Here is a 55,736-nt window from a genome sequence, read left to right as displayed (position 1 = left end):
GGAATCGGCGCCACCAAAGGTGCGCGTGCGGCTATCGAAGCAGCTGGCGGCAAGTTCGAGGAATAAATGGCTAAGCAAGGTGCTCTCTCTGCGCTCGGCAAAGGCGGTATGTCTGAACTCTGGGCTCGTCTGCGTTTTCTGTTCCTGGCGATTATCGTCTACCGAATAGGCGCACACATCCCGGTTCCAGGTATCAACCCGGACCGACTCGCGGACCTGTTTCGACAGAATGAGGGGACCATTCTTAGCTTGTTCAACATGTTTTCCGGCGGCGCGCTGGAACGGATGAGCATCTTTGCACTGGGGATCATGCCGTACATTTCGGCATCGATCATCATGCAGCTGATGACAGCCGTCAGCCCGCAGCTGGAACAGTTGAAGAAGGAAGGTGAAGCTGGCCGTCGCAAGATCAGCCAGTACACCCGCTACGGCACTGTCGTCCTCGCTCTCGTCCAGGCTATTGGCATGTCCATTGGCCTGGCGGGGCAGGGCGTTGCGTTCACTGGTGACTTTGGCTTCCATTTCGTCGCGGTATCCACATTTGTGGCTGGTGCGATGTTCATGATGTGGCTGGGTGAGCAGATTACTGAGCGTGGTGTTGGCAACGGTATCTCGATGTTGATTTTTTCGGGTATCGTCGCCGGTCTTCCGAGAGCGATCGGGCAGTCTTTCGAGTCTGCACGTCAGGGTGATATCAACATCTTCGCCCTGGTTGCCATCGGTTTGCTGGCAGTAGCGATTATCGGTTTTGTGGTGTTCATTGAGCGTGGCCAGCGTCGTATTGCTGTTCACTACGCCAAGCGTCAGCAGGGCCGCAAGGTCTTCGCTGCGCAGACCAGCCACTTGCCGCTGAAGGTGAACATGGCCGGTGTTATTCCGGCTATTTTCGCGAGCAGCATTTTGCTGTTCCCGGCTTCGTTGGGTGCCTGGTTCGGTCAGTCTGAAGGTATGGGCTGGTTGCAGGACATCTCGCAGTCGATCGCTCCTGGTCAGCCGTTGAATATTCTGCTGTTTAGTGCAGGGATTATTTTCTTCTGCTTCTTCTATACGGCGTTGATGTTCAATCCGAAAGACGTAGCGGAAAACCTGAAGAAGTCCGGTGCCTTTATTCCGGGCATCCGTCCAGGTGAGCAGTCTGCGCGCTACATTGATGGCGTTCTGACTCGCTTGACCATGTTCGGTGCTCTTTACATGACGGCCGTCTGCCTGTTGCCCCAGTTCCTGGTGGTTGCAGCAAACGTACCGTTCTACCTTGGCGGGACCTCGTTGCTGATCGTGGTCGTGGTTGTGATGGACTTCATGTCCCAAGTACAATCGCACCTCGTTTCGCACCAGTACGAATCCCTGATGAAGAAAGCCAACCTGAAGGGTTACGGCAGCGGCATGTTGCGCTGAGTACCCATAAGGTTCGAGGAGTTGGTGATGAAAGTTCGTGCATCGGTGAAAAAGCTGTGCCGTAACTGCAAGATTATTCGCCGCGAAGGTGTTGTTCGAGTAATTTGCAGCGCGGAACCGCGTCACAAACAGCGCCAAGGCTGAGTGTGATTGTGCTTCAAGCCCGGCAGCTAGTGCGCTGCCGGGTTGATTATTTGTTATTACAGCGATATTATCTCGCGCCCTATTTCTTGGCTTCCGGGGCGTAGGTAGCTGTCAATTGGAGTCCCACTGAATGGCCCGTATTGCAGGCGTTAACATTCCAGATAACAAGCATACTGTTATCTCGCTGACCTACATCTATGGTGTTGGTCGCACTACTGCACAGAAAATTTGTGCAGTGACTGGGGTAAACCCAGCGGCAAAGATCAAAGATCTGAGCGACGAGCAGATTGAACAGCTGCGTGGCGAAGTGGCGAAGTTCACCACTGAAGGTGACCTGCGTCGCGAAATCAACATGAAAATCAAGCGTTTGATGGACCTCGGTTGCTATCGCGGTCTGCGTCATCGTCGTGGTCTTCCAGTACGCGGTCAGCGTACCAAGACCAACGCGCGTACCCGTAAAGGTCCGCGTAAGCCGATCCGCAAGTAATCGCCCCAGCGAATCGACAGGAAATTAATCATGGCAAAACCTGCTGCTCGTCCTCGTAAAAAAGTTAAAAAGACAGTGGTTGATGGCATCGCCCACATCCATGCTTCTTTTAACAACACCATCGTGACCATTACCGACCGTCAAGGTAACGCTCTTTCCTGGGCTACCTCCGGTGGTTCGGGTTTCCGCGGTTCCCGCAAGTCCACCCCGTTCGCTGCTCAAGTAGCTGCTGAACGTGCTGGTCAAGCTGCGCTGGAATATGGCCTGAAAAACCTCGACGTTAACGTCAAGGGTCCAGGTCCAGGTCGTGAATCCGCAGTCCGCGCTTTGAACGGCTGTGGCTACAAGATCGCCAGCATCACCGACGTGACGCCAATCCCGCACAACGGGTGCCGTCCGCCGAAGAAGCGCCGCGTGTAATCCAGGAGATTGTAAAGAATGGCTCGTTACATTGGTCCAAAATGCAAACTCGCTCGTCGCGAAGGCACCGATCTCTTTCTGAAGAGCGGCGTGCGCGCGATCGAATCGAAGTGCAACATCGAAGCAGCACCTGGTATCCACGGCCAACGCCGCGGTCGCCAGTCCGATTACGGCACCCAACTGCGTGAAAAGCAGAAGGTCCGTCGTATCTACGGCGTTCTCGAGCGTCAATTCAGCGGCTACTACAAAGAAGCTGCTGGCAAGAAAGGCGCAACTGGCGAAAACCTGTTGCAGCTGCTCGAATGCCGTCTGGACAACGTTGTATACCGTATGGGTTTTGGCTCTACTCGTGCCGAATCCCGTCAGCTGGTATCGCACAAGTCGATCAGCGTTAACGGTCAGACCGTAAACGTTCCGTCTTACCAGGTTCGTGCTGGTGACGTGGTCGCAGTTCGCGAGAAAGCAAAGAACCAACTTCGCATTGTCCAAGCTCTCGATCTGTGTGCCCAACGTGGCCGCGTAGAATGGGTAGAAGTAGACACTGAGAAGAAGTCGGGCGTTTTCAAGAACGTTCCTGCTCGCAGTGATCTGTCCGCCGACATCAACGAAAGCCTGATTGTCGAGCTCTACTCCAAGTAAGGGCTAGAAAATAGGTGCATCCATGCAGATTTCGGTAAATGAGTTCCTGACACCCCGCCATATTGATGTGCAGGTTGTCAGTCCAACCCGCGCCAAGATCACTCTCGAGCCTCTCGAGCGTGGTTTCGGCCACACCCTGGGCAACGCGCTGCGCCGCATCCTGTTGTCCTCAATGCCCGGCTGTGCAGTAGTCGAGGCCGAGATTGACGGTGTGCTCCACGAGTACAGCGCCATCGAAGGTGTACAGGAAGATGTAATTGAAATCCTGTTGAACCTTAAAGGTCTGGCTATCAAGCTGCACGGTCGAGACGAAGTTACGCTGACCTTGTCGAAGAAGGGTTCGGGGGTGGTTACCGCTGCCGATATTCAGCTGGATCATGATGTCGAGATCGTTAACCCCGATCACGTAATCGCTAACCTGGCGTCTAACGGCGCCCTGAACATGAAGCTCACCGTAGCTCGTGGTCGTGGTTATGAACCGGCAGACTCGCGTCAGAGCGATGAAGACGAAAGCCGCAGCATCGGTCGCTTGCAGCTTGACTCTTCGTTCAGCCCAGTTCGCCGTATCGCATACGTGGTGGAAAACGCCCGTGTCGAACAGCGTACTAACCTGGACAAGCTGGTTATTGATCTGGAAACCAACGGTACCCTGGATCCTGAAGAGGCTATCCGCCGTGCTGCAACCATCCTGCAACAGCAGTTGGCTGCGTTCGTCGACCTCAAAGGGGATAGTGAGCCAGTGGTTGTCGAGCAGGAAGACGAGATCGATCCGATCCTGCTTCGCCCGGTTGACGATCTGGAACTGACTGTACGTTCGGCTAACTGCCTTAAGGCGGAAAACATCTACTACATCGGCGACCTGATTCAGCGTACCGAAGTAGAGCTGTTGAAGACTCCGAACCTTGGCAAGAAATCCTTGACTGAAATCAAGGACGTTCTGGCCTCCCGCGGTCTGTCCCTCGGCATGCGCCTCGACAACTGGCCGCCTGCAAGTCTTAAGAAGGACGACAAGGCGACTGCCTGATCGTCGTAATCACCGAACGTTGTGTTTGGTAAGGAATGAACCATGCGTCATCGTAAAAGTGGTCGTCACCTGAGCCGCACCAGCTCGCACCGCAAGGCCATGTTTCAAAACATGGCGGTGTCGCTGTTCGAGCACGAGCTGATCAAAACTACACTGCCAAAAGCCAAAGAACTGCGCCGCGTTGCTGAGCCGCTGATCACTTTGGCCAAGACAGACAGCCTGGCTAACCGCCGTCTGGCTTTCGACCGTACTCGTTCGAAAGCTATCGTTGGTAAGCTCTTCAACGACCTGGGCAAGCGTTACGCTACCCGTGAGGGTGGCTACCTGCGCATCCTCAAGTGCGGTTTCCGCGCTGGCGACAACGCGCCTATGGCGTACGTCGAGTTGGTTGATCGTGCTGTCGGCGGTGAAGCTGTATCCGCTGAGTAAGACGTCAGTCTGAAACAAAGAACCGGGCCTAGCGCCCGGTTTTTTGTGCCTGTAAGAAATGCGACCTACATACAAGCTTCAAACCTTTTCCTGTCTGCACTATATGTCTGGGGTGATCGTTAGTATTTTTCTATTGATGTCTGCAAGTTAATGAATTTGTGGCTGTCATGATCATGATCAATACTTCGCACCAAGCCGATTAGCCGGCAGTTCCAAGACTGACAAAGGAAGAGATCGCATGAGCCAGAACAAAACGCTTACGACCGCCAGTGGCGCTCCTGTCGCCGACAACCAGAACTCCCGCTCCGCCGGCCCTCGTGGCCCTTTGCTGCTCGACGATTTCCACCTGATCGAAAAGCTTGCTCACTTCAACCGTGAAAACATCCCGGAGCGTCGCGTACACGCCAAAGGTTCGGGTGCGTACGGTACGTTCACCGTGACTCGCGATATCACGCAATACACCAGCGCCAAGCTGTTTGAGTCCGTCGGCAAACAAACCCCGACCTTCCTGCGATTCTCCACCGTGGGTGGCGAGCGCGGTTCGGCTGACACCGAGCGTGACCCACGCGGTTTTGCCCTGAAGTTCTACACCGAAGAAGGTAACTGGGACATTGTCGGCAACAACACGCCGGTGTTTTTCATCCGTGACCCGCTGAAGTTCCCTGACTTTATTCACACCCAGAAGCGTCTGCCGCAAAGCAACCTGAAAAGCGCGCAGGCGATGTGGGATTTCTGGTCGCATTCACCTGAGGCGCTACATCAGGTCACTATCCTGTTCTCGGACCGTGGCATCCCTGACGGTTATCGCCACATGCACGGCTTCGGTAGTCACACCTATAGCCTGATCAACGCTGGTGGTGAGCGTCACTGGGTGAAGTGGCACTACAAAACCAAACAAGGGATCAAAAACCTCGCTCCTGCAGAAGCGGCGCGCTTGGCTGGTACCGATCCGGATTACGCACAACGTGACCTGTTCGGCGCCATCGAACGCGGCGACTTCCCGAAATGGAGTGTCAACATTCAGATCATGACCGAGGCCCAGGCCGCGGCTCACTACGAGAATCCGTTTGACGTGACCAAGACCTGGTCACAGAAAGAGTTTCCACTGATCGAAGTGGGCGAGCTTGAGCTCAACCGCAATCCGCTGAACTATTTTGCTGAAGTCGAGCAAGCGGCATTCGGTCCGAGCAATATGGTCCCGGGTGTTGGTTTGTCGCCCGATCGCATGCTGCAGGGGCGTGTGTTCGCTTATGCGGATGCTCACCGCTATCGTGTAGGTACCAATCACCAGCAACTGCCGGTAAATGCGCCTCGCAGCCCGGTCAACACTTACCAGCGCGATGGTTCGATGGCGTTTGGCAGTAATGGCGGTGCAGCACCGAACTACGAGCCGAACAGCTATGTAGAATCACCGAAGCAGGCACCGCGCTACGCGGAACCTGCCTTGGCCTTGAACGGCGCAGCTGACCGTTACAATCATCGTGAAGATACCGATTACTACAGCCACGCGGGTGCGCTGTTCCGTCTGATGAGCGATGAGCAGAAAGCCCTGCTGATCAACAATATTGCCGGTGCGATGGCTGGGGTTTCCGGCGATGTGGTTGATCGTCAACTGCAGCATTTCTTCAAGGCCGATCCGGCTTATGGAGAAGGTATCGCAAAGGCGTTGGGCGTACAGCTTAACTAAGTCTAAACGAGAAGCAGAACCGCCCTCATTCGGGCGGTTTTTGCGTTATTTAAGCTACGTTTCTCAGAATATCTTCGCTTTTATCGCGTTTGGCGAGTGACCTCGCGGGCGGGTTGGTTCAAACTACAGACTTTCAAGCAGGGAGATGTAGGGCGATGCAAGGTCACCCAGACGTAATCGATTACCTCAACACGTTGCTGACCGGCGAACTGGCAGCCCGTGATCAATATTTCATCCATTCGCGGATGTACGAGGACTGGGGGTTCACCGAGCTCTACGAACGTATCAACCACGAGATGGAAGAAGAGGCTCAGCACGCTGATGCGCTGATGCGTCGAATCCTGATGCTCGAAGGTACGCCGCGCATGCGTCCGGACGATCTCGATGTCGGCACCACCGTGCCGGACATGCTCGCCGCTGACCTGCGTCTGGAATATAAAGTTCGTGCAGCTCTGTGCAAAGGCATCGAGCTTTGCGAGCTGCACAAGGACTATGTCACCCGCGAGATCCTGCGCATTCAGCTGAACGACACCGAAGAAGATCACACCTATTGGCTGGAAAAACAGCTGGGTTTGATCAAGTTGATCGGACTGGAGAATTACCTGCAATCGCAGTTCTGATTTTTTAGGCCGACGACGCACAAAAAAGCCCCTGTCACCGACAAAGTGACAGGGGCTTTTTCATGGGCCTGACTCAGGCCCTGTCGCGAGCCAGCAGCGGTTTGAGATAGTAGCCGGTGTGAGATTGTTTCATCTCGGACACCTCTTCCGGTGTGCCGACGGCGATGATCTGGCCCCCCTTGGAGCCGCCTTCCGGCCCCAGGTCCACCAACCAGTCGGCGGTCTTGATCACATCCAGGTTGTGCTCGATCACCACCACGGTATTGCCGTGATCGCGCAGGCGATGCAAAACGTCGAGCAGTTGCTGGATATCCGCAAAGTGCAGGCCGGTAGTTGGCTCATCGAGGATATACAGGGTCTTGCCGGTATCGCGCTTGGACAGCTCGCGGGACAGTTTCACCCGCTGGGCTTCACCCCCCGATAGTGTTGTCGCCGATTGCCCCAGCTTGATGTAGGAAAGGCCAACATCCATCAACGTCTGAAGCTTGCGCGCCAAGGCTGGAACCGCGTCGAAGAACACCCGGGCTTCCTCGATGGTCATCTCGAGGGTTTCGTGGATGCTCTTGCCCTTGTATTTGATCTCAAGGGTTTCGCGGTTGTAGCGCTTGCTCTTGCAGACGTCGCATGGGACATAGATGTCCGGCAGGAAGTGCATTTCCACCTTGATCAAGCCATCGCCCTGGCAGGCTTCGCAGCGTCCGCCTTTCACGTTGAAGGAGAAGCGCCCCGGCCCGTAGCCGCGGGAGCGCGACTCCGGCACGCCGGCGAACAGCTCGCGAATCGGCGTGAACAGCCCGGTGTAGGTCGCCGGATTGGAGCGCGGCGTGCGACCGATCGGGCTCTGATCGATGTCGACGACTTTATCCAGGTGCTCAAGGCCCTTGATGCTGTCGTGAGCCGCCGCTTCCAGGGTCGTTGCCCCGTTGAGTGCGGTAGCGCTCAAAGGAAACAGCGTGTTGTTGATCAGTGTCGATTTGCCTGAGCCGGATACACCCGTCACACAGGTCAGCAGACCGATCGGAATCTCCAGATCGACATTGCGCAAATTGTTGCCGCGGGCGCCCTTGAGGGACAGCGACAACTTCTTGTTACGCGGCGTACGTTTGGCTGGAACTGCGATTTTCACTCGGCCCGACAAATACTTGCCGGTCAGTGAATCAGGGTGAGCCATGACCTCGGCCGGCGTACCTTCGGCGACGATATGCCCACCATGCACGCCCGCACCCGGGCCGATATCCACCACGTAGTCGGCCAGACGAATCGCGTCTTCGTCGTGTTCGACCACGATCACCGTGTTACCGATGTCCCGCAGATGCTTGAGGGTGCCGAGCAATCGGTCGTTGTCCCGTTGATGCAGACCGATCGACGGCTCATCGAGGATGTACAGAACCCCCACCAGGCCGGCGCCAATCTGGCTGGCCAGACGGATACGCTGGGCCTCACCTCCGGACAGCGTGTCGGCGCTGCGATCCAGGGACAGGTAGTCGAGACCGACGTTGACCAGAAACTGCAGCCGTTCACGGATTTCCTTGAGAATCTTGTCGGCAATTTCGCCACGGCGGCCAGTCAGTTTCAGCACGCCAAAATATTCACAGGCGTCGCCGATTGGCAGATTGGTCACCGCCGGCAAGGTCTTCTCGCCTACCCACACGTGTCGCGCCTCGCGACGCAGACGAGTGCCGCGGCAATCCGGGCAGGGCTGGGTGCTGAGGAACTTGGCCAGCTCTTCACGGACCGAAGCCGATTCGGTTTCGCGGTAGCGACGTTCCAGGTTCGGCACGATGCCTTCAAACGGGTGCGAACGTTTGACGATGTCGCCCCGATCGTTCAGGTACTTGAAGTCGACATTTTGCGAGCCGCTGCCATGCAGGATGAATTTCTGCTGATCGGTCGGCAGTTCGTTGAACGGCACTTCGAGGCTGAACTTGTAGTGGGCGGCCAGCGAGCCAAGCATCTGGAAGTAATAGACGTTACGCCGGTCCCAGCCGCGGATCGCGCCTTCGGCCAGGGTCAGTTCACCGTTCACCAATCGTTTGGTGTCGAAGAACTGTTTAACCCCCAGGCCATCGCAGGTCGGGCAGGCGCCGGCCGGGTTGTTGAAGGAAAACAGCTTGGGTTCCAGCTCGCTGATGGCGTGGCCACAGATCGGGCAGGCGAAGCGTGCGGAGAAGATGATTTCTTCGCCGGGCTCGTCGTCCATTGGCGCCACGAGAGCGATGCCGTCCGCCAGTTTCAGCGCGGTTTCGAACGATTCGGCCAGGCGCTGTTGCAGATCGGCGCGGACCTTGAAGCGGTCGACCACGACATCGATCGAGTGCTTCTTCTGTTTATCCAGCTTCGGCAACTCGTCCAGTTCACAGAGTTTGCCGTTGACCCGGGCCCGCACAAAACCCTGGGCGCGCAGTTCTTCGAAGACCGAGAGGTGCTCCCCCTTGCGCTCGCGGATCACCGGAGCCAGCAGCATCAGTTTGCTGCCTTCCGGTTGTGCCAGCACCAGGTCGACCATCTGGCTGACAGTCTGGGCTTCCAGCGGAATGTCGTGATCCGGGCAGCGCGGAATACCGACGCGAGCGTAAAGCAGGCGCAGGTAGTCGTAGATTTCGGTGATGGTGCCAACCGTCGAGCGCGGGTTGTGCGAGGTCGACTTCTGTTCGATGGAGATCGCTGGCGACAGACCTTCGATGGTGTCGACGTCAGGCTTTTCCATCATCGACAGAAACTGCCGGGCGTAGGCCGACAGCGATTCGACATAGCGGCGCTGGCCTTCGGCGTACAGTGTGTCGAAGGCCAGGGACGACTTGCCGGATCCGGACAGGCCGGTGATGACGATCAGTTTGTCCCGTGGCAGGGTCAGGTCGATGTTCTTCAGGTTGTGGGTTCGGGCCCCACGAATCAGGATCTTGTCCAAAGTGGCCTCGCTCGGCGGGCGTCGAAAACGTAGGAGTATACGGCCAAATACTGGATGGATGCACACTATCAAATGAGGGGCATGCAGCCTTGCATGAAGATTGCGTCATCTGCGCGCGTCATAGCGTCGCGATATACCCCGTCAATCGATGGGACTGGTAGAATCGCCGCCGGTTCAGATGAGGTTTTTCCATGCACGATCCCCACAGCGAACGCATGAGTGGCAGTGAGACCCGCGCAGCAAGCGGTCTGGCCCTGGTGTTCGCCTTCCGTATGCTTGGTATGTTCATGGTGTTGCCGGTGCTGGCGACCTATGGGATGGACCTGGCAGGCGCGACCCCGGCCCTCATCGGGTTGGCGATTGGCGCTTACGGCCTGACCCAGGCAATCTTTCAGATTCCCTTTGGCTTCATTTCCGACCGCATCGGTCGACGTCCGGTGATTTACCTGGGGCTGATCGTCTTCGCCCTGGGGAGTGTGCTGGCGGCCAATGCCGATTCGATCTGGGGCGTCATCGCCGGACGCATTCTGCAAGGCGCCGGGGCGATTTCCGCGGCGGTCATGGCGTTGCTGTCTGACCTGACCCGGGAACAGCATCGGACCAAAGCCATGGCCATGATCGGCATGACGATCGGTCTGTCGTTCGCGATCGCCATGGTGGTAGGGCCATTGCTGACCCGTGCCTTCGGCCTCTCCGGGCTGTTCTTCGCCACCGGCGGCATGGCGCTGCTCGGTATCGTCATCGTGATGTTCATGGTGCCGCGCGCCACCGGGCCATTGCAGCACCGCGAGTCCGGCGTCGCCCGTCAGGCACTGATCCCGACGCTCAAGCACCCGGACCTGCTGCGCCTGGACCTGGGCATTTTTGTGTTGCACGCGATGTTGATGTCGAGCTTCGTTGCATTGCCCCTGGCCCTGGTCGAAAAAGCCGGTTTGCCCAAGGAGCAGCACTGGTGGGTGTACCTTGCCGCGCTGCTGATTTCCTTCTTCGCCATGATCCCGTTCATTATTTACGGCGAGAAGAAACGCAAAATGAAACGAGTTTTATTGGGCGCGGTGCTGACGCTGATGCTCACTGAGCTATTCTTCTGGCAGTTCGGCGATAGCTTGCGGGCTCTGGTGATTGGTACGGTGGTGTTCTTCACTGCGTTCAATCTGCTGGAAGCCTCCTTGCCTTCGCTGATCAGCAAGGTTTCACCGGCGGGCGGCAAGGGCACGGCAATGGGGGTTTATTCCACCAGCCAGTTCCTAGGTTCGGCGCTGGGTGGGATCCTCGGCGGCTGGATGTTCCAGCACGGCGGTTTGTCGGTTGTATTCCTCGGATGCGCCGGCCTGGCTGCCCTCTGGCTGGCCTTTGCTGTTACCATGCGTGAACCACCTTACGTCACGAGCCTGCGCTTGCCGTTGTCGCCCGAGGCGATCCGCGAAGCGGGTCTGGTTGAGCGCCTGAAGGCCGTCGTAGGGGTAACAGATGCGGTGATCGTTGCTGATGAAGCGGCGATTTACATCAAATTGGACACAGAACTATTGGATCGCACGACCCTTGAGCGCCTGGTGAACAACCCGGCCGAGGCAGCGTGCGTAGCCTAGGAGAACGTTATGGCCCGTGGGGTTAACAAAGTCATATTGGTCGGCACTTGCGGCCAGGATCCCGAAGTTCGCTACTTGCCTAACGGTAACGCCGTGACCAACCTGAGTCTGGCGACCAGCGAACAGTGGACCGACAAGCAAACCGGTCAGAAGGTCGAGAAGACCGAATGGCACCGTGTTTCGATGTTCGGCAAGGTTGCCGAAATCGCCGGCGAATACCTGCGTAAAGGTTCGCAGGTCTACATCGAAGGCAAGCTGCAGACCCGCGAGTGGGAAAAAGACGGTATCAAGCGTTACACCACTGAAATCGTGGTCGACATGCAAGGCACCATGCAACTGCTGGGCGGCCGTCCACAACAGGGCGACCAACAAGGCGGGGGCAATAACTACCAGCAATCCGCCCCAGCCCCACGCCAGCAGGCTCCGCGTCCGCAGCAGTCGGCTCCGCAACAGTCGCGCCCGGCTCCACCGCAGGCCGCTCCTCAGCCGGCTCCGGATTTCGACAGCTTTGATGACGATATTCCGTTCTGATAAAGCTGCTATCCAGTCAGTAATAAAAAAAGCGAAGCCAGTGATCTGGCTTCGCTTTTTTGTTGGCGCTGTTAACTGAATAAAGGGGTCACATTGGCCCGTGCCGAGTGCAGTTTTTTGTAGCTCTCGATCAAGCGCAAATGCCTGTCGAGCCCCTCCAGTTTCATGCTGGTCGGCGTCAAGCCATGGAAGCGCACGCTGCCGACTACCGATCCGATCGCTGCATCCATCCGCTCGTTGCCAAACATCCGGCGGAAGTTGGCCTCGTAGTCTTCCAGTTCCAGGTCTTCGTCCAGCTTCATCTCCAGCACCACATTGACCGCCTGATAGAACAAGCCGCGCTCGACGGTGTTGTCGTTGTACTGCAGGAACATTTCTACCGCTTCTTTCGCCTCTTCAAACCGCTGCAAGGCGAGGTAAATCAGCAGCTTCAACTCCAGAATCGTCAGCTGACCCCAGGCGGTATTGTCGTCAAATTCGATGCCGATCAAGGTGGTGATGTCGGTGTAGTCGTCCAGCTCACTTTCCACCAGGCGCTCAACCATCGCTTGCAGCTCTTCTTCGTCCAGGCGATGCAGGTTCAGGATGTCGGCGCGGAAGAACAGCGCTTTGTTGGTGTTATCCCAGATCAGATCGTCTACTGGATAAATTTCCGAATAGTCTGGCACCAGGATGCGGCAGGCCGTTGCACCGATATGCTCGTAGACCGCCATGTACACTTCTTTGCCCATGCCTTCGAGAATGCCGAACAAGGTCGCGGCTTCCTCGGCATTGGAGTTTTCACCCTGGCCGGAGAAGTCCCACTCCACGAATTCGTAATCCGATTTTGAGCTGAAGAAGCGCCACGACACCACGCCGCTGGAGTCGATAAAGTGCTCGACGAAGTTATTCGGCTCGGTCACCGCATGACCTTCAAATGTCGGCTGCGGCAGGTCGTTGAGGCCTTCGAAACTACGGCCCTGCAACAGTTCGGTCAGGCTGCGTTCCAGCGCCACTTCCAGGCTCGGATGCGCGCCGAACGAGGCGAACACACCGCCGGTACGCGGGTTCATCAACGTGACGCACATCACCGGGAACTCACCCCCCAGGGACGCATCCTTCACCAATACCGGGAACCCTTGCTCTTCCAGCGCCTGAATGCCGGCCAGTATTCCGGGGTACTTCGCCAGCACGTGAGCCGGCACATCCGGCAGGGCAAATTCACCTTCGATGATTTCGCGTTTTACCGCGCGCTCGAAGATTTCCGACAGGCACTGCACCTGGGCTTCGGCCAGCGTGTTACCGGCACTCATGCCGTTGCTCAGGAACAGGTTTTCAATCAGGTTGGACGGGAAATACACCACCTCGCCGTCGGACTGGCGCACGTAAGGCAGCGAGCAGATGCCGCGCTCTTCATTGCCCGAGTTGGTGTCGATCAGGTGGGAGCCACGCAGCTCGCCGTCGCGGTTGTAAATCTTCAGGCAGTACTCGTCGAGGATTTCGGCCGGCAGTGCATCTTTACGGCCAGGCTTGAACCAGCGTTCGTCCGGGTAATGCACAAACGCTGCGTCGGCGATGTCTTCGCCCCAGAACTGGTCGTTGTAGAAGAAGTTGCAGTTGAGTCGCTCGATAAACTCGCCCAACGCCGACGCCAACGCGCCTTCCTTGGTCGCACCCTTGCCGTTGGTAAAGCACATCGGCGAGTGCGCATCGCGGATGTGCAGTGACCACACATTGGGCACGATATTGCGCCACGAGGCGATTTCAATCTTCATGCCCAGGTCCGCCAGAATGGCCGACATATTGGCGATGGTTTGCTCCAGCGGCAGATCCTTGCCCGCAATGTAAGTGTTCGCCTCTGAATGAGAAGCAGGCATCAGCAACGCCTGGGCGTCGGCGTCGAGGTTGTCCACTTCTTCGATCACAAATTCAGGCCCGGCTTGCACCACTTTCTTCACGGTGCAACGGTCGATGGAGCGCAGGATGCCCTGGCGGTCCTTGTCGGAGATGTCCGCCGGCAACTCGACCTGGATCTTGAAAATCTGGTTGTAGCGGTTTTCGGGGTCAACAATATTGTTCTGCGACAGGCGGATATTATCCGTGGGGATATTGCGCGTGCTGCAGTACAACTTCACGAAATACGCCGCACACAGCGCCGACGAAGCCAGGAAGTAGTCGAACGGACCCGGTGCCGAGCCATCGCCCTTGTAGCGGATAGGTTGATCGGCCACCACCGTGAAGTCATCGAACTTGGCTTCAAGTCGAAGGTTGTCGAGAAAATTGACCTTGATTTCCATGGGGGATTACCAGAATAGCGGCTAAACGAATGGCCGCCATTATCCGGCATTTGCGCAGTAAGTCTTGTGGGTGTCTGACGATATGTCGACACCGGGCACTTTTTAGTGGGCGATGGAGGGGTCAGTCGAGTATCAGATGCGGCAAAAACCGGCTCGAATCCTTGGTGATCAAACTGTTGTCTTCCCGTACGCCGATTCCCGCCGCCTGATCCCCGATGACCCAGGAGCCGATCAGCGTGTAGCTGTCGCCAAATTTCGGCAGCGGGGCAAACTCCTGAAGGATAAACGGCGCATCAGTGTAGGGGCCGTCCTCTTTTACGATCAGACCCTCAGCGGTTTGCAGCTCAATGTTCGCGCCTTCCCGTGAGAAGAACGGCTTGCGCACCCAGCCTTTGGGGACCGCCTTACTCGGGTCGGCGTCCAGATGCGCCGCGAGCAGGTTCGGGTGACCTTGGTTGAACTCCCATAGCAGCGGCAGGATGCCCTTGTTGGAGATGATGGATTTCCAGGGTGGTTCGAAAAACTGCGTATCGCTCTGGGCAATTGCAGCGCCGAAGGGTTCGTGGAAGATGAACTCCCAGGCATGCAGTTTGAACAGGTGAGGGATCCAGCGATCTTCGAGGTCGACGAAACGTCCGTCACTGGTGAGGCCGATGTCTTCGATATCGATGTGCCGCGACTCGATGCCGACCTTTTCCGCAACCAGGCGCAGGTAATCGGTGGTGCCCTTGTCTTCGACCGAGTCTTTCATCGAGGCGAAATAGAAGGGCTGTTTGAGCTGCAGTTGGGCAAAAGCCTGATGCAGCTTGGTGTCGATGCTGTTGAACTGGTCGGCATGCCTGGGCAGCAAGCCGCGCTCGATGCATTGCTCCAGCCAGCCCCACTGAAACGCCGCGGCCTCATACAGGCTGGTCGGCGTGTCGTAGTTGAGTTCCAGCAATTTGGCGGGCCCGCTGCCGTTGTAGGAGAAGTCCATGCGCCCATACAGGTGCGGGTGGCCTTCGAGCCATGAAGTGCGAACCATGTCGAAGAACGGCGCGGGAATGCTCAGGCGCTCCAGCAGTTCCTCGCTTTGCACCACCCGGGCCACCAGGTCCATGCACATCTCATGAACCTCGGTGGTCGGGTCTTCGAGATCGTTCTCGATCTGTTTGAGCGTGAACTGGTAGTACGCGCTCTCGTCCCAATAGGGTTCGTCGTCGATGGTATGGAACAGAAAGCCGAGATTTTCGGCGGTCTGTTTCCAGTCATGACGCTCTGTGCAGAGGATTTTCTTCATGGCCCTGTTTCCTTAACTGCTCGAACCGCCAAAACTCTTGCCCGATCCACCCCAGCCACTGCGTGCGCTGGCCTGGCTGCCGAAGCCGCCGCGGGAAGTGGAGGCCGCAACAGACACCGGCTTACTGCGGGTGATGGTGTCGGTGTAACTGCCACTGCTGCCGTAACGCGCCTGATTGGACCTGTTGAAGGTTGAACCTGACGATACCCGCTGGCTGAGTGTCGAGGACGAGTAGTTACCGCGATCATCGCGATAGCGGTAGACCGGTTCGGAGTAGTAACTGTTGCGGTTGCTGCTGAGCATGTTGCCGATCAGCAGCCCCGTCAGCAGGCTACTGCCGGAGAAGCCCGACCCTGCGGCATTCGCTTCCGATGCGGGCAATTTGGCCTTGGCCGCGTCCACTTCGGACTGCGTCACCTCGCCATCGGCACTCAGTTCGAAACCGCCGAGCTTGGGGATGAATTTGCCGGCGGAATCCTGCTGGCACCAGTCGGCGACAAAGTCGGCATCGCAATCAGCCTGGTTGTCATACACCGGCGCAATGCTTCGATGCTGGGCCATGGCCTTCATATAGGCGTCAGAGCAGATGTCGACCGGGAGCTTTTCATCGGCGCACTGCTGGACGGACTGGAAGTTGTACTTTTTGTGTATCTCGTAGGTTTTTTCCGCCTGCCCGCAGCCGGATATCGCCATGGCGACCGACGCCGCCAGCGAGAGCTGAACGTACTTGCTTCGTTTCATGGGGGGCTCCGTGACGCAATCAGTTCTGGGAAGGGGTCATGCACGCGGCGTTCAACATGCCGACGCTGATGGCCACTGCCGCGACATAGATACCCGCGGCGATTTCGCCTTTCTTGATGCGTTCAGAGGCGCCTTTGAGCACCAGGCTGGTCACCAGGAACGCCAGCAGTTGTACGAAAGCGGCGATCACCGCCCAGACGACGAAGTCCAGAATGCTGATCGAGTAAGCAATCACATTGCTGGCCGGAATGGCGAAACCGATGATGGCGCCGCCCAGGGCGATTGCGGCTGCAACGTTGCCCGCACGGATCAGTTCGAACTCCCTGTGCGGTGTAATTCGGGTGTAGATGAACTGAAACAGCGCGAACAGCACGGCGGCACCGAGGATGTACAAAACAAACCCGAGCACGGCGGCTTTGTTCAGGGAGATGGAGAGCGCTTCAAGCATGGACTTCTTCCTTTTTAAAAAGTGTTCAGGTCGGTGGTGTACAGCGAAACGCCCAGCGAAGTGCTCAAACTGATGGTGCCTTCGGCGTCTTCTTCGACGGAAAACAGCAGGAATTCCCGGCGATCAGTCAGGCCGGTTTCGCGGGCGTACAGCATCGAACGGTGCTCGATGCTGTAGGACTCATCCGGATTTTTCAGGTGTTCGCTCAACGCCACCAGTTCGGTCTGGCCATTCTCGGTGCCCCATTCGCGGGTGTATTCGACGCCGTTGTGGGTGTAGGTCGGCAGCCCGATCAAGCTTTGAGGGCCGGCCAGTCGCCGCAGCTCCGCTTCACTGTTGATGGTGACGTAGCTGAGGTAATTGAACAGGATCACCGACTCGACCTGCCCGGCGATGTCACCGGTGGTGTGCACTTGCAGCCAGTAGTCTTCGTCGTTCATGTAGTAGCGCGACAACCAGTTCGACTGTCCGAGATCGACGGTGCCGGCGCTCCAGATCTGTTGGGAGCCAGGAATGGTCACGGTGGTGTTGCCGTCGAGCAGCAGCTTCAGGGTGGTGTCGAACATAACCTCTTTACCCAATGCCAGGCCGAGCGGGCCGCTGACTGGCAGGTTGTCGTTGGGTGTCCATTTCGATTCCGTATTCGCTTTCGGGGCCTCAAGCCCCATCAACTGTTTAAACCATCCCATTGGTGATTTCCTTGAGGCGAGTGGAGGCGATGTAGAAGAGTTCGCCGCCCTCGACGCGAGTGGCGCCGGGCGGGTTGATCGAAGGCTGTCGGGCGCCTTTGGCGCGGTAGCCGATGAGGGTCGCGTTGTGGCGTTCTTTCATCCGTGTGTAAAGATCGCCAAATGTTGCTTCAAAGGTCTCGGGCAGTCTCATCAGGTATTGGGTGGCGCCTTGGCCCACGCACAGCAATTCATTGATGACCACTGACGAGCCTGGATCCTGGGAGGCGCGCACCAACATCTCGATGGCCATGCTCGAGGTGCATTCCAGGCTGGGGGCGTAGGCGCTGGCGAGCGCGGCGATTTCACTTTCATTGAAGTGGGCGACCACATGCCCGACCGGGTTCAGTTGATTGACCGCCAGCACGGTGGCCAGGGTCAGATCGTCTGAATGGGTGCGCACCAGCACGCGCTCGGCGCCAGGCACGCCGGCACGCAGCAAAAGCGCGACGGAGGACAGGCTTTCGCCTTTGATGAAGGCCGTCTTGCCCGGCATGGGGTTTTCTTCGAGGTCGCAATCGCAAATGACGATCAGGTTGTCATTGGACGTTTCGTCCTGCAGCAACAAGTCAATGACCCGCTCGCTGGACGCACCTTCCCAGCCGATGAGAACGGTGTGGCCAACCTTACCGGTGAAATCGCCTTTGCCTTTCATGCCTTTCCTCCATACATCGATGACACTGCTGGTGGTTTTGCCGATGGCTGCCGTCAGCAGCGCAATGCCCCCGAGCATGACCCAGGTAGCCACGAAAATCCGTCCCGCGGCTGTCTGTGGCGCGAGATCGCCATAGCCGACGGTAAGTGTGGTGGTGAGATAGAAGTAGGTGAATGTGGCGGGGGGAGTGAGGTGTTGTTCGCCCAGAAGCACCAGGCCCAGCCAGGCCGTGGTCAGATGCACGCCCAGTGCAATGGCCAGGCCTGCCCAGCCGAACCGATGGAAGAAGGACGCCGCGTACGCGCGCAATAAAAGGAAAATCGACATTTCGTCCCTGACTCCGTGGGGGCTCATTCCTGGCGACGTAATCGCTCTGGCGCCTGAGTGCTCAAATGCTGTTACCGGGCGGCATTAAACCTGCTGCGCGGCGTAGATAAAAGTACCTTGGCTGCAATAAAACCGGCGATCGCAGCAAAAATATGCCCTTCGAAGGAAATGCCCCGGCGAGGAAGGAAGCCAACAATCAGCCCGCCATAGAGCAGGGCCACGACACTGGCCGTTATCAGGTTGCTCCAGCTCCGCTGGAGCCAGGCGCGCGAAAGAAGATACGCCCACAGCCCGAACACCCAGCCGCTGGCACCGATATGCACGCCGGCAAAACCGAACAGCCAGATCAGCGAACCGCCCAGCAAAATGATGATAGCGCTGACGGCCATGAACCGGTTGAGCCCTTCGACGATGACCAGGGTACCGAGGATCAAAAAGGCAATCAGGTTGGCACTCAGGTGCGCAAAGGATGTGTGCAAGAAAGGCGAGGTGATGATGCCGACCAGTCCGTGCAAGGTTCTCGGAACCAGGCCGAAGGCGTTAAGGCTGTAGCCGGTCGCAACGTTGAGCAGTTGCAGCACAACCATGAAGATGGCCAGGCCGGCGATTGTCTTGAAACCCTTCAGGGCATTCATCCTTGACCTCGATTCAAAAACGAAGGGCATTGAATTAATGCCTGTCAGGCAAGCGCGACCCATGTGGGAGCGGGCTTGCTCGCGAAGGCAGTGTGTCAGGCAACATTGGTGTCGACTGACACTCCCTCTTCGCGAGCAAGCCCGCTTCCACAGGTGCCGCAGCTTGGCATCAGGGCAATGAATGCCCTTCCTGCCGCGGTGTTGCTTACTCAGCCGATTTTTTCTTCAGGCGTTCCAGAATCGCATTGGCGCTGCCTTCGTTCGGCGTGATGCCGGCTTCGCGCAGTTTGCGCTCCAGGTCGGTGCCGGTCGATGCATCGGCCAGTTGGTCCTGGGCTTCCAGCTCAGCGGCGCGTTGCTGCTGCTTGGCCTGCAGGCGGTTCAGCGTACCGACGGCGGTTTCCAGCTTGCCGTTGGCGCCACCACTGGCGATCGAAGCGCTGACCTGGGCTTTCTGCACGCTTTCGCGCGCCTTGGCCATGTCCACTTGCTGACGCAGGCTTTTGATGCGGTTTTCGGCCTTGGTGATGTCTTTACGCATGTTGTCGGCGTAACCGCCGAATTCGGTGGCCTGCTTTTGCTCGACATCCAATTCATTGGTCAGGGTCGAAATGGCTTCGGCCACTTCCAGTGCCAGGTCTTCGCGGTTGGCCTGGATCGCGGCCAGGGCCTTGGATTCCAGGTCCTTGATCTTGGCGTTGTACTCGCTGACGCGGTCGGCCGACAGTTTGTGCTTGGCCATGATGGTGACCAGCTCACGCTTGGCGTTGGCCAGCGCGCTGTCCGCATCGCGAATTTCCTGGTCGAGAATGCGCAGGGCCTGTTGGTCGACGATCGATTCGCCGACTTCGTTGGCACCGCCACGCAACGCGGTGAACAATTTGCTCCAGATGGACTGAGTCATTGGATATTTCCTGTTCCCGAAAAAATTATTTGAAGAAGCGTTCGAAGGCTTCGCTGGCGCGCTGGACGTTGTCGACGAGGGTTTTGACCTCGGTCACGACGTTGGTCAGGCTGGAATCGGAACTCAACGCGCCGAACATGTTGTAAACGATCTGCCCGTTGGGCATCGACTCGATACCGATCGAGGACAGCGGGAACATTTCCCGGCTGCGCAGCACGGCATCGTTGAAGGCCGGCACGTCGTTGATCGACTCGACATCGACCAGAACCGTATCCACGATGATCTGATCGCCCACCACCGCGATGTAAATCGGCAAGCCACCGAAATCGTTCATTTCCAGCTTGATGCTGGACTCGGAGCCTTGAACGAGGGAGAGGGTGATTTCGTTCGCAACCACTTCGTCGAGGGCCTGGAGGGCGCTGTAGAGGCGATCGATGTTCCAGTTATTACCTGCGCTCATGTAATTCTCCGACATGAATGAGCCAGCCAGAATCGGTTGGCGTAGCTGTTTCTCCATCTGCTTGAGCAGGCTTCGGTTTTCGGGAAGCACCCAAGTCTCGTGTTTCACATAGCCGGCGGCACCCAGGCCCGCGCGCATCTGCTTCATGTAAAAGCTCGATGGTTTTTTCGCGGATGGTTTCGAGCGCTCTCCCTTGCGGCTCGCTGAATCGGTAACAGACCCGGAAGGCGGATCTGATGGAGAGCTGCTTTTCATGGTGCTGACCTCGTTGTGAAAAACTCACGCGTGATAACACTACAGGCAATTTTTGCAGCCCTCAATAGCTCACGCGTGAGATTTTTCGAGCGTCATCCATCCATGACAAAGAGGCTGAGTCGTGTAATGCCAATCAATCAAGCGCAATTCATGGGGGAGCGGGCTTGCCCGCGAATGCGTCGTGTCAGTCACCATAAGTGTCGACTGATACATCGCTTTCGCGGGCAAGCCCGCTCCCACAGGTTCCTCATCTAACCAGCGAGAAAGTCATTGGTGGATACCACGCTGGCGTAGGCAAAACCCAGGGCTGACATGAACGCGGCATGCACGTGGGCTGCCGGAACCGTAAGGCCGTTGAACTCCAGATCGAGGGTGGCGCAGGCATCGTGGATGACGGTGACGGTGTAGCCAAGATCGGCCGCGGCACGAGTGACGCCGTCGATGCACATGTGGCTCATGCTGCCGACAACCACCAGTTCCTTGATGCCTTGCTGGTCGAGAATTGACTGCAGTTCGGTCTCGCGGAACGAGTTGACGAAATGCTTGAGCACCACCGGCTCGTCGGCGCGGTTGACCACTTTGGGGTGCAACTTCGCGCCGTCGGAGCCCGGGGTGAAGAACGGGGCGGCGTCGGAGGTGAATTCGTGGCGGATGTGCACCACCGGATCGCCGGCCTCGCGGAACGCCTGAATCAACCGCGCGGCGTTGTCCGCGGCGGCGTCGGCGCCCACCAGCGGCCACTTGCCTTGGGGGAAATAGTCGTTCTGGATATCGACTACGATGAGTGCTTGCTTGGCCATGACTGTTGTTTCCTTGAAGTGTGTATTGGTGTGGAATGCAGTATTGGCGCTGGCGGTTCGCTCGAGGATTGGCCACACCGACAATAGAAGGGGGAAAACTGACAATGGGCATGGAAAGGGCAGTCGCCGAACTGGGAGTGTTGATCTATCCCGGTGCGCAAATGGCGGCGGTGCATGGGCTGACGGATCTGTTCGGCGTGGCCAACCGGATCGCCGCGGAGCATCAGGCGGCCCGGTTGCCGTTGCTGCGGGTCAGTCATTGGCAGGTTGAGGGCGATCAGGTGCCCGAGCGGATCTACGACAGTCAGCCCGGCCCGGACGGCGCGCTGGTGGCGGTGTTGATCCCGCCTTCGATTGGGGGTTTTTCCAAGGGCCAGGCACCCCAGGGACTGATTCGCTGGATTCGTCAGCAACACGCCAGCGGCGCGACCCTCGGCGGAGTTTGCGTGGGTTCTATTCTGTTGGCCGAAAGCGGTCTGCTCGACGGTCGGAGCGCCACCACCCACTGGACCTCGGCCAAAGCCTTCGCCGAGCGTTACCCGGCGATTAAACTCAAGGCCGACACGCCCATCGTCGACGACGGCGATCTGATCACTACCGCCGGGCTGATGGCCTGGTCAGAGCTGGGATTGCGCCTGGTGAACCGTTTACTGGGGCCGAGCATCGCCACCGGCACGGCACGTTTTCTGGTGGTGGAACACAGCGACAGTGCGAGCGAGTGCGGCAGTAATTTTTCACCGATTCTCAGCCATGGCGATGGGGCGATTCTCAAGGTCCAACATTGGCTGCAAAGCACCGGGGCGATCGATGTTTCGTTGGCGGCAATGGCCGAACGGGCGGGGCTGGAAGAGCGCACCTTCCTGCGGCGATTCCGTGCGGCGACCGGGTTGAAACCCACCGAGTACTGCCAGCACGTGCGAGTGGGCAAGGCTCGGGAAATGCTCGAATTCACCAACGGCACCATTGATCACATTGCCTGGACCGTGGGCTATCAGGACCCGAGTGCCTTTCGGGCGACGTTCAAGAAAATTACCGGGTTGGCGCCGAGTGATTACCGCGCGCGATTTGGCGTGACACCGACAGCAGTTGTAGCCCGGTAGCCAGCATCACCACATTGGATTTGTGTCAGTCTTTGGTCGTGCAAAATGCCAGAGTTCTGAAGGGCGTCGTGCAGAATAAGACAGGCGTGGTGCCATCACGCATTTCGCAACCGGCTGATTTGAATCCCGTTTCTCTTCAGCCACCGCCATTGGCCTGATCCCTGCACCCCTTCAGCTACATTTATCCAACGCAGATTGAAGGGGAACGCATGACCCCAACAAACCGCAAGAAACTGGTACTTGCCCATTCGGTACGGCCCGATGCTCCGCTGCACGAAGTCGAAACCAATCGCGCCCTGGCCCGCTGGCTGGCGCAGATCGTCGGGCTCGAATACGGCGGCAGTTACGACCCCCAATTGCACAGCAACCGTGACCTTTATCTGTTGCCGACCCAGACGCTGGTGGGCGCCGCTACCGCCCGGCGGCTGGGCGTCAAAGGGCCGGAGGATTTGTGGGGCGGTTACGTCGACCACGATTTCATCTGCACTAAAGCCATCAGTCATGGCTTGTTGAACCGCTATGCGTTCGCGCCTGAAGGCTGGGCGCCGTTGTTTTCCGAACGGGTGCGCAGCGTCGTGCTCGACGGCCTCAGCGTGTTCTCCCAGGACGATGCGCGCCCGGCAGCGGAACACCTGCTCTACAGCGGCCCGATCCGCATCAAGCCTATTCACGCCTGCGCCGGACGCGGTCAGGAAGTGATCAAGAGCCTCGACCAGTTCGACGCCATCCTCGCTCGCCCCGATGCCAAGGAACTGTTCACCGAAGGCGTGGTGCTGGAACAGGACTTGACCGAGGTGATTACCCACAGCGTCGGCCAAAGCTTCATCGGCGACAAAGTGCTGAGTTATTGCGGTGATCAATACTTGACCGAAGACGGTCAGGGCGAGCAGGTTTATGGAGGGTCTAACCTGTTGGTGGTGCAGGGTTACTACGAGGACCTGCTGGCGCTGGAACTGCCGGATGACGTGAGGCTGGCGATCCAGCAGGCACAGGTATTCGACAGTGCGGCGGATGAAGCCTACCCCGGTTTCTATGCTTCGCGGCGCAACTACGACATCGCCCAGGGGCTGGATTGCAACGGCCGACAACGCAGCGGCGTGCTCGAACAATCCTGGCGTTTGGGCGGTGCCAGCAGCGCCGAAGTCGCGGCGTTGCAGAGCTTCGTCAACGACCCCGGCCTGCGTGCGATTCGCGTGTCCTCGGTCGAAACCTATAGCGATCAAACGCTGCCGGCGAACGCCATCGAGGTGTACCGCGGGCCGGCGGAACACAGTGACTTTCTTCTCAAGTACGTAACGGTCAAATCCTATGACGGCTAGAAGCGAAACCATTCAGATCGACATCGACGATGAACAGATGAGCGGAACCTTCCTCAGCCCCAAATCGAAAGTTCCGGGTGTGCTTTTCGTCCACGGTTGGGGCGGTAGTCAGGAGCGCGACCTGGAGCGCGCCAAAGGCATTGCCGGGTTGGGCTGTGTATGCCTGACGTTCGACTTGCGCGGCCATACCGGCGGGACTGGCATTCCGTTGGCCCGGGTCACCCGCGAAGACAACCTGCGCGACCTGCTGGCGGCCTACGACCGCTTGCTCTCCCACCCGGCGCTCGACACCTCCGCGATCGCGGTGGTCGGTACCAGTTATGGCGGTTATCTGGCGGCGATCCTGACGACGTTGCGTCCGGTGCGCTGGTTGGCGCTGCGGGTGCCGGCGCTGTATCGCGACGACTTGTGGCACACGCCCAAGCGTGAGTTGGACAAAGCCGACTTGCGCGACTATCGCGGCACGCTGGTGCGCGCCGACAGCAATCGCGCGTTGCACGCCTGCTCGCAATTTACCGGGGATGTATTGCTGGTGGAGTCCGAGACCGACGCCTATGTGCCCCATGCGACGATCATGAGTTACCGCGCGGCGTGTCAGCAGACTCACTCGCTGACCCACCGAATCATCGACGGTGCCGATCACGCCTTGAGCGACCCGGTTTCACAGCAAGCGTACACCTCGATCCTGGTGGGCTGGATCACCGAGATGGTGGTGGGTGAGCGGTTGAGCATTATTCAATCGACATGATGTGCGATGTTCCTGAGAACATTCGCGAGCAAGCCCGCTCCCACATTAAACCGGCTGTGTCTGGACAACTCGGTCAACTGGGGAGCGGGCTTGCTCGCGAAAGCGCTCTGCGCTTCAGCCAATCTCTCAAGAAGGTTTCTTCGAGATCCGCAACGACTTGGCCTTGGTTTCCACCACCAGATACATCACCACCGTTATCAACAACGGCAGGATGAAATAGATCGCCCGATAAGCGATCAACCCTGCCACCAGGCTCCCTCGCGAAACCTCGTGTTGCAGCAGCGCCACGAACACCGCTTCCAGCACACCGAGCCCGGCAGGAATATGGGTGATGACCCCGGCAATAGCGCTGATCAGCAACACTCCAAGCACCAGCGGATAGTCCAGTTTGCTCGGCAGCAACGTGAAGATCACCGCCGCCATCAGCGCCCAGTTCAGTGCGCCGAGGGCCAGTTGCAAGATTGCCATGCGTAGCGACGGCAGAATGATATCCACGCCGCGAACCGACCATTTCCGGCGCCTGGAATACCGGCAGGCCGCCAGATATCCCATGCTCAACAGCAGCAACAAAATCCCCACGTCTTGCAGTGCATTGCTGCTCACTTTCCAGCCCGGCGGCATTCGCATCAGGCCGCTGCTGAACACCGCGCCGGCAATCACCATGTAGCCGAACCAGTTGGTCGCCAGGCTCAGCCCGAGGATTTTCGCGATGTTGCCTTTACTCACGCCGAGCCGCGAATACAGCCGATAACGCATGGCGACGCCGCCGACCCAGGCGCTCAGGTTGAGGTTGAAGGCATAGCTGATGATCCCCACCGGGAGGATCTGCCGCCAGGTCAGGTTCTGCCGGATGTAGGTGCGCCCGATCAGGTCAAAGCAGGCGTAGACCAGGAAACTTGCCAGGGTCACACCCGACGCAATGATCAGCGTACGCACTTTGAAATCAGCCAGGGTATCGAACACTTCATTCCATTCGATGCGCTGGGCGAGCATCGTGAACAAAACGATCAGCACCAGGAAAAACAGCATCGTCAGCGGCCTTTTCCAGCGGCGCCAGTGGTCTTTGCCCGGCGTCTCGTGTGGCGCGGGCTGCGCGTCGGAATGACTCATGCCTTGGCGCTCCCGGTCGGATGGATAAAGGGTTTCAGGCGCGGTTTATGCGCCGGCAGCCAACCGGCCCACGCCGGGAAATGCCGCAGGAAGTGGAACACCAGAAAACCGATGGTCATGTCCCATACCCGCCCCCGAGGCGCGGTGTCCGTCGACATGACCTTGCAGTGGTTACTGCTCAACTCGTCGAGACGCTCGAACAGGTCGCGGTTGAACTCCCGGTCGCGGATCAATACGTTAGCCTCCAGGTTCAGAGACAAACTCAGCGGGTCGAGATTGCTTGAGCCGACGGTGCTCCAGTCCTCGTCGACCAGGGCGACTTTGCCATGCAGGGGGCGGTCGCAATATTCGTAGATCGTAACCCCGGCCCGCAGCAGGTAGTCGTAGGTCATGCGCGCGGCGAGTCGGGCCACGCGCATGTCCGGCTGCCCCTGAAGAATCAGGCGCACTTCGACCCCACGGCGTGCCGCATTGCGGATCTCCCGCAGCAGCCGATAGCCGGGGAAGAAGTAGGCATTGGCGATCACCACGCGCCGCCGGGCAGTGCGCAGTACCTGCAAATACACTTCTTCGATATCTTTTGGGTGTTCTGCGTTGTCGCGATACACCAGTCGCACCTGGCCGTCATGATCATTGACCGCCAGTTCAGCGTGCCTCTGCCGGCGGCGTTGCCACCAGTATTTGGCTCGGGCCGGGCGGCCGCTTTGCAGGAGGGCGAAGTGATGAATATCGGCCACCGCCGGGCCTTGCACTTCAACCGAGTAATCCTGTTTGGCCTCGGGGCCGAAGTCGGCCAGATGGTCGGCGGAAAAGTTGATTCCGCCGAGGAATGCAATCGTGCCGTCGACCACCACAATCTTGCGGTGCAGACGGCGGAACCAGTTGGTGCGGATGCCCAGGTGAAGCGGGGCGGGGTCGAATATTTGCAGGCGCACGCCTGCGTTGCTCAGGGCGGCGAGGAATCCCGTACTCAGTTCGCCACAACCAAAACCGTCAAGGCTGACGGTGATGCGCACGCCACGTTGCGCCGCTTCAATCAGGATCTGTTGAAGCTCATTGCCGACCTTGTCCTCGAACAGAATGAAGGTCTCCAGCAGGATTTCACTCTGGGCCTGGCGCAGCACTTCAAACACCCGTGGAAAGTACGCCTCGCCATTTTCCAGCAACTCGACCCGGTTGTTACCATGCCAGCCGTATTCGACGTCAGTCACCGCAGGCTCGCGCACGGGGGGAGGCGGGGAGACGTGGTCGACCGTGGTCTTTTCCATCGATGGGCTGCTCATAGCTCGATCTCCACCGACAGTGGCGCATGGTCGGAAAGGTGTGACCAGGGCCGCGCCGCCAGCACTTGCGGATGACTGGCCTTGAGGTTGCGCACGTAGATACGGTCCAGGCGCAACGCCGGCCAACGCGCCGGGAAACTGCGCGCCGGTTTGCCATGCAGCTCGGCGAAGACTTCACGCAAGCCGCAAGGCTTGAGCAGCGCATCGGCGCGCAGGCGCCAGTCGTTGAAGTCGCCGGCGACGACCACCGGGGCATCCTGCGGTAGTTCTTCCAGACGCTGGGTCAGCAGCTTGAGTTGTGCCGTGCGGTGGCTTTCGCGCAACCCCAGATGGACGCAAATGGCATGCACTTCTCGACCATCGCCGGGCATGCGCAGCACGCAATGCAGGATCCCGCGGTTCTCGTGGCCACTGATGGACACGTCAAGATTGTCGTGACGCACGATCTGGAATTTCGACAACAGCGCATTGCCGTGATCGCCCGCCGGGTAGACCGCGTTGCGTCCGTAGGCGAATTGCGGCCACAGGGTATCGGCAAGGAATTCGTATTGAGGCATTGCCGGCCAGTTACTGTAACGCTGGGGATGATGCTCGTGGGTGCCATGGACCTCCTGCAAAAACACCACATCGGCGGATACGCTGCGCACCGCTTCGCGCAATTCGGGCAGGATGAAGCGCCGGTTGAGCGCGGTGAACCCCTTGTGGGTGTTGACCGTCAGCAGGGTGAAGCGGCTCACGGCATTGATGATGGATTGCTGTTCATCCGTTCCGCCGACCGGTTCGGGGATGCTCATGGCAGCGCTCCTTCGGCAACCGGCTCGCCGGGGGCAGTGACAAGGTCTTTGTCGAGATGCAAGCGCTCAAGCAGGCGGCGGGCATCGAAGGGCGCGCGGACTTTGATGTCGTTATCGAAATAGCAGAACACTTCCCGGGATCTGCGAGTCTTGGGTTTTTGCCGTGGCGCGATCAATTGCGGGTCTGCCGGTTGCTCGCCGTGATTCCAGGCTTCTATCCGGTCGCCCCAGCGTTGCAGCGCCTGGGAGGTGTAGCCGCTGGCGTAGAGCTCTTCGGCGCCGTGCAGGCGCAGGTAGACGAAATCGCTGGTGAGGTCTTCGCGGTACGGCCATTTACCGGCCGTGTCGGCAATCACCAGCGCAGTGTTGTAGCGTTTGAGCAGGCGCACGAAGGCAGGGTCGACGAAGCTTTCATGACGAATTTCCACGGCATGGCGCAGGTTCTTTTTTCCGTAGGCCTTCATGCTGGCGTGACCGTTCAGGCGCGGTTCATGCTGGCGGGCGAGGGCGGCGGCCTGTTCAGTGTCGTGGGGAAGTTGTTCAAGAAAGTGTTCGAACAGCTCGGGGTCGAATTTGAAGCTGGGCGGAAACTGCCAGAGAATCGGGCCGAGTTTTTCCTTGAGTTCCAGCACTCCGGAGGCGAAGAAATTCGCCAGGGGTTTGTGGATCTCCCGCAAGCGTTTGATATGAGTGATAAAACGCGGTGCCTTGACGCTGAACACGAAGCCTGGCGGGGTTTCGGCGTACCACTGGGCGTAACGTTCGGGCCGTTGCAGGGCGTAAAACGATCCATTGATTTCGATGCTGTTCACCGCCCGCGACGCGAATTGCAATTCGCGTTTGTGGGTCAGTCCCTTCGGGTAGAAAACTCCCCGCCAGGGTGTGTAGCGCCAGCCTGAAATGCCGATATGAATCGCCGCCATGTCGCCTCCCGTCCTCGGACAGCCCTGTCTTTTGATGACTGCCGGGTGTGCGAGAAAGTTTCGACGGGGGTACGGACGGTAAGGCTCGCCAAACACCACACATCAAATGTGGGAGCGGGCTTGCTCGCGAAGGCGTCAGGTCAGGCAACATCAATGTTGCATGACACACCGCCTTCGCGAGCAAGCCCGCTCCCACAGGGTTCGTCAGTGCCCGACGACGATCCGGGCAGAACCCTCAGCCGGCTCGGCATACACCGGCCCCAACCGATCCAGACGACCACTCCAGGCGGTCAGTGCCAACGCCACCAACACCACCAGCCCGCCGATCCATGCGGTATGGATCAGGCCCATGTGCGCCACGATCAAACCACCGCCCCACGCGCCACCGGCAATGCCGAGGTTGAACGCCGCAATGTTCAGGCCCGACGCCACATCCACCGCATTCGGGGTGTGATGTTCGGCTTGCCGCACCACATACACCTGCAGGCCCGGCACGTTGCCGAACGCTACCGCGCCCCAGACCAGCACGGTGGCCAGGGCCAGCCATGGATTGGCGGCGGTGAAGGTCAGCGCGAACAGAACGGCGGCGAGCAGGGCGAAGATGATTTTCAGGGCGTTGATCGGGCCGCGTTTGTCCGCCAGCTTGCCGCCCCAGATGTTGCCGACGGCCACCGAGATGCCATACACCAGCAGCACCAGGCTGACGGTGCTGGCACTGAAGCCTGCAATGTCCTGAAGAATCGGCGCCAGAAAGGTGAAAGCAATGAACGAGCCGCCATAGCCGACCGCCGTCATGGCATACACCAACAGCAAGCGCGGTTGCTTGAGCACCTGCAACTGCTGCAACAGCGACGCCGGTTTGCTGTGGGCGATGTTTTTCGGCACGAAGAGCAGGCTGCCGATGAAGGCGATCACACCCAGCGCAGACACGGCGAGGAAGGTTTCACGCCAGCCGAAATGCTGACCGATAAACGTCCCCAAGGGCACGCCGGTGACCAGCGCCACGGTCAGGCCGGTGAACATGATGGCAATCGCGCTGGCGGCTTTTTCCTTCGGCACCAGGCTGGTGGCGATGATCGAGCCTATCGAGAAGAACACCCCGTGGGCCAGACCGGTGACGATCCGCGCAATGATCAGCGACTCGTAGCCCGGTGCTTTCCAGGCCAACAAGTTGCCAAGGGTGAACAGCACCATCAATGACAACAACAGCAATTTGCGTGGGACTTTGCCGGTGAGGGCGGTCAGCACCGGCGCGCCGACGGCCACCCCGAGCGCATACAGGCTGACCAGCAAACCGGCAGACGGCAGGCTGACACCGAGGTCGGCGCCGATGGTGGGTAACAGGCCAACGATGACGAACTCCGTCGTCCCGATGGCGAAAGCGCTGAGGGTCAGCGCGAGCAAGGCAATGGGCATGGCTGCAACTCCGGTGGATTGATGGAGCGCAGTGTCGGGGTTTGGGTTGTGCGGAAAAATACAGGGATGGGCATTTGATATTTGCGTGCAAAGCAAATATCTCACGGCTGGCATTAAACCTTGTGGCGAGGGAGCAAGCTCCCTCGCCACAGGAGATTGAATCCTACAGGGGGGAGTGGCGGATCAGTGTGTTGCGTACTTCTGTAGTCGATTTCTGATCCAGCTCCAGCCAGAACTGCTGCTTGCCGGCGATCTCGGCGGCGGCCGGCAAACCGTCGCGGTACACCAGCCGATTGCTCGCCAGCGCCGGTACCTTCGCGCCCGGCAACAGGGTGCCGGCGAGGTTCAGCGGATCGACCCCGCACACCGCAATCAGACTGCCGTCATGGGGACGCCGCCTGACTTCGCGCAGCAACGGGATCGCCTCGGGCAGGGCAAACTGTTCGCCGGCCAAACCACTGACAAACCGCCCGCCACGAATCTCGCCCCGGGCCTCGAGCCGATGGAACGTGCGCAGCAATTCCCGCCAACTCGGCAACCAGTCCGCCTCGCGCTCCAGCAAGCGCCAGAACACCACGCCGTAACGGCGCAGTAAGGTCATGGCGATGTGTTCCAGGGTTTCTGTGGGCGTGGACGTCGGGCGTTGTTTATCCACAACCGGCTTATCCACAGCCGGCGCGGCAGCACCGCGGCGCAGCAAGGCCCAGCGCCCGGCATCGTCCATGCCGCCGACAAACGCGCCGCGCCCGCGTCGGCTGCTGCGATTCTGGCGTTTGCTGGCCGGGGTGATCAGCGCCCGCAACCCGGCGAAACTGTCGGCGTTTACCAGTCCGGCACCGACCAGTTCCTGCAAGGCGATTTCCAGTTCCGAGCGCAGCAGATGGGCCTCGTGGATCAGCTCATCGAAAAACAGCGCGCCGTGCTGGCTGAGCGCTTCGTGGACTTTTTGTGTTTTAGGCGACAGTTCGCTGACCGGCGTCTGCTCGGTCAAGCTGCTCCACAACCCGACCTGGCTACGCGGCAGCAGCAGAATCGGCGTGCTGCGCAATGCCGTGCCGGTGCTCTTGTTGCGTGCGGTCAGGCGGGTCCAGACCAGTTTGCCGCTGCGGCACAACTCATCCAGCCAGGTCGCCGAATAGTCTTTGAGCCGCGCCGGCAGAATATCGCTGTCCCACGCCGAAGCGGCGGCGGGGTAGCCTTCGAACTGGCTGATGATCGCCGGCAATACTGCGCTGCCCTGGCCTCGGCTCGCGGTGGAAAGATGCTGCCAGTCGAACAGGAAACGCATGAAATCCTGCAACGCCACGGGCTCGATTTCCCGTCGCAGCCGTTTGACCGTGTAGCGATGAATCCGCGCCAGCAAATGCCGTTCGCACCATTCTTCTTCACCTTCGCGCGGGGTGAATTGCCCGCGCAACACGTAGCCTTCACGTTCCAGTTGGGCCAGGGCCTGAGTGACTTGAGTCGCCGGTAATCCAAGCGGTTCGGCAATCGCCTTCAGCGGCAGCGGGCCAAACGCACTGAGCCGCGCGCGGATCACTTCCAGCACCGCTTCGCCCGGCTCCCAGGTTTCATCGAAACCCGGCAACGGCTCCAGCGGTGAAAGCAACTTGGCTTGTGGATAAATCGCCTTCAGGCAAGTCAGTCGCTCCAGCGCCAACCACAATGATTGCCCGATATTGATCTGCAAACGGCTGGCGCGGCCACTGTCGGCCAGGGTATTGAGCCACTCAAGCCAATTCGGGTTGGCCTGGGCCTCGGCATCGGTGATGCACGCCAGGCTCATCAAGGCCTCATGCATTTCATCGAGGCCGGTTGGCGTTGGCCAGGCTTCGTCGCGCACCGCGGCAATCGCCTCGGCGTCCAGCGCACCGAGGTCGTCGGTGGACTGCGGATCGCTCCAGCGGCGGTTGAGCACCGCCTGAGTACGGCGCTCTTCCAGCGGCGCGTCGTCGAGGAAGGTGTAGGGGCGGGCGCTGAGGATTTCCGCCGCCAGCGGCGAGGGCGCTGGCAAGTCGCGGCTGATCAGGCGGATATCGCCCTGTTCCATGCGCCGCAACAACGCCAGCCAGCCTTCGCTGTCCATGGCCTCGTGCAGGCAATCGTCGAGGGTTTGTTCCACCAGTGGATGGTCCGGAATCTCGCGCTCACCGGCGAGGTTTTCCACGCAGGCGATCTGATCGGGAAACACACTGGCGATCAGGTCTTCGCTTTTCATCCGCTGGATCTGCGGCGGTACTTTGCGACCGCCGCTGTAGCGTGGCAGTGCCAGGGCGACCCCGGCGTTCCAGCGCCAGCGCACGCCGAACAGCGGCGCCTCGAGCACCGCTTGAATCAAGGTGTGTTCGGCACTGTTGCTGTGCAGGTAACGCCAGACGTCCTCCAGCTCGAAGCTATGGCTGGTGGACAGCGACAGCACGATGGCGTCCTCGCTGGCGGCGGCCTGCAATTCGAAGTTGAAGGTGCGGCAGAAACGCTTGCGCAGGGCCAGGCCCCAGGCGCGGTTGATACGGCTGCCGAATGGCGAGTGGATGATCAGTTGCGTACCGCCGGACTCGTCGAAAAAACGCTCCATCACCAGTGTGTCCTGGGACGGCAAGGCGCCGAGGGTCAGGCGGGCTCGGGCCAGGTAGTCGACCAGTTGCTCGGCGCTGGCGAGGTTCAGGCCGAGGGTGTCGGTCAGCCAGTCGAGGGCTGGTTGCAGATCGCCGGGTGTGGCGGCGAGCAGTTCATCGAGTTGCGCTTGCAGGCGGGCCACGGCGAACGACAGTTCATCACTGCGACCGGGGGCTTCACCGAGCCAGAACGGAATGGTCGGCGGCTGACCCAGAGCGTCTTCGACCCGGACCTTGCCGGTTTCCACCCGCAGGATTCGATACGACGTATTGCCCAACTGAAAGATATCCCCGGCAATGCTTTCCACCGCAAAGTCTTCGTTGACGCTGCCGATGTTCAGCCCCTGAGGCTCCAGCAATACGCTGTAGTCGGCGTTGTCCGGAATCGTCCCGCCGCTGGTCACGGCGGTCAGTTTGGCGCCCCGACGGCCACGCAGGGTGCGGCTTACCGCGTCCCGGTGCAGGTAGGCGCTGCGAATGCCCAAGCGACCGTTGTAGCCCTCGGCGAGCATGTGCAGCAGAGCCTGATAGTGTTTTTCGTCGAGGTTGGCGTAAGGCGAGGCCTTACGCAGCATTTCCAGCAGCGCCTGCTCCTGCCATTCCTGGCAACTGACCTCGGCGATGATCTGCTGGGCCAGCACGTCCAGTGGCGCTTCGGGGATCAGCAAGGTGTCGAGTTCGCCGCGGCGCACGCAGTCGAGCAGGGCGGCACATTCGATCAGGTCGTCACGGGTGGTGGCGAACAACCGGCCCTTGGGCGTGCCGCCGACCTGGTGCCCGGAACGGCCGACCCGTTGCAGAAAACCGGCAATCGAGCGTGGCGAAGCGATCTGGCACACCAGGTCGACGTCGCCGATATCAATCCCCAGTTCCAGCGAGGCGGTGGCGATCAGCACTTGCAGCTCACCGCGTTTGAGTCGTTGCTCGGCGTCCAGGCGAAACTCCTTGGCCAGGCTGCCATGGTGGGCGGCCACCGCGTCTTTGCCGAGGCGTTCGCTCAAGTGTCGGCTCAGGCGTTCGGCCAGGCGCCGGGTGTTGACGAAAATCAGCGTGGTCCGGTGTTCGCGGGCGAGGGCGGCGAGGCGGTCATAGACCAGCTCCCAGACGTCGTTGGCCATCACCGCCGACAACGGCACGGGCGGCACTTCGATATCGAGATCCCGTGGGCGGGCATGGCCGATGTCGATGATTTCGCAGTCGCGATCACGACCAACCAAAAAACGCGACACCGCTTCGATGGGTTTTTGCGTGGCGGACAGGCCGATCCGCACCAGCGGTTGCGGGCAAAGCGCTTGCAGGCGTTCCAGGCTCAGGGCCAGGTGACTGCCGCGTTTGCTGGCGGCGATGGCGTGGATTTCGTCGACGATCACCGTTTGCGTGGTGCCGAGCATTTTTCGGCCGGAGTCGGAGCCGAGCAACACGTAAAGGGATTCCGGAGTGGTCACCAGAATGTGCGGCGCGGTTTTGCGCATGGCCGAACGGTCTTTTTGCGGTGTATCGCCGGTACGCACGGCGGTGCTGATCGGCACGTCGGGCAGGCCCATCAGGCGTAACTGCTCGGTGATGCCGGCCAGCGGGTTTTGCAGGTTGATCTGGATGTCGTTGGACAGGGCCTTGAGCGGCGAAACGTAGACCACCAGGGTTTCGTCCGGCAGGCCGTCGGGGTTTTCCAGGCCGCGATGGACCAGATCGTCGAGCACCGCCAGAAACGCGGTGAGGGTTTTGCCGGAACCGGTGGGCGCGGCAATCAGCGTCGAGCGGCGCTGGCGGATCAACGGCCACGCCCGGGCCTGGGCGGCGGTGGCCGTCGCGAAGGTATTGCTGAACCAGGCGCTGACGGCGGGGTGAAAGCCTGCCAGGGCAGCGTCCGTGGGGATGGGCAGATTCATGGGATCATTTATGCGGGTGGGGTGGGGAAGTTGCAAGTACCGCTCAGGATCTGTGTTGGCGCTGAAGGCCTCATCGCGGGCTTGCCCGCGATGAGGCCAGTAGCAGCACCATAAATCCCTGGGAACTACACTTTACGGATGACGGTTGCGCACTAAACCCGCAAAATGCAACGATTCCGGCAATTATTGAGGACATCGCCTGCGGGCGTTGTCGATAAAGCCATCGTTCCAATCAGACTGGGCCTGCTGACTCTATGCGAATGCGCCTTATGTTACTGGGCGGCGGAAATGCCCTTGGGCAGGCGCTGATTCGCCTCGGTGCGGAGGAAGACATCGGTTTCCTCGCCCCCCGCCCACCGCAAGACGGCTGGGACGCCGCAAGCCTGACGCAACTGCTCGACGATACCCGTCCAGATGCGTTGATCAATCTCGCCTACTATTTCGACTGGTTCCAGGCCGAGACCGTCAGCGAACAGCGTCTGGCCGGGCAGGAGCGCGCCATCGAGCGGCTGGCCGAATTGTGCCAGCATCACAACATCGTGCTGGTGCAACCGTCGAGTTATCGCGTGTTCGATGGCTCCCGGGCGACCGCCTACAGCGAAAAAGACGAACCGGTGCCGCTGGGCCTGCGCGGTCAGGCCCTGTGGCGAATCGAGCAAAGCGTGCGCGCTACCTGTCCGCAGCATGTGCTGCTGCGCTTCGGCTGGCTGCTCGATGACAGCCCCGACGGCATCCTCGGGCGATTCCTGGCCCGGGCCGAGAAAGCTGAAGAACTGCTGATGGCGGATGATCGTCGCGGTAATCCGACACCGGTGGACGACGCCGCCCGAGTGATCATTTCGGTGCTCAAGCAACTCGATTGCGCGGCGCCGCTGTGGGGCACCTACCACTACGCCGGGCATGAGGCGACCACGCCGCTGGCACTGGGGCAGGCAATCCTTACCGAAGCACGAGCCCTGCACCCGCTGGCCATCGAAGCGCCGACCGCCCAGGCTCACGCCGCGCGGCCCGACGCCGCCGAAGAGCCGCAACACGCGGTGCTGGCCTGCAAGAAAATTCTGCACACTTTCGGGATCAAGCCCCGCGCCTGGCGCGCGGCACTCCCGGGCTTACTGGATAGGTTTTATCGCCATGGCTGACGGCCCTGTTTTAATCACCGGCGGCGCCGGTTTCATCGGTTCGCACCTGACCGACGCCTTGCTCGCCAAAGGGCACTCGGTACGCATTCTCGATGACCTGTCCACCGGCAAACGCAGCAACTTGCCGCTGGACAATCCCCTGGTCGAACTGATTGAAGGCGATGTCGCCGATGCCGCCCTGGTGGCGCAGGCGATGATCGGTTGCAGCGCAGTGGCGCACCTGGCCGCGGTGGCTTCGGTGCAGGCCTCGGTGGATGATCCGGTGAAGACTCACCAGAGCAATTTCATCGGCTCGCTGAATGTCTGCGAAGCCATGCGTCAGGCCGGCGTCAAGCGGGTGCTGTACGCATCCAGCGCAGCGGTCTACGGCAACAATGGCGAAGGCGAGTCAATCGACGAAGACACGCCCAAGGCCCCGCTGACACCGTACGCGGTGGACAAGTTGGCGAGCGAGCACTACTTCGATTTCTATCGCCGCCAGCATGGTCTGGAGCCGGTGATCTTCCGTTTCTTCAATATCTTCGGCCCACGTCAGGATCCGTCCTCGCCGTACTCCGGGGTGATCAGCATTTTCAGCGAGCGCGCGCAGAAAGGCTTGCCGATCACTGTGTTCGGGGATGGCGAGCAGACTCGGGATTTTGTCTACGTCGAAGACCTGGTGGACGTGCTGGTGCAAGCCATCGAGAAACCCCAGGTCGAGGTCGGCGCGGTGAATGTCGGCTGGAATCAGGCGACGACCCTCAAGCAGATGCTTGAAGCCCTTGAAGCGGTGGTGGGCAAGCTGCCGCCCGTTAGTTATGGCCCGGCGCGTTCCGGTGACATCCGCCATTCACGAGCGAATAACCGGCGATTGCTGGAGCGGTTTACCTACCCGGAGCAGACGCCAATGAGCGTTGGCCTGGCGCGGTTGTTGGGGCACTGAGGTTTTACGCAGCCGTGAAAAAGGCGCCTTGAAGGCGCCTTTTTCACGGCTGGAATTTGCGTTGCCGCTGATGCAATCCCCGTGAGGGGGGAGTTTTACTCCAGGTCGACCGTGTATCGGCCGCCGTCAGTTCTGAGTCTGCCCATCACAACGCCTCATTCACCACCACGTGAACGTTCTTTAGAATTTGTAACCCAGACCGACCATGTAGATGAACGGATCGACGTCCACGTTCACCCGTGCGCGGGTGCCCGGCGCGACGGCATCGTTTTCCACGGTCGCACGGGTATCGATGTCGATATAGCGGACCTGGGCGTTGATCATCACGTTGTCGGTCAACATGTAGTCAGCACCGACCTGCCAGGCCAGACCCCAGGAGTTTTCCGTCTTGAAGTTGCTGAAGCCGTTGGCGCGGGCTTCGCTGCTGAGGTTTTCGTCGTAGATCCAAGTGTAGTTGATGCCGCCGCCGATGTACGGCTGGAACGGGGACGTGGCGTCCAGCGGGTAGTAGACCAGGCTCAGGGTTGGCGGCAGGTGTTTCAGAGTGCCGAGTTTGCCGTTGGCAGCGCCCAGCGAGGTGCCTTTGAGCTTCACGTCATGCTGGAACGGCGAGGCCGCCAACAGTTCGATCCCCAGGTTGTTGGTGATCATGTAGGCGAAGTTCAGACCCAGTTGCGTGTCGCTGCTCATGGTGGCCTTGCCACCCAGGTCGGCGCCCTTCAGTGGGCCCTGATCGACCTTGACGCTGGAGCTGTCGGCTTCCGGATTGACGGTGATCGCACCGGCCCGAACGATGATGTCGCCGGCGGTGTGAGCATGGGCGAGCGGGGCAGCGAGCGCGAGGGCGAACAGCGAAGCGCTGAGCAATGACTTGTGCATGGGGGGCTCCAGAGGACGTTAAAAGTGTTCGATGTCCAATGGTAGGGATCCAACTGATACGGTCTTTTGACTCAGCTCAATGAAACAGCTATGGCTCTGTTTTTTACGGAACCTTTGATGACCTCATTGCGGGCAAGCCCGCTCCCACAAGGGCAATGCAGAACCTGTGGGGGCGGGCTTGCCCGCGATGGCAATCTTGCAGGCGCAAATAACTGCCGGATTCACTCCGGCAGTTCATACACATAAATCTTCTGCGCCTCCATCTGATACCCGGCATCCGCCAGTTCGCTGGTGGACGCCTTGACCTGCAGCGCACCTTCGACCCAGTACGGCTGATACAGCTCATCGAGCTTCACGCCGACTTCGCTTTTGACATGCACGATCTGGTTCGACGGCGGAGGCGGTACGTGGATGCAGGCGCCGAAATACGGCACCAGCAGAAACTCGGTGGTGCGGCCTTCTTCACTGACCTCCAGCGGCACGATGTACCCCGGCAAGCGAATATTCTGGCCGTCGAGACTCTTCACCACTGGCGCGTTCGGCATGTCCTGCTTCGCCGCTGGGGCCGATTCTGCGGACAACGCGTCGCTCATCTTCGACAGGTCGTGCAGCGGCGTCATGTTCGGCACTTCCGGCGGGGCATCCGGCGGGATCATTTCCGACCAGGTCAGGTCTTTCGGCTCGGCCGCCCACAGTGGCAAAGCGACCAGCATCAACAGCGCAAGCAGAGCGCGGGGCATGTTCAACGTCCTCACAGGCGGATCGACAGGCCATCGGCCAAGGATTGGCGGTAAGCGCGCCAGGCCGGCACGCTGCCCATCAGCAGCGCGGCGATCAGGATGCCACCGAGCAGCGTCCATTCATATTCGCTCGGCCAGGCCAGCGGCAGGTACAAACCGTAATTCGACTGCACGTAGCCCTGGGCCACGGCGATGCCCACATACAGCAGCGCCACCCCGGCAATCACTCCCGACAGCGCCAGGGCAAATGCCTCCAGCACCAGCAAGGTCGCAATATGCCACGGCCGCGCGCCCACCGAGCGCAGAATCGCCATCTCCCGGCGGCGCTCGTTGAGGCTGGTGAGAATCGCTGTGAGCATGCCGATCAACCCGGTCAGCACCACGAACAGCGAGACGACGAACAAGGCTTTTTCCGCCGTGCTCATCAAACTCCACAGCTCCTGCAACGCCACGCCCGGCAGGATCGCCAGCATCGGCTCGCCCCGGAATTCGTTGATTTCACGTTGCAGCGCGAAAGTCGAAATCTTGTTGTTAAGGCCGAGCATGAACGCGGTGATCGCCTGCGGCGTCAGGTCCATGTTGCGCGCCTGATCGGCACTGATGCGGCCATTACCACGGGCCGGTACACCGTTGTGCCAGTCGATGTGGATCGCTTCCATGCCGCCGAGGCTGATGTGCAGCGTGCGGTCCACCGGGGTGCCGGTGCGTTTGAGAATGCCGACCACGGTGAACGGTTTGTCGTCGTGCTTGACCAGGCTGATCGCCGCCACGCCATGGGCCAGCACCAGTTTGTCGCCGAGTTTGTAGTGCAGCGCATCGGCCACTTCGGCGCCGAGCACCACTTCGAACGGATCGCTGGCGAAGGCGCGGCCATCGGCCAGTTCCAGGTGCTGTTGATGGCCGTACTGGTAATGCTCGAAATACGCCTCGGTGGTGCCCATCACCCGATAACCGCGATGGGAATCGCCCAGGGACATGGGGATCGCCCACTTCACTTTCGGGTTGTTGGCGAACTGCTCGAAGCTGTCCCAGCGGATGTTGTTGGTGGCGTTGCCGATGCGGAATACCGAATACAGCAGCAGGTTCACCGAACCGGATCGTGCGCCGACGATCAGGTCGGTGCCGCTGATGGTGCTGGCGAAACTGGCCTTGGCCTCGGTGCGCACCCGCTCCACCGCCAGCAGCAGGCAGACCGACAGGGCGATGGCGAACGCGGTGAGGATCGCAGTGAAGCGACGGTTAGCCAGGCTGGCCATGGCTAGACGAAACAAATACATCTCAGACCTCGGACGGGGTGGCGGCGCGATTGAGATCGGCCAGCGACAGGTGGCGATCGAACAGTGGTGCGAGACTCTGGTCATGGCTGACAAACAACAGGCTCGAGCCGGCTTCGCGGCATTCGGCGAACAACAGGCGAATGAAGTTTTCGCGAGCGTCGTAATCCAGTGCCGAGGTGGGTTCGTCGGCGATCACCAGTTCCGGCTGACCGATCAGTGCACGCGCGGCAGCGACCCGTTGCTGCTGGCCGATGGACAGCGAATCGGCACGACGGCCCAGAATGCTTTCATCCTTCAGGCCCAGATGGGCGAGCAGGGTGGCGGCGGCCTGATCGACGCTGCCGTGGCGCTGTTTCGCCCGCTCGGCGCGCAGTTTCGAGAAATGGCAGGGCAGTTCGACGTTCTCCCGCACCGACAGAAATGGCAGCAAGTTGAACTGCTGGAAGATGTAGCCGGTGTGGTCGACCCGGAAGTGGTCGCGGGCACCGGCAGAGAGTTCGGTCAACTCCTGGCCGAGCAGCCGGATGCTGCCGCGATCAGGCTTTTGCACACCGCCAAGCAGGCCGAGCAGGGTGGTCTTGCCGCTGCCGCTGGGGCCTTTGAGGAACAGGGTTTCACCCGGTTCCAGGCGAAACGCCGGGATGTCCAGCAGCGGCGGGTGACCGGGCCAACTGAAGCCCAGGTCGGACAGTTCGATGAGTGCTTGGGTCATGTGAAACCGGTCAGGTTGGTGGTGAACCCTGTGGGAGCGGGCTTGCTCGCGAAAGCGGCGTGTCAGTCACATCATTGCCGCATGTACTGCCGTCTTCGCGAGCAAGCCCACTCCCACGCTGGATTGGTGTCGAATCAGAATTTCAGGGCGCCAGCCTTGGCCGTCACATCAACCCCTTGCTGCCCACTCGGGCTGATCAGTTGTACCTGAATCTTCTGGGTCGCCGGGAATGTGTTGAAGAGAGTCGCCAGGTCCAGGGTCTTCAGCGCGCCCGGGGCCGAGCAGTTGAATTGGTAACGGGCGTGGATTTCGCTGTGGTCATGGTGATGCTCGTGACCGTCCTTGGCCTCTTCGTGATCATCGTCGTCATGGTCGTCGGCATCCGGTTTGTCACCGAACAGCGGGCTTTCCAGTTCCTGGGTCGCGACCACGCAACCGGCGGCTTTCGGCAGGTTGAACAGCACCAGCGGTTTTTCCAGTTGGGCACGGACAGCGGCGATCTTGGCTTTGTCGGCGTCGGTGGTGGCGGCGTGTTCGAAACCCACCAGGTTCATCGCCGGGCTTTCCAGTTCCAGCTCCAGGGTCTGGCCGTCCAGCGCCGCATTCAGGCGGCCGACGCCATGTTCGTGAGCGCCGAGGCTGCCGTGTTCATTGTGATCATGCTCGACAGCCGCGTGGGCGACAGCCAGCGGCAACAAGGCAAACGGCAAAGCGAGCAGCAGACGGCGCATGGAGGGTCTCCGAAAAGTAAAGTGAAGAGTTTGTTATGTAATCTTATAACGAAAGTGCCGAGAGTTTGACCGTCTGCTTGGCGTTGCGCAAGACCCATGGGAGCATGGGAGTCAGGTATATGCAGGAGCAGACTTATGTTGCGAATACGCGGGAGCATCGGCGACTGGCCGGTGGATTTGACCCTGGAACTGGATGAGGGCGACTGGGCGCAGCTCGGTGCGCAGTTGCAGGCTGCCAAACCCGAGGCGAGCACAACACCGGCCAAACCGGTGAATCAGGACGAGGCGCTGTGGCAGATCGCCAAAGAACTGCTGCGCAAGGCCGGGCAATTGAATGGGCCGGATTTGCTGGAGCAGCTGGAAGGACTGACCGGCAGCGCAGTGGCGGGCAAGCGCTTGTTGGTGCGCTTGCGCCACTGCGCGGACGTCAAAGTGGTGAGCGGCGGGGATACGCCGCTGTACAGCTGGATCGAGTAAGCCGTAAAAAAGATCTTAATAGAGCGCGGCGAACAGCTTGCGACGGTACGTGGTCACCAGCAGATGATCGTTGCCCAGCAGTTCGAACACTTGCAGCAAGGTCTTGTGCGGCAAGCCTTCGCTGTAGCCGCGATTGCGGATGAACAGTTTGAGCAAGGCATCCAGCGCCGCGTCGTATTGCTGGCGGGCCAGTTGCTGGATCGCCAATTGATAGACCGCCTCATCGTCCTGCGGATTTTTCGCCAGGCGTGCTTTCAGGTCTGCCGCATCCGGCAAATCCCTGGCTTGACCGAGAAACTGGATTTGCGCCTTGGCGCCGGCCAGCGCGGCCTTGTGTTCATCAGTCTTGACCGCATCGAGCACGGTTTGCGCTTCACTCAGTTCGCCGCGCTCGGTGAGGCAGCGGGCGTAGAGGATCAGCGCCTTGGCATTGGTGTTGTCTTCAGCCAGCAGCACTTTGAGCATGGCTTCGGCATCGGCGAAACGGCCGTCATCGAACAGCGCCTGAGCCTGTTCGAACGGATCGGCAGCCGCGGGCGGCGGCATTTGCACATGAGGTTCGAGCATCGTGCGCACTGCGGATTCCGGTTGGGCACCGGCAAAACCGTCCACCGGCTGACCATCCTTGAACAGCACCACGGTCGGCAGGCTGCGAATGCCGAAACGCGCAACGATGTCCTGCTCGATGTCGCAGTTGACCTTGGCCAGCAGCAACTCACCCTGATAGCTCTCGGCGATGGTTTGCAGCATTGGCATCAAGGCCTTGCACGGCGCACACCATTCGGCCCAGAAATCCACCAGAACCGGTTTGTGGAAGGAATTCTCGATCACCGACTGGTCGAAATCGGCAGTCGTGGCGTCGAAAATGTACGGCGTTTCCTGACTCATGGGGGATCTCGTAAAAGCGTGGATGTGGTCACTATAAGGCTTGGTGGGGGGCGGCTGAAAGCGGGGTGATCGTGATCATGTCCGGGTGGCGTGGTAAAGGCTCACATGCCGAAACTCTTCGGGTTCGGCCAGGTCCGGCAAGGTCATCGCTTCCAGCATCTCGATGCGCCGATACAGCGGATGGCGAAAATCGCGAACCCGTGAATCCGCGACCAACGCTTCCCGGCCACGGCTGAGAAACTCGTCGAGTAACGGCAGATTTTCCCGGTCGTACAACACGTCGGCCACCAGAACCAGATCAAACCGATCGGCCTCGGCGAAAAAATCCGTCGAGTAGTGCAGATGTACATCATTGAGTTCGGCATTCGCCCGACACGCGGCAATCGCCAGCGGGTCCAGGTCACAGGCCACCACTTCCTGCGCCCCGGCCTTCACCGCCGCAATCGCGGCCACCCCGGAACCGGCGCCGAAGTCCAGCACCCGTTTGCCTTCGACCCAGTGCGGGTACTCGGCGAGATAGCGGGCCACGGCCAGCCCACTGGCCCAGCAGAAACTCCAGTACGGCGGCTCGTGGAGAATCCGCCGGGTTTCTTCGGGGCTGAAGGCGCGGTCCATGTTGTCGCCGTCGATCAGCCAGAGTTTCAGCTCGGTGCCCGGCAACTCGCAGGCTACAAGCTGTGCGTCACCGAGCAGTTCACCCAACGCCTGTTGCAGGTCGAGCGGTGCAATCATGGCGCTTTGACGAATTGCAACTGACCCAGGGCCTGGGTCGTCGGTTGTGTGATGATTTGCGCCGGCAGATGCAGAATCAACTGCCCGGACTGGCTGGCGCGGCCGCGCAGTTCAACGCGAGCGCCGGCCGGGAAGGATTCGGGGTTGAAACGCAGGCGAAACGGCAACACCTGATTGGTGCCGATCAGGTTGGCACTGGCGAGCAATTGTTGCGGGCGATCCTTGTCGTCGATCACCAGCAGCGCCAGTTCGACTTCGGCGTCGGCCGGCACGCCCATCAGGGTGCCACTGATTTCACGCTGGTAAGCCGGCAGCGGGCCGAGCTCGGCAGACGCCTTGGCTTTCTTCTGCGCCTGTTGTGGCGCCGGGCCAGGTGTGGGTGGCTGGGGCTTGGGTGCATCGCTGCCACAGGCCACCAGCAGGCTGAAAAGACTGAGCAAAACGAGCGGTCGTAACGACATTGGCGGCTCCAGCAAGGTGAAATCATCTATAGCCCGTCTGTATACCGCAAACCCTATGGCTTGTCTTGCCACGGGGATGCGCTACCATGGCCCTCCCATTTTTTGTTGCCTGCCACCATGCACTGTCCCTTCTGCGGTGCCAACGACACCAAGGTCATCGACTCGCGTCTGGTCGCCGAGGGCGAACAGGTGCGCCGCCGGCGTGAATGCCTGGCCTGCGGCGAACGCTTCACGACGTTCGAAACCGCTGAACTGGTGTTGCCGCGCCTGATCAAAACCGACGGCAGTCGCCAGCCGTTCGACGAAGAAAAACTTCGTGCCGGCATGCAGCGGGCGCTGGAGAAGCGCCCGGTGAGTGTCGAGCGCCTGGAATCGTCGCTGGTGCACATCAAACACAAGCTGCGCGCCACCGGCGAACGCGAGGTCAAATCCCTCGTGGTCGGCGAACTGGTGATGGCCGAGCTGAAAAAGCTTGATGAAGTCGCCTATATCCGCTTCGCTTCGGTGTATCGACGCTTCCAGGATCTCAACGAGTTCCGTGAAGAGATCGATCGCCTCGCCCGTGAGCCGGTGAAAGAATGACCACCTCCCCGGAACAAGCCATCCTCGATGCCCATTACATGGCCCGTGCCCTGGAACTGGCGCGCAAAGGTCATTACACGACGCACCCCAACCCGCGGGTCGGCTGCGTGGTGGTGCGCGACGGGCAGATTGTCGGCGAAGGCTGGCATGTGCGCGCCGGCGAGCCCCATGCCGAAGTCCACGCCCTGCGTGCGGCGGGCGACAAGGCGCGGGGCGCCACGGCTTACGTGACCCTCGAACCCTGCAGCCACCACGGCCGCACGCCACCCTGCGCCGATGCGCTGGTCAATGCCGGTGTGGCGCGTGTTGTTGCAGCGATGCAGGACCCGAACCCGGAAGTCGCCGGTCGCGGCCTGCAACGTCTGGCCCAGGCCGGTATCGCCACCGAAAGCGGCGTGCTGGAAGGCGAGGCGCGCAAGCTCAATGAAGGCTTCCTCAAGCGCATGGAGCACGGCTTGCCGTTCGTGCGGGTCAAGTTGGCCATGAGTCTCGACGGTCGCACGGCGATGGAAAGCGGCGAGAGCCAATGGATTACCGGCCCGGCGGCGCGCTCGGCGGTACAACGGTTGCGCGCGCAGGCCAGCGTGGTGCTGACCGGCGCCGACACGGTGCTCGCGGACAATGCCCGTTTGACCGTGCGAGCCGATGAATTGGGCCTCGATCCCGAACAAACCGCCTTGGCCATGAGCCGTCCGCCACTGCGCGTGCTGATCGACGGTCGTCTGCGGGTGCCGCTGGATGCGCCGTTCTTCAAGGCCGGCCCGGCACTGGTCGCGACGTGCATGGCGATCGAAGAGCAATACGCCAATGGTCCGCAATGCCTGATCGTGGCCGGCGACGATGGCCAGGTCGACTTGCACAAGTTGCTGGTCGAGCTCGCTGCCCGTGGCGTCAACGAGGTGCTGGTCGAGGCCGGCCCGCGTCTGGCCGGGGCCTTTGCTCAGCAAGGGTTGGTGGATGAATTCCAGATTTTCATCGCCGGCAAGTTCCTCGGTTCCACGGCGCGACCGTTGCTGGATTGGCCGCTGGCGCAGATGAAAGATGCGCCCGAGCTCAAAATTACCGAAATCCGCGCGGTTGGCGATGACTGGCGAGTCATTGCCATACCTGTCCCAATGGTCAGCGTATAATTCCCGGCTGCAGCCCAGAAGGCCCTGTTCTCGAGGAGAACTCCATGTTTACCGGCATCATCGAATCCATCGGCAGTATTCGTGCATTGACCCCAAAAGGCGGCGATGTGCGGGTTTACGTAGAAACCGGCAAGCTCGACCTGAGCGACGTCAAACTGGGCGACAGCATTGCCGTCAACGGCGTGTGCCTGACGGCGGTTGAACTGCCGGGCAATGGCTTTGCGGCGGACGTCAGTCGCGAAACCCTCGACTGTACCGCCATGAATGACCTCAAGAGCGGCAGCCCAGTGAATCTGGAAAAAGCCCTGACCCCGACCACCCGCCTCGGTGGGCACTTGGTCAGCGGTCACGTCGATGGTGTCGGCGAAGTGGTCTCGCGCACCGACAATGCCCGCGCCGTGGAATTTCGCATCCGTGCGCCGAAAGAACTGGCCAAGTACATCGCCCATAAAGGTTCGATCACCGTCGATGGCACCAGCCTGACGGTGAACGCGGTTGATGGCGCCGAATTCCTGCTGACGATCATTCCGCACACCTTGAGCGAAACCATCATGGCTTCTTACAAGCCAGGTCGCCGGGTGAACCTGGAAGTCGACTTGCTGGCGCGCTATCTGGAGCGCCTGTTGCTGGGCGACAAGGCTGCTGAGCCAACGTCTGGCAATATTACTGAAAGCTTTCTGGCCGCCAACGGCTACCTCAAATCCTGAAGCTCAAATTTCGAAAGAAGGGGGGTGCCTTGTGGCGCTCAATAGCATCGAAGAACTGGTTGAAGACATCCGCCAAGGCAAGATGGTCATCCTCATGGATGACGAAGACCGCGAGAACGAAGGCGACCTGATCATGGCCGCCGAATGCTGCCAGCCTGAACACATCAACTTCATGGCCAAGCACGCCCGTGGCCTGATCTGCATGCCGATGAGCCGTGAACGCTGCGAACTGCTCAAGCTGCCGTTGATGGCGCCACGCAACGGTTCCGGCTTCGGCACCAAGTTCACCGTGTCCATCGAAGCCGCCGAAGGCGTGACCACCGGCATCTCCGCCGCTGACCGTGCGCGTACCGTGCAGGCCGCTGCCGCCAAAGACGCCAAGGCCGAAGACATCGTCAGCCCCGGTCACATTTTCCCGCTGATGGCCCAGGCCGGTGGCACTCTGGCCCGCGCCGGTCACACCGAAGCGGCGTGCGACCTGGCACGCATGGCCGGTTTCGAGCCGAGCGGTGTGATCTGCGAAGTGATGAACGACGACGGCACCATGTCCCGTCGCGCCGAACTCGAAGCGTTTGCCGCCGAACACAACATCAAGATCGGCACCATTGCCGACCTGATTCACTACCGGATGATCCACGAACGTACCGTTCAGCGGATTGCCGAGCAGCCGCTGGACAGCGAACTGGGCCAGTTCAACCTGGTGACCTACCGTGATTCGGTGGAAGGCGACGTGCACATGGCGTTGACCCTGGGCACCGTGTGCGCCGAAGAGCCGACCTTGGTTCGGGTGCACAACATGGACCCGCTGCGCGACCTGCTGATGGTCAAGCAGCCCGGCCGCTGGAGCCTGCGCGCCGCCATGGCCGCGGTTGCCGAGGCCGGCAGCGGCGTGGTGCTGTTGCTCGGTCACCCGCTCGATGGCGACGTGTTGCTGGCGCACATCCGCGAAACCGCCGATCACGCCGCAGTGAAAAAACCGACCACCTACAGCACCGTCGGTGCCGGTTCGCAGATCCTTCGGGACCTGGGCGTGCGTAAAATGCGCCTGATGAGTGCACCGATGAAATTTAATGCGATATCCGGTTTCGATCTGGAAGTTGTAGAATACGTGCCCTCCGAATAATGACCGGTTGTTTCCAGTCCTTGATTCGCGGCTAACACATCACTGAGGGATGCGTAGAAAACGCGTCCCGGCTCTTTAAGAGATCTAACGAATGACCCTGAAGACCATCGAAGGTACCTTCATCGCCCCTAAAGGCCGCTACGCTCTGGTAGTGGGCCGTTTCAACAGCTTCGTGGTTGAAAGCCTGGTCAGCGGTGCAGTTGATGCCCTGGTTCGCCATGGCGTGAGCGAAAGCGACATCACCATCATCCGTGCGCCTGGCGCCTTCGAAATCCCTCTGGTTGCGCAAAAAGTCGCTCAGAAGGGCGAGTTCGCGGCAATCATCGCCCTGGGCGCGGTCATTCGTGGCGGTACTCCGCACTTCGAATACGTGGCTGGCGAATGCACCAAGGGCCTGGCCCAGGTGTCCATGGAGTTCGGCGTGCCGGTCGCTTTCGGCGTACTGACCGTTGATTCCATCGAACAAGCCATCGAACGTTCCGGCACCAAGGCCGGTAACAAAGGTGCTGAAGCTGCCCTGTCCGCTCTGGAAATGGTCAGCCTGCTGGCGCAGTTGGAGGCCAAGTGATTAGCGACGATAGCGATCGTTTCAACCCGCGCGATCCAAAGCCTGCGGATGCCGGCAAGCCATCGAAAAGCGCCAAGCGTCGCGAAGCCCGTCAGCTCGCGACCCAGGCGCTCTACCAGTGGCACATGGCCAAGCAGTCGCTGAACGAGATCGAAGCGCAGTTCCGGGTCGATAACGATTTTTCCGATGTCGATGGCGCGTACTTCCGCGAAATCCTGCACGGGGTTCCGCAGTTCAAGACCGAGATCGACACCGCGCTCAAGCCTTGCCTGGACTTGACCATCGAAGAGCTGGACCCGGTTGAACTGGCCGTGCTGCGCCTGTCCACCTGGGAACTGCTCAAGCGCGTCGACGTGCCGTACCGCGTGGTGATCAACGAAGGTATCGAACTGGCCAAGGTCTTCGGTTCCACCGACGGCCACAAGTTCGTCAACGGTGTGCTCGACAAGCTGGCTCCGCGTCTGCGTGAAGCTGAAGTGAAGGCGTTCAAGCGCTGATTGGCGCTTGCAATCGCTATGGGTGAGTTTGAGCTGATCCGCAACTTCTTTGCCGCCGCGCCTTGTGCGCAGGGCGGCGAAGGTGTTGCCCTCGGGATCGGCGACGACTGCGCCTTGCTGGCTGTTCCTCCCGGGGAGCAGTTGGCAATCTCCACCGATACGCTGGTGGCCGGTGTGCATTTCGCCGACCCCTGCGATCCGTTTCTGCTGGGCCAGCGCGCGTTGGCCGTGGCCGTCAGTGACCTGGCCGCCATGGGCGCCACCCCCGTTGCCTTTACTCTTGCCCTGACCTTGCCGACGGGAACTGCCGATTGGCTGCAAGCTTTCGCCCGTGGTTTGAACCTCATGGCGCAGAATTGCCGGGTGGCACTGGTGGGCGGTGATACCACTCGCGGGCCGCTGAGCCTGACCATGACGGTATTCGGTCGGGTGCCGACCGGTCTGGCGTTGACCCGCAGTGGCGCACGGCCGGGCGATTTGCTCTGTGTGGGTGGTGAACTGGGTAATGGCGCGGGCGCCTTGCCGTTGGTCCTTGGCCAGCGGACGGCCGAAGCGGCCATCGCCGATCCGTTACTGGCCCATTACTGGTCACCGCAACCACAACTGGCGTTGGGCCAGGCGTTGCGTGGCAGGGCCACCGCCGCGCTGGATATTTCCGATGGCCTGCTCGCCGACTGCGGGCATATTGCCCTGGCGTCGAAAGTCGGGATTCAGCTGGAGCGGCATAAGCTGCCGTTGTCGAAGGCGCTGTTGGCGTTCCTTGGCCAGCCTGGCGCTGAGCAAGCCGCCCTCAGTGGTGGTGACGATTACGTGCTGGCCTTCACCTTGCCACCCGCCGAGTTGTCGTCGTTATTGGCGCACGGCTGGCCGATCCATGTGCTCGGGCAGGTGATTGCAGGGCAGGGCGTGATACTGCTGGACGCCGACGGACACGACATCACCCCGCCAATCCGGGGTTACCAACATTTTCGGGAGACACCGTGACAGATCATCCCAAACAGGTCCCGGCGGAGTTCGTTCCGCCGTCGGTCTGGCGCAATCCGTGGCATTTCCTGGCGTTCGGCTTCGGCTCGGGCACCCTGCCAAAAGCGCCGGGCACCTGGGGTTCGTTGGTGGCGTTACCCTTCATTCCGCTGTGGCAGATGCTGCCCGACTGGGGCTACTGGCTGATGCTCGGCATCAGCATGCTGTTCGGCTTCTGGCTGTGCGGCAAGGTCGCCGACGATTTGCGCGTGCATGACCACGAAGGCATCGTCTGGGACGAAATGGTCGGGATGTGGATCACCCTGTGGCTGGTGCCGGAAGGTTGGTATTGGTTGCTGGCGGGGTTCCTGATGTTCCGCTTCTTCGACATCCTCAAGCCCTGGCCGATTCGCTGGATCGACCGGCATGTGCACGGTGGCGTCGGGATCATGCTCGACGATGTACTGGCCGGGGTGTTTGCGTGGTTGGCGATGCAAGGGCTGGTTTGGCTTTTCGCCTGAAGGCTGCAGTCGAGGACGAAAAATGGCCCGCTGGTTGATGGTGATGGTTTTCGCGACGTTTTGCGCACTTGCCCGTGCGGACGAAGCACCGATGACGCCGTCCGTGATTCACCTGGCCAGCGAAGCCTGGGAAGACTTTACCGCCGCCGATGGCCATGGTCTGGGCTGGGACGTGTTGCGCGAAGTGTTCGAGCCGGCGGGCGTCAAACTGGATATTCGGATCGAACCGTATACCCGCGCCACGGGCCTGGCACAGCGCGGCGAAGTGGACGCCTGTGTCGGTGCCTATCGGGATGAAGTCAGCGACGTGCTCTATCCGCACTGGAATTTCGATACCGATCCCATCTATGCGCTGGGCCTGGCCAGCAATCCGGCGCCGACCGCGGAAAACCTGGGCAATTATCGATTGGCCTGGGTACGCGGCTACAAGTACCAGGCTTACCTGCCCAATGTGCAGCGCTATAACGAAGTCGCGCGGCGTACCGGGATTCTGCCGATGCTGATCCACAACCACGTCGACTACTACATTGACGCGCTGGACGAGGTTAACTCTATCGTCAGCCGAGCCAAGGATCCGTCGCAGTTTCGCCGCACGCACATCGTGGATTTACCGTTGTACCTGTGCTTCGCCGATACACCCCGGGCCCGCCGGTTGATGGCATTGTTCGATCAGCGCATGGAAGTATTGGTAAAAAACGGTCGGTTGAAACCGATCTTCGCAAAGTGGAAACAGCCGTACCCGTTTGGCACAAACTGAATAGGGTCAATGTGGGAGCGGGCTTGCTCACGAAGACGGACGCCCATTCAATATATGAGCAGTCTGGCACACCGCTTTTGCGAGCAAGCCCGCTCCCACACGGAACGATGTGAGCAGATATCAAACTTTTTGATCGTTATGGCCGATAATTCAGCCTAAGCGTCTGTAGGAACGTGCTGTTACAATGCCGCCTCTGCGAATCTTCAGTACTTATAGATCAGGAGCACACCGGTGCCTGTCGTTTTTGTCGCCGCTTCCAAGCTGCCAACGCCTTTTGCGCAATTCACCATGCACGGCTTTCTCGATGAGGAAAACGGGCGCGAGCACGTGGTGCTGAGCCTGGGTGATATCGCCGACGGTGCTCCGGTACTCGGCCGGTTGCACTCCGAATGCCTGACCGGCGATGCCTTGTTCAGCCAGCGTTGCGACTGCGGTTCGCAACTCGAGGCGGCATTGCAGGCGATCGCCCGTGAAGGCCGTGGCGTGTTGCTCTACTTGCGTCAGGAAGGTCGCGGCATTGGCCTGCTGAACAAGATCCGCGCCTATGAACTGCAGGATGGTGGTGCCGACACCGTTGAAGCCAACGAACGTCTGGGCTTTGCCGCCGACCAGCGCGACTATGCCATGTGCCTGCCGATGCTGGAGCATCTGGGCGTGAAATCCCTGCGTCTGATGACCAACAACCCACGCAAGGTCAAAGCCTTGACCGACATGGGCATCGTGGTGGCCGAGCGCGTGCCGTTGCACACCGGGCACAACCCGCATAACAAACTCTACCTGGCGACCAAGGCCAGCAAGCTCGACCACATGATGGGCAACGAGCACCAGGGCGAGGCTGACCGGGCGTGACCCGCGGTCAGGTACGGCGGCGACTGTCCGTCAGCTGGTGGCAATACCTGGCGTTGGCCTTGCTGCCGTTGTTCGTGATCAACGGCGTATTTGGTCAAGGCGAGGCGATTCTGCCGGTGCTGGCCATGCCGTTATTCATTGCCGGTGTGGCGTCGATGTTTGTCAGCCTGAAGTTCTTTGGCGGCTACAAACATGCACTGATCGCTACCCAGAAAGCCCTCGACACTCCTGAAGAACCTGCCGCCTGGATCGCCCTGGCCGCGAAACGCCGCACCGCGTTTCTGGTCGCCGGCCTGCCTGCCTGGATTGGCGCGCTGGCGGTATTCGTGGGGCTGGAAGCCGTTCCGCTGATGCTGCTGGCGTTGTCGACTGCAGTGCTGTTCTACCTTTACCGTATCCCGCGTCAACTCGGCTGATGCGCAGCGTCTGGCTGGCAGTTTTGTTGCTGGCCGTCAGTGGCCCGGCGGCTGCGTTCGAGCGGGTTGTCAGCCTGGCACCGTCGCTTTCTGAAATCGTTGTTGAACTGAACTCGGCTGACCTGCTGGTGGGTGTGCTGGATGCCGGTGAACGTCCTCCTGAACTCAAAGACATTCCATCGGTGGGCCGCTACGGTCAGTTGGACATGGAGCGATTGCTCAGTCTCAAACCCGATCTACTGCTGCTCTGGCCGGACAGCGTGGGGCCGGCTCAGCGTGAACAGCTCAAGCGGCTGAACATTCCCATCTATGTCGCCGAACCGCATAACCTCGAACAACTCACTGTGCAGATCGAAGCGATTGCCACGCAACTCGGGCGAGCGGAGCGGGGCGTGTCATTGGCCAAGAGCCTGCGTCAGCGACTCGACTCCCTGCGCCAGCGCTATCGAAGGGATGAGCCGCTACGGGTGTTTTATCAAGTCTGGGATCGACCGCTGTACACCGTGGGCGGTGGGCAGATCATCAGCGATGCGCTGCAGGTGTGCGGGGCGCGCAATGTGTTTGCCGACCTGACACAGCCCGCGCCGCAGGTCAGTGTGGAGGCGGTATTGCAGCGCAATCCCGAGGTGATTCTGGCCAGCGATCAGGCGCAGCTCGATGCATGGAAGGCCTGGCCCCAGGTGACAGCAGTGATGCAGGGGCAATTGCTGCTGGTAGCGGATAAAGGTCTGGAGCGGCCGAGTGGGCAGATGATCGAAGCGACGGCCAAGTTATGCCAGTTGATCGCGCCTGACCTCTAACCTGTGGCGAGGGAGTTTCATCGGCGATCCGTTGGCACTTTAAAGCGAACATATTCTTGAAGGTTGCAAAAAACCAATGTGGGAGCGGGCAAGCCCGCTCCCACAGGGTTTTGCATATGTTTGAGGATTAGACGTTCAGCAATTGCAGGCGCTGACGCACCGCCTCTTCGATCCCGGCTTCATCCAGCCCGCATTCGGCGAGCATTTGTGCAGGCTTGGCGTGCTCCACATAAACGTCCGGCAAGCCCAGGTGCAGCACCGACTTGAGGATGTTTTCTCGGGCGAGGAATTCGCTGACCGCGCCACCGGCGCCGCCCATGATCGCGTTCTCTTCGATGGTCACCAGCAACTCGTGGCTGCCGGCGATTTCGCGAACCAGTGCTTCGTCGAGGGGTTTGACGAAGCGCATGTCGACCACGGTCGCATCCAGCTTTTCGGCGACTTTCAGGGCCTCGGCCAGTTGCACGCCGAACACCAGCAGGGCGACTTTGCTGCCCTGACGGCGAACCACGCCCTTGCCGATTTCAATCGGTTCGAGGTCTTTCTCGATCGGTGCATTCGGGCCGGTACCACGCGGGTAACGCACTGCCGCCGGGCCGTTGTACAGGTGGCCGGTGCTGAGCATTTTGCGCAGTTCGTTTTCGTCGCTCGGGGTCATCACCAGCATGCCGGGGATGCAACGCAGGAACGACAGGTCGAAACTGCCCGCGTGCGTCGGGCCGTCTTCGCCCACCAGGCCGGCGCGGTCGATGGCGAACAGTACGTCGAGGTTTTGTACCGCGACGTCATGGATCAGTTGGTCGTAGGCGCGCTGCAGGAAGGTCGAATAGATCGCCACCACCGGTTTGGCGCCTTCACAGGCCATGCCGGCTGCCAGGGTCACGGCGTGTTGCTCGGCAATCGCCACGTCGAAATAACGCTGCGGGAAACGCTCGCTGAAGGCCACCAGGTCGGAGCCTTCCTTCATCGCCGGGGTGATCCCGACCAGCCGCGGATCGGCCGCGGCCATGTCGCACAGCCACTCACCGAACACTCCGGAATACTTCGGCCCGCCGGCTTTCTTCGGCGCGGCGGCCGGAGCGTCCAGCGGTTCGAGTTTGGTGATGGCGTGGTAACCGATCGGGTCGACTTCCGCCGGGGCGAAGCCTTTGCCTTTTTTGGTGACCACGTGCAGGAATTGCGGGCCTTTCAGATCGCGCATGTTGCGCAGGGTGGCGATCAGGGTTGGCAGGTCGTGGCCATCGATCGGGCCGATGTAGTTCCAGCCCAACTCTTCGAACAGCGTGCCAGGGACCAGCATGCCTTTGGCGTATTCTTCGGTGCGACGGGCGATTTCCCAGGCGCCGGGCAGGCGCGACAGGACCTTTTTGCTGCCTTCGCGCATGCTTGCGTAAGTGCGGCTGGAAAGGATTTTCGCCAGGTAATTCGACAGCCCGCCGACGTTGCGCGAGATCGACATGTCGTTGTCGTTGAGGATCACCAGCATGTTGGCGTCGACTTCCGGCGCGTGGTTCAGCGCCTCGAAAGCCATGCCGGCGGTCAGTGCGCCGTCGCCGATCACCGCGATCGCCTTGCGATCACTGTGTTGCAGGCGGGCGGCAATCGCCATGCCCAGCGCTGCGCTGATCGAGGTGCTGGAGTGGCCGACCCCAAAGGTGTCGTACTCGCTCTCGGAGCGACGCGGAAAGGCGGCAACGCCGTCCTTCTGGCGCAGGGTGCTCATGCGCGCGCGACGGCCGGTGAGGATTTTGTGCGGATAGGCCTGATGACCCACGTCCCACACCAGCCGGTCGTCCGGGGTGTCGAAAACGTAATGCAACGCGATGGTCAGCTCGATCACGCCCAGGCCGGCACCGAAATGCCCACCGGTCTGGCCGACCGTGTAGAGCAATTCCAGGCGCAACTCATCAGCCAGGGTTTCCAGCTCGGCTTCGCCTAACCGGCGCAGGCCGTCCGGCGTGTTGGCACGGTCGAGCAGGGGCGTGGTCGGGCGCTTGCGGGGAATCTCATGAAACGTCGTGGGCATCAGGCGAATCGTTATAGGTATAAAAGATGCGGCAGTTTACCTGATGCATCGCCCCCTGCCCACGCGTTGGTCTTTTTTGGCGGATACGCCGTCAGTTGCGGCGGTCAACGATGTACCGGGCCAGATCGCGCAAGGGCTCGGCAGCCGCGTCAAACGGTCGCAGGGCGTGCAGGGCCTGGTCGCGCAGTTCCAGGGCGTAGGCCTTGGCCGCCTCGAGACCGAGCAGGGCCGGGTAGGTCGGCTTGTCCCGGGCAATATCGGCGCCCTGGCGTTTGCCCAGGGTGGCGGTGTCACTTTCGACGTCGAGAATGTCGTCCTGGACCTGAAATGCCAGACCGATGGCCTGCGCATAACTCTGCAGGGACTTCAGTTCGTCCTGCTCGGCATGCCCGCTGGCCAGGGCGCCGAGCTTGACGCTGACTTCGATCAGCGCGCCGGTCTTGTGCCGATGCATGTATTCAAGGGCTTTCTGATCGAGCTTGAGCCCCACCGAGCCGAGGTCGATGGCTTGCCCGCCGACCATGCCCGCCGGGCCCGCCGCCAACGCCAGGGCGCTGACCATCTGCAGACGGGTTTCGGCGTCTGACGAACTCAGTCGCGGGTCGAGCAGGGCGCTGAAGGCCAGGCTCTGCAAACCGTCGCCGGCGAGAATCGCGCAGGCTTCGTCGAATTTCTTGTGGGTGGTCGGCTGGCCGCGACGCAGATCGTCATCGTCCATGGCCGGCAAATCGTCGTGCACCAGCGAATAGGCATGGATCAGCTCAACCGCGCAGGCTGCGCCGTTGGCTTGCTCGGCCTTGCCGCCCAGCGCTTCACACGCGGCGTAGGCCAGCAGCGGACGTACACGCTTGCCGCCATTCATCACGCTGTAGCGCATGGCTTCATAGAGGCGGGCGAGCTCAGGACTCGGCGGGTTGAACAGGGTTTCCAGTGCTGCATTGACGCGGGCCTGGCTGGCCGCTGAATACGTTGCGATCATTCTGGCTGATCCGCGTCGAAGGGTTCCTCGGCCAACTCGCCATCACGCTCGAGCAGCACCTGGACTTTCTGCTCGGCCTGGGCCAGCGCCGCCTGGCAATCGCGGGTCAGCCCGATGCCCTGCTCGAAAGCGGTCAGCGAGTCTTCCAGCGACAATTCACCGTTCTCCAGACGCTCCACCAGCGTTTGCAGGTCGGCGAGGGATTGTTCGAAATCCAGTGCAGCTTTTTTGCGGGCCATGGCGGCTATTTCCGGTTGACGTTAAACCGGCGCGACACTAGCA

Annotated in this window: 58 protein-coding genes (1 of these 58 running past the window's edge); 30 read left to right on the top strand and 28 right to left on the bottom strand. The window is 60.3% G+C overall.

Going from position 1 to position 55,736, the window contains the following annotated elements:
* The 10 genes from rplO to bfr form a co-directional block, all read left to right on the top strand.
* On the top strand, positions 1-66 hold the 3' portion of the coding sequence (gene rplO / locus PSH64_RS26995) for a 50S ribosomal protein L15 (RefSeq protein ID WP_011336169.1). It extends 372 nt beyond the left edge of the window; 66 of the gene's 438 nt are visible here — the last part of the coding sequence; the start codon falls outside the window, past its left edge; the stop codon is at positions 64-66.
* Positions 67-1,395: a preprotein translocase subunit SecY gene (secY, locus tag PSH64_RS26990; protein WP_003228718.1), complete on the top strand. Its 1,329-nt coding sequence runs from the start codon at positions 67-69 to the stop codon at positions 1,393-1,395.
* A 27-nt stretch (positions 1,396-1,422) separates the two neighbouring features.
* Positions 1,423-1,539, top strand: coding sequence for a 50S ribosomal protein L36 (gene rpmJ, locus PSH64_RS26985; RefSeq protein WP_002555468.1), 117 nt, complete (start codon positions 1,423-1,425; stop codon positions 1,537-1,539).
* 130 nt (positions 1,540-1,669) lie between these two features.
* Positions 1,670-2,026, top strand: coding sequence for a 30S ribosomal protein S13 (gene rpsM / locus PSH64_RS26980; RefSeq protein WP_003186020.1), 357 nt, complete (start codon positions 1,670-1,672; stop codon positions 2,024-2,026).
* 30 nt (positions 2,027-2,056) lie between these two features.
* Positions 2,057-2,446, top strand: coding sequence for a 30S ribosomal protein S11 (gene rpsK, locus PSH64_RS26975; RefSeq protein ID WP_002555466.1), 390 nt, complete (start codon positions 2,057-2,059; stop codon positions 2,444-2,446).
* A gap of 18 nt (positions 2,447-2,464) precedes the next feature.
* Positions 2,465-3,085, top strand: a complete 621-nt coding sequence (gene rpsD, locus PSH64_RS26970) for a 30S ribosomal protein S4 (RefSeq protein ID WP_003176404.1) — start codon at positions 2,465-2,467, stop codon at positions 3,083-3,085.
* A 22-nt stretch (positions 3,086-3,107) separates the two neighbouring features.
* On the top strand, positions 3,108-4,109 hold the full coding sequence (rpoA, locus tag PSH64_RS26965; protein ID WP_003186012.1) for a DNA-directed RNA polymerase subunit alpha: 1,002 nt from the start codon (positions 3,108-3,110) through the stop codon (positions 4,107-4,109).
* 42 nt (positions 4,110-4,151) lie between these two features.
* The gene (gene rplQ / locus PSH64_RS26960; RefSeq protein ID WP_007924175.1) at positions 4,152-4,538 is read left to right on the top strand and encodes a 50S ribosomal protein L17; all 387 of its coding nucleotides are present in this window, start codon (positions 4,152-4,154) and stop codon (positions 4,536-4,538) included.
* A 238-nt stretch (positions 4,539-4,776) separates the two neighbouring features.
* Positions 4,777-6,225, top strand: a complete 1,449-nt coding sequence (locus PSH64_RS26955) for a catalase (RefSeq protein ID WP_105343443.1) — start codon at positions 4,777-4,779, stop codon at positions 6,223-6,225.
* 155 nt (positions 6,226-6,380) lie between these two features.
* The gene (gene bfr, locus PSH64_RS26950; protein ID WP_019581411.1) at positions 6,381-6,845 is read left to right on the top strand and encodes a bacterioferritin; all 465 of its coding nucleotides are present in this window, start codon (positions 6,381-6,383) and stop codon (positions 6,843-6,845) included.
* A gap of 73 nt (positions 6,846-6,918) precedes the next feature.
* Here bfr and uvrA read toward each other — a convergent pair whose 3' ends face one another.
* Positions 6,919-9,753 carry an excinuclease ABC subunit UvrA gene (uvrA, locus tag PSH64_RS26945; RefSeq protein ID WP_105343445.1) on the bottom strand — a complete coding sequence of 945 codons (2,835 nt, stop codon included), beginning with the start codon at positions 9,751-9,753 and terminating at the stop codon, positions 6,919-6,921.
* 191 nt (positions 9,754-9,944) lie between these two features.
* On the opposite strand from uvrA, the gene PSH64_RS26940 reads away from it, so the two are divergent.
* Complete coding sequence (locus tag PSH64_RS26940) at positions 9,945-11,342, top strand: MFS transporter (protein WP_018925659.1); 1,398 nt, start codon at positions 9,945-9,947, stop codon at positions 11,340-11,342.
* A 9-nt stretch (positions 11,343-11,351) separates the two neighbouring features.
* Positions 11,352-11,873, top strand: a complete 522-nt coding sequence (locus tag PSH64_RS26935) for a single-stranded DNA-binding protein (RefSeq protein WP_007933689.1) — start codon at positions 11,352-11,354, stop codon at positions 11,871-11,873.
* A 71-nt stretch (positions 11,874-11,944) separates the two neighbouring features.
* On the opposite strand, the gene PSH64_RS26930 is transcribed toward PSH64_RS26935, so the two are convergent.
* The 10 genes from PSH64_RS26930 to PSH64_RS26885 form a co-directional block, all read right to left on the bottom strand.
* Positions 11,945-14,149: an OsmC domain/YcaO domain-containing protein gene (locus tag PSH64_RS26930; RefSeq protein WP_305479206.1), complete on the bottom strand. Its 2,205-nt coding sequence runs from the start codon at positions 14,147-14,149 to the stop codon at positions 11,945-11,947.
* Between the two features lie 121 nt (positions 14,150-14,270).
* Positions 14,271-15,428 carry a glutathionylspermidine synthase family protein gene (locus tag PSH64_RS26925; RefSeq protein WP_305479205.1) on the bottom strand — a complete coding sequence of 386 codons (1,158 nt, stop codon included), beginning with the start codon at positions 15,426-15,428 and terminating at the stop codon, positions 14,271-14,273.
* 12 nt (positions 15,429-15,440) lie between these two features.
* Positions 15,441-16,169 carry a DUF1190 domain-containing protein gene (locus PSH64_RS26920; RefSeq protein ID WP_105343451.1) on the bottom strand — a complete coding sequence of 243 codons (729 nt, stop codon included), beginning with the start codon at positions 16,167-16,169 and terminating at the stop codon, positions 15,441-15,443.
* Between the two features lie 19 nt (positions 16,170-16,188).
* Positions 16,189-16,617, bottom strand: a complete 429-nt coding sequence (locus tag PSH64_RS26915; protein WP_007933682.1) for a DUF350 domain-containing protein — start codon at positions 16,615-16,617, stop codon at positions 16,189-16,191.
* Between the two features lie 14 nt (positions 16,618-16,631).
* A complete protein-coding gene (locus PSH64_RS26910; protein WP_305479204.1) occupies positions 16,632-17,306 on the bottom strand; it encodes a DUF2491 family protein in 675 nt (224 codons plus the stop codon).
* Positions 17,293-18,327, bottom strand: a complete 1,035-nt coding sequence (locus tag PSH64_RS26905; protein ID WP_105343455.1) for an ion channel — start codon at positions 18,325-18,327, stop codon at positions 17,293-17,295. The genes PSH64_RS26910 and PSH64_RS26905 overlap by 14 nt, the downstream gene beginning before the upstream one ends.
* Positions 18,328-18,398: 71 nt before the next feature.
* Entirely contained in the window at positions 18,399-18,962 is a 564-nt protein-coding gene (locus tag PSH64_RS26900; RefSeq protein ID WP_305479203.1) for a rhomboid family intramembrane serine protease, read from the bottom strand.
* Positions 18,963-19,167: 205 nt separating this feature from the next.
* Positions 19,168-19,866: a PspA/IM30 family protein gene (locus PSH64_RS26895; protein ID WP_007896817.1), complete on the bottom strand. Its 699-nt coding sequence runs from the start codon at positions 19,864-19,866 to the stop codon at positions 19,168-19,170.
* A gap of 25 nt (positions 19,867-19,891) precedes the next feature.
* The gene (locus tag PSH64_RS26890) at positions 19,892-20,473 is read right to left on the bottom strand and encodes a YjfI family protein (RefSeq protein WP_105343459.1); all 582 of its coding nucleotides are present in this window, start codon (positions 20,471-20,473) and stop codon (positions 19,892-19,894) included.
* A 359-nt stretch (positions 20,474-20,832) separates the two neighbouring features.
* Positions 20,833-21,381: a cysteine hydrolase family protein gene (locus PSH64_RS26885; protein ID WP_105343462.1), complete on the bottom strand. Its 549-nt coding sequence runs from the start codon at positions 21,379-21,381 to the stop codon at positions 20,833-20,835.
* A gap of 104 nt (positions 21,382-21,485) precedes the next feature.
* Here PSH64_RS26885 and PSH64_RS26880 point away from each other — a divergent pair, with 104 nt between their 5' ends.
* The 3 genes from PSH64_RS26880 (at position 21,486) to PSH64_RS26870 (ending at position 24,548) form a co-directional block, all read left to right on the top strand.
* The gene (locus tag PSH64_RS26880; protein WP_305479202.1) at positions 21,486-22,481 is read left to right on the top strand and encodes a GlxA family transcriptional regulator; all 996 of its coding nucleotides are present in this window, start codon (positions 21,486-21,488) and stop codon (positions 22,479-22,481) included.
* A gap of 209 nt (positions 22,482-22,690) precedes the next feature.
* Complete coding sequence (locus PSH64_RS26875; protein ID WP_105343467.1) at positions 22,691-23,800, top strand: DUF3182 family protein; 1,110 nt, start codon at positions 22,691-22,693, stop codon at positions 23,798-23,800.
* Complete coding sequence (locus PSH64_RS26870; protein WP_105343469.1) at positions 23,790-24,548, top strand: S9 family peptidase; 759 nt, start codon at positions 23,790-23,792, stop codon at positions 24,546-24,548. The genes PSH64_RS26875 and PSH64_RS26870 overlap by 11 nt, the downstream gene beginning before the upstream one ends.
* A gap of 126 nt (positions 24,549-24,674) precedes the next feature.
* Here the strand turns inward: PSH64_RS26870 and PSH64_RS26865 are convergent, their stop codons facing one another.
* The 6 genes from PSH64_RS26865 to PSH64_RS26835 form a co-directional block, all read right to left on the bottom strand.
* On the bottom strand, positions 24,675-25,658 hold the full coding sequence (locus tag PSH64_RS26865; RefSeq protein ID WP_305479201.1) for a lysylphosphatidylglycerol synthase domain-containing protein: 984 nt from the start codon (positions 25,656-25,658) through the stop codon (positions 24,675-24,677).
* Complete coding sequence (gene clsB, locus PSH64_RS26860) at positions 25,655-26,941, bottom strand: cardiolipin synthase ClsB (RefSeq protein WP_305479200.1); 1,287 nt, start codon at positions 26,939-26,941, stop codon at positions 25,655-25,657. Before clsB ends, PSH64_RS26865 begins: the two co-directional genes overlap by 4 nt.
* Positions 26,938-27,735: an endonuclease/exonuclease/phosphatase family protein gene (locus PSH64_RS26855; RefSeq protein ID WP_105343477.1), complete on the bottom strand. Its 798-nt coding sequence runs from the start codon at positions 27,733-27,735 to the stop codon at positions 26,938-26,940. Before PSH64_RS26855 ends, clsB begins: the two co-directional genes overlap by 4 nt.
* Positions 27,732-28,658 (bottom strand): DUF72 domain-containing protein, encoded by a 927-nt coding sequence (locus tag PSH64_RS26850; RefSeq protein ID WP_105343479.1) that lies wholly within the window; start codon positions 28,656-28,658, stop codon positions 27,732-27,734. Before PSH64_RS26850 ends, PSH64_RS26855 begins: the two co-directional genes overlap by 4 nt.
* A gap of 204 nt (positions 28,659-28,862) precedes the next feature.
* A complete protein-coding gene (locus PSH64_RS26840; protein ID WP_105343481.1) occupies positions 28,863-30,074 on the bottom strand; it encodes an MFS transporter in 1,212 nt (403 codons plus the stop codon).
* 163 nt (positions 30,075-30,237) lie between these two features.
* The gene (locus PSH64_RS26835; protein ID WP_305479199.1) at positions 30,238-34,578 is read right to left on the bottom strand and encodes a DEAD/DEAH box helicase; all 4,341 of its coding nucleotides are present in this window, start codon (positions 34,576-34,578) and stop codon (positions 30,238-30,240) included.
* Positions 34,579-34,832: 254 nt separating this feature from the next.
* On the opposite strand from PSH64_RS26835, the gene PSH64_RS26830 reads away from it, so the two are divergent.
* Both PSH64_RS26830 and PSH64_RS26825 read left to right on the top strand, forming a co-directional pair.
* Entirely contained in the window at positions 34,833-35,717 is an 885-nt protein-coding gene (locus tag PSH64_RS26830) for a sugar nucleotide-binding protein (protein ID WP_105343486.1), read from the top strand.
* Complete coding sequence (locus tag PSH64_RS26825) at positions 35,710-36,639, top strand: NAD-dependent epimerase/dehydratase family protein (RefSeq protein WP_105343489.1); 930 nt, start codon at positions 35,710-35,712, stop codon at positions 36,637-36,639. The genes PSH64_RS26830 and PSH64_RS26825 overlap by 8 nt, the downstream gene beginning before the upstream one ends.
* Positions 36,640-36,819: 180 nt before the next feature.
* Here the strand turns inward: PSH64_RS26825 and PSH64_RS26820 are convergent, their stop codons facing one another.
* The 5 genes from PSH64_RS26820 to PSH64_RS26800 all read right to left on the bottom strand — a co-directional run bounded on the left by PSH64_RS26820 (position 36,820) and on the right by PSH64_RS26800 (position 40,978).
* Positions 36,820-37,518: an OmpW family protein gene (locus tag PSH64_RS26820; RefSeq protein WP_105343491.1), complete on the bottom strand. Its 699-nt coding sequence runs from the start codon at positions 37,516-37,518 to the stop codon at positions 36,820-36,822.
* 221 nt (positions 37,519-37,739) lie between these two features.
* Positions 37,740-38,258: a DUF3299 domain-containing protein gene (locus tag PSH64_RS26815; protein WP_018925681.1), complete on the bottom strand. Its 519-nt coding sequence runs from the start codon at positions 38,256-38,258 to the stop codon at positions 37,740-37,742.
* 11 nt (positions 38,259-38,269) lie between these two features.
* Positions 38,270-39,535: an ABC transporter permease gene (locus PSH64_RS26810; protein WP_305479198.1), complete on the bottom strand. Its 1,266-nt coding sequence runs from the start codon at positions 39,533-39,535 to the stop codon at positions 38,270-38,272.
* Position 39,536: 1 nt separating this feature from the next.
* Positions 39,537-40,247, bottom strand: coding sequence for an ABC transporter ATP-binding protein (locus tag PSH64_RS26805; protein ID WP_018925682.1), 711 nt, complete (start codon positions 40,245-40,247; stop codon positions 39,537-39,539).
* A gap of 134 nt (positions 40,248-40,381) precedes the next feature.
* Entirely contained in the window at positions 40,382-40,978 is a 597-nt protein-coding gene (locus PSH64_RS26800; RefSeq protein WP_305479197.1) for a DUF2796 domain-containing protein, read from the bottom strand.
* Positions 40,979-41,113: 135 nt separating this feature from the next.
* On the opposite strand from PSH64_RS26800, the gene PSH64_RS26795 reads away from it, so the two are divergent.
* On the top strand, positions 41,114-41,455 hold the full coding sequence (locus tag PSH64_RS26795; protein ID WP_305479195.1) for a hypothetical protein: 342 nt from the start codon (positions 41,114-41,116) through the stop codon (positions 41,453-41,455).
* Between the two features lie 15 nt (positions 41,456-41,470).
* Here the strand turns inward: PSH64_RS26795 and trxA are convergent, their stop codons facing one another.
* From trxA to PSH64_RS26780, 3 genes are all read right to left on the bottom strand, one after another.
* On the bottom strand, positions 41,471-42,343 hold the full coding sequence (gene trxA / locus PSH64_RS26790) for a thioredoxin (RefSeq protein ID WP_305479193.1): 873 nt from the start codon (positions 42,341-42,343) through the stop codon (positions 41,471-41,473).
* Positions 42,344-42,418: 75 nt separating this feature from the next.
* Positions 42,419-43,075: a methyltransferase gene (locus PSH64_RS26785; RefSeq protein ID WP_305479192.1), complete on the bottom strand. Its 657-nt coding sequence runs from the start codon at positions 43,073-43,075 to the stop codon at positions 42,419-42,421.
* Positions 43,072-43,536 (bottom strand): YbaY family lipoprotein, encoded by a 465-nt coding sequence (locus PSH64_RS26780; protein ID WP_105343503.1) that lies wholly within the window; start codon positions 43,534-43,536, stop codon positions 43,072-43,074. Before PSH64_RS26780 ends, PSH64_RS26785 begins: the two co-directional genes overlap by 4 nt.
* A gap of 117 nt (positions 43,537-43,653) precedes the next feature.
* On the opposite strand from PSH64_RS26780, the gene nrdR reads away from it, so the two are divergent.
* The 12 genes from nrdR to PSH64_RS26720 all read left to right on the top strand — a co-directional run bounded on the left by nrdR (position 43,654) and on the right by PSH64_RS26720 (position 52,449).
* Positions 43,654-44,118, top strand: a complete 465-nt coding sequence (nrdR, locus tag PSH64_RS26775; RefSeq protein ID WP_007906838.1) for a transcriptional regulator NrdR — start codon at positions 43,654-43,656, stop codon at positions 44,116-44,118.
* Complete coding sequence (gene ribD / locus PSH64_RS26770) at positions 44,115-45,248, top strand: bifunctional diaminohydroxyphosphoribosylaminopyrimidine deaminase/5-amino-6-(5-phosphoribosylamino)uracil reductase RibD (protein WP_305479191.1); 1,134 nt, start codon at positions 44,115-44,117, stop codon at positions 45,246-45,248. Before nrdR ends, ribD begins: the two co-directional genes overlap by 4 nt.
* A gap of 44 nt (positions 45,249-45,292) precedes the next feature.
* Positions 45,293-45,955: a riboflavin synthase gene (locus PSH64_RS26765; protein ID WP_105343507.1), complete on the top strand. Its 663-nt coding sequence runs from the start codon at positions 45,293-45,295 to the stop codon at positions 45,953-45,955.
* Between the two features lie 31 nt (positions 45,956-45,986).
* Positions 45,987-47,078 carry a bifunctional 3,4-dihydroxy-2-butanone-4-phosphate synthase/GTP cyclohydrolase II gene (ribBA, locus tag PSH64_RS26760; RefSeq protein ID WP_105343509.1) on the top strand — a complete coding sequence of 364 codons (1,092 nt, stop codon included), beginning with the start codon at positions 45,987-45,989 and terminating at the stop codon, positions 47,076-47,078.
* Positions 47,079-47,169: 91 nt separating this feature from the next.
* Positions 47,170-47,646, top strand: a complete 477-nt coding sequence (gene ribE, locus PSH64_RS26755) for a 6,7-dimethyl-8-ribityllumazine synthase (protein ID WP_003228649.1) — start codon at positions 47,170-47,172, stop codon at positions 47,644-47,646.
* Complete coding sequence (gene nusB, locus PSH64_RS26750; RefSeq protein ID WP_007970164.1) at positions 47,643-48,143, top strand: transcription antitermination factor NusB; 501 nt, start codon at positions 47,643-47,645, stop codon at positions 48,141-48,143. The genes ribE and nusB overlap by 4 nt, the downstream gene beginning before the upstream one ends.
* Before the next feature lie 18 nt (positions 48,144-48,161).
* On the top strand, positions 48,162-49,127 hold the full coding sequence (gene thiL / locus PSH64_RS26745) for a thiamine-phosphate kinase (RefSeq protein WP_305479190.1): 966 nt from the start codon (positions 48,162-48,164) through the stop codon (positions 49,125-49,127).
* The gene (locus tag PSH64_RS26740) at positions 49,124-49,627 is read left to right on the top strand and encodes a phosphatidylglycerophosphatase A (RefSeq protein WP_305479189.1); all 504 of its coding nucleotides are present in this window, start codon (positions 49,124-49,126) and stop codon (positions 49,625-49,627) included. Before thiL ends, PSH64_RS26740 begins: the two co-directional genes overlap by 4 nt.
* A gap of 22 nt (positions 49,628-49,649) precedes the next feature.
* On the top strand, positions 49,650-50,384 hold the full coding sequence (locus tag PSH64_RS26735; protein WP_305479188.1) for an ABC transporter substrate-binding protein: 735 nt from the start codon (positions 49,650-49,652) through the stop codon (positions 50,382-50,384).
* Positions 50,385-50,615: 231 nt separating this feature from the next.
* The gene (gene ribA / locus PSH64_RS26730) at positions 50,616-51,233 is read left to right on the top strand and encodes a GTP cyclohydrolase II (protein WP_105343518.1); all 618 of its coding nucleotides are present in this window, start codon (positions 50,616-50,618) and stop codon (positions 51,231-51,233) included.
* Positions 51,230-51,649, top strand: a complete 420-nt coding sequence (locus tag PSH64_RS26725) for an MFS transporter (protein ID WP_305479186.1) — start codon at positions 51,230-51,232, stop codon at positions 51,647-51,649. The genes ribA and PSH64_RS26725 overlap by 4 nt, the downstream gene beginning before the upstream one ends.
* Positions 51,649-52,449, top strand: a complete 801-nt coding sequence (locus tag PSH64_RS26720; RefSeq protein WP_105343523.1) for a cobalamin-binding protein — start codon at positions 51,649-51,651, stop codon at positions 52,447-52,449. The genes PSH64_RS26725 and PSH64_RS26720 overlap by 1 nt, the downstream gene beginning before the upstream one ends.
* A 127-nt stretch (positions 52,450-52,576) precedes the next feature.
* Here the strand turns inward: PSH64_RS26720 and dxs are convergent, their stop codons facing one another.
* From dxs to PSH64_RS26705, 3 genes are all read right to left on the bottom strand, one after another.
* Complete coding sequence (gene dxs, locus PSH64_RS26715) at positions 52,577-54,475, bottom strand: 1-deoxy-D-xylulose-5-phosphate synthase (RefSeq protein WP_305479185.1); 1,899 nt, start codon at positions 54,473-54,475, stop codon at positions 52,577-52,579.
* Between the two features lie 91 nt (positions 54,476-54,566).
* On the bottom strand, positions 54,567-55,454 hold the full coding sequence (gene ispA, locus PSH64_RS26710) for a (2E,6E)-farnesyl diphosphate synthase (protein ID WP_305479184.1): 888 nt from the start codon (positions 55,452-55,454) through the stop codon (positions 54,567-54,569).
* Entirely contained in the window at positions 55,451-55,693 is a 243-nt protein-coding gene (locus PSH64_RS26705) for an exodeoxyribonuclease VII small subunit (protein WP_007894317.1), read from the bottom strand. Before PSH64_RS26705 ends, ispA begins: the two co-directional genes overlap by 4 nt.
* Positions 55,694-55,736 lie beyond the last annotated feature (43 nt).

Source organism: Pseudomonas sp. FP1742, from assembly GCF_030687145.1.
GTDB classification, from domain to species: Bacteria; Pseudomonadota; Gammaproteobacteria; order Pseudomonadales; family Pseudomonadaceae; genus Aquipseudomonas; species Aquipseudomonas frederiksbergensis_D.
This window is presented reverse-complemented; position numbering and strand designations above follow the sequence as displayed.

Bases quoted from the DNA above. Each gene is read 5' to 3' on its own strand.
- secY (WP_003228718.1), top strand. From the start codon at position 67: ATGGCTAAGCAAGGTGCTCTCTCTGCGCTCGGCAAAGGCGGTATGTCT.
- PSH64_RS26720 (WP_105343523.1), top strand. From the start codon at position 51,649: ATGCGCAGCGTCTGGCTGGCAGTTTTGTTGCTGGCCGTCAGTGGCCCG.
- PSH64_RS26885 (WP_105343462.1), bottom strand. From the start codon at position 21,381: ATGGCCAAGCAAGCACTCATCGTAGTCGATATCCAGAACGACTATTTC.
- PSH64_RS26910 (WP_305479204.1), bottom strand. From the start codon at position 17,306: ATGGGATGGTTTAAACAGTTGATGGGGCTTGAGGCCCCGAAAGCGAAT.
- ribE (WP_003228649.1), top strand. From the start codon at position 47,170: ATGACCCTGAAGACCATCGAAGGTACCTTCATCGCCCCTAAAGGCCGC.
- PSH64_RS26955 (WP_105343443.1), top strand. From the start codon at position 4,777: ATGAGCCAGAACAAAACGCTTACGACCGCCAGTGGCGCTCCTGTCGCC.
- PSH64_RS26865 (WP_305479201.1), bottom strand. From the start codon at position 25,658: ATGAGTCATTCCGACGCGCAGCCCGCGCCACACGAGACGCCGGGCAAA.
- PSH64_RS26795 (WP_305479195.1), top strand. From the start codon at position 41,114: ATGTTGCGAATACGCGGGAGCATCGGCGACTGGCCGGTGGATTTGACC.
- PSH64_RS26925 (WP_305479205.1), bottom strand. From the start codon at position 15,428: ATGAAGAAAATCCTCTGCACAGAGCGTCATGACTGGAAACAGACCGCC.
- PSH64_RS26880 (WP_305479202.1), top strand. From the start codon at position 21,486: ATGGGCATGGAAAGGGCAGTCGCCGAACTGGGAGTGTTGATCTATCCC.
- PSH64_RS26915 (WP_007933682.1), bottom strand. From the start codon at position 16,617: ATGCTTGAAGCGCTCTCCATCTCCCTGAACAAAGCCGCCGTGCTCGGG.
- PSH64_RS26820 (WP_105343491.1), bottom strand. From the start codon at position 37,518: ATGCACAAGTCATTGCTCAGCGCTTCGCTGTTCGCCCTCGCGCTCGCT.
- clsB (WP_305479200.1), bottom strand. From the start codon at position 26,941: ATGAGCAGCCCATCGATGGAAAAGACCACGGTCGACCACGTCTCCCCG.
- rpsM (WP_003186020.1), top strand. From the start codon at position 1,670: ATGGCCCGTATTGCAGGCGTTAACATTCCAGATAACAAGCATACTGTT.
- PSH64_RS26735 (WP_305479188.1), top strand. From the start codon at position 49,650: ATGGCCCGCTGGTTGATGGTGATGGTTTTCGCGACGTTTTGCGCACTT.
- PSH64_RS26800 (WP_305479197.1), bottom strand. From the start codon at position 40,978: ATGCGCCGTCTGCTGCTCGCTTTGCCGTTTGCCTTGTTGCCGCTGGCT.
- PSH64_RS26890 (WP_105343459.1), bottom strand. From the start codon at position 20,473: ATGAAGCAGATGCGCGCGGGCCTGGGTGCCGCCGGCTATGTGAAACAC.
- PSH64_RS26875 (WP_105343467.1), top strand. From the start codon at position 22,691: ATGACCCCAACAAACCGCAAGAAACTGGTACTTGCCCATTCGGTACGG.
- rplQ (WP_007924175.1), top strand. From the start codon at position 4,152: ATGCGTCATCGTAAAAGTGGTCGTCACCTGAGCCGCACCAGCTCGCAC.
- rpsD (WP_003176404.1), top strand. From the start codon at position 2,465: ATGGCTCGTTACATTGGTCCAAAATGCAAACTCGCTCGTCGCGAAGGC.
- PSH64_RS26870 (WP_105343469.1), top strand. From the start codon at position 23,790: ATGACGGCTAGAAGCGAAACCATTCAGATCGACATCGACGATGAACAG.
- ribD (WP_305479191.1), top strand. From the start codon at position 44,115: ATGACCACCTCCCCGGAACAAGCCATCCTCGATGCCCATTACATGGCC.
- dxs (WP_305479185.1), bottom strand. From the start codon at position 54,475: ATGCCCACGACGTTTCATGAGATTCCCCGCAAGCGCCCGACCACGCCC.
- PSH64_RS26930 (WP_305479206.1), bottom strand. From the start codon at position 14,149: ATGGAAATCAAGGTCAATTTTCTCGACAACCTTCGACTTGAAGCCAAG.
- rpoA (WP_003186012.1), top strand. From the start codon at position 3,108: ATGCAGATTTCGGTAAATGAGTTCCTGACACCCCGCCATATTGATGTG.
- PSH64_RS26705 (WP_007894317.1), bottom strand. From the start codon at position 55,693: ATGGCCCGCAAAAAAGCTGCACTGGATTTCGAACAATCCCTCGCCGAC.
- rpsK (WP_002555466.1), top strand. From the start codon at position 2,057: ATGGCAAAACCTGCTGCTCGTCCTCGTAAAAAAGTTAAAAAGACAGTG.
- PSH64_RS26780 (WP_105343503.1), bottom strand. From the start codon at position 43,536: ATGTCGTTACGACCGCTCGTTTTGCTCAGTCTTTTCAGCCTGCTGGTG.
- PSH64_RS26920 (WP_105343451.1), bottom strand. From the start codon at position 16,169: ATGAAACGAAGCAAGTACGTTCAGCTCTCGCTGGCGGCGTCGGTCGCC.
- ispA (WP_305479184.1), bottom strand. From the start codon at position 55,454: ATGATCGCAACGTATTCAGCGGCCAGCCAGGCCCGCGTCAATGCAGCA.
- PSH64_RS26905 (WP_105343455.1), bottom strand. From the start codon at position 18,327: ATGTCGATTTTCCTTTTATTGCGCGCGTACGCGGCGTCCTTCTTCCAT.
- PSH64_RS26825 (WP_105343489.1), top strand. From the start codon at position 35,710: ATGGCTGACGGCCCTGTTTTAATCACCGGCGGCGCCGGTTTCATCGGT.
- PSH64_RS26900 (WP_305479203.1), bottom strand. From the start codon at position 18,962: ATGAATGCCCTGAAGGGTTTCAAGACAATCGCCGGCCTGGCCATCTTC.
- bfr (WP_019581411.1), top strand. From the start codon at position 6,381: ATGCAAGGTCACCCAGACGTAATCGATTACCTCAACACGTTGCTGACC.
- PSH64_RS26830 (WP_105343486.1), top strand. From the start codon at position 34,833: ATGCGAATGCGCCTTATGTTACTGGGCGGCGGAAATGCCCTTGGGCAG.
- PSH64_RS26855 (WP_105343477.1), bottom strand. From the start codon at position 27,735: ATGAGCATCCCCGAACCGGTCGGCGGAACGGATGAACAGCAATCCATC.
- PSH64_RS26940 (WP_018925659.1), top strand. From the start codon at position 9,945: ATGCACGATCCCCACAGCGAACGCATGAGTGGCAGTGAGACCCGCGCA.
- PSH64_RS26840 (WP_105343481.1), bottom strand. From the start codon at position 30,074: ATGCCCATTGCCTTGCTCGCGCTGACCCTCAGCGCTTTCGCCATCGGG.
- PSH64_RS26935 (WP_007933689.1), top strand. From the start codon at position 11,352: ATGGCCCGTGGGGTTAACAAAGTCATATTGGTCGGCACTTGCGGCCAG.
- rpmJ (WP_002555468.1), top strand. From the start codon at position 1,423: ATGAAAGTTCGTGCATCGGTGAAAAAGCTGTGCCGTAACTGCAAGATT.
- thiL (WP_305479190.1), top strand. From the start codon at position 48,162: ATGGGTGAGTTTGAGCTGATCCGCAACTTCTTTGCCGCCGCGCCTTGT.
- PSH64_RS26850 (WP_105343479.1), bottom strand. From the start codon at position 28,658: ATGGCGGCGATTCATATCGGCATTTCAGGCTGGCGCTACACACCCTGG.
- nrdR (WP_007906838.1), top strand. From the start codon at position 43,654: ATGCACTGTCCCTTCTGCGGTGCCAACGACACCAAGGTCATCGACTCG.
- PSH64_RS26895 (WP_007896817.1), bottom strand. From the start codon at position 19,866: ATGACTCAGTCCATCTGGAGCAAATTGTTCACCGCGTTGCGTGGCGGT.
- PSH64_RS26805 (WP_018925682.1), bottom strand. From the start codon at position 40,247: ATGACCCAAGCACTCATCGAACTGTCCGACCTGGGCTTCAGTTGGCCC.
- PSH64_RS26815 (WP_018925681.1), bottom strand. From the start codon at position 38,258: ATGCCCCGCGCTCTGCTTGCGCTGTTGATGCTGGTCGCTTTGCCACTG.
- PSH64_RS26785 (WP_305479192.1), bottom strand. From the start codon at position 43,075: ATGATTGCACCGCTCGACCTGCAACAGGCGTTGGGTGAACTGCTCGGT.
- trxA (WP_305479193.1), bottom strand. From the start codon at position 42,343: ATGAGTCAGGAAACGCCGTACATTTTCGACGCCACGACTGCCGATTTC.
- PSH64_RS26810 (WP_305479198.1), bottom strand. From the start codon at position 39,535: ATGTATTTGTTTCGTCTAGCCATGGCCAGCCTGGCTAACCGTCGCTTC.
- PSH64_RS26765 (WP_105343507.1), top strand. From the start codon at position 45,293: ATGTTTACCGGCATCATCGAATCCATCGGCAGTATTCGTGCATTGACC.
- PSH64_RS26835 (WP_305479199.1), bottom strand. From the start codon at position 34,578: ATGAATCTGCCCATCCCCACGGACGCTGCCCTGGCAGGCTTTCACCCC.